This window comes from Terrabacter tumescens (assembly GCF_014646815.1).
Taxonomy (GTDB): domain Bacteria; phylum Actinomycetota; class Actinomycetes; order Actinomycetales; family Dermatophilaceae; genus Terrabacter; species Terrabacter tumescens.
This window is the reverse complement of record NZ_BMNZ01000006.1, coordinates 171,595-229,265: the sequence shown is the minus strand read 5'-3', so window position 1 is coordinate 229,265 and position 57,671 is coordinate 171,595. Positions and strand designations below refer to the sequence as shown.

Annotated in this window: 51 protein-coding genes, 1 tRNA gene and 1 riboswitch (2 of these 53 only partly in view); of the genes, 34 read left to right on the top strand and 18 right to left on the bottom strand. The window is 72.1% G+C overall.

Translation table 11 applies throughout. The features are described from left to right. The 5 genes from IEY30_RS16310 to IEY30_RS16290 all read right to left on the bottom strand — a co-directional run. Window positions 1-800, bottom strand: the 5' portion of a protein-coding gene (locus IEY30_RS16310; protein WP_030200326.1) for an AAA family ATPase. The gene continues 193 nt to the left of window position 1, outside the view; only the first 800 of its 993 coding nucleotides appear in the window; the start codon lies at window positions 798-800; the stop codon falls past the left edge of the window. A gap of 3 nt (window positions 801-803) precedes the next feature. Further along, on the bottom strand, window positions 804-1,457 hold the full coding sequence (locus IEY30_RS16305; RefSeq protein ID WP_030200321.1) for a hypothetical protein: 654 nt from the start codon (window positions 1,455-1,457) through the stop codon (window positions 804-806). Then, complete coding sequence (locus IEY30_RS16300) at window positions 1,454-2,215, bottom strand: DUF4129 domain-containing protein (protein ID WP_081920562.1); 762 nt, start codon at window positions 2,213-2,215, stop codon at window positions 1,454-1,456. The genes IEY30_RS16305 and IEY30_RS16300 overlap by 4 nt, the downstream gene beginning before the upstream one ends. A gap of 104 nt (window positions 2,216-2,319) precedes the next feature. Further along, on the bottom strand, window positions 2,320-4,974 hold the full coding sequence (valS, locus tag IEY30_RS16295) for a valine--tRNA ligase (protein ID WP_030200316.1): 2,655 nt from the start codon (window positions 4,972-4,974) through the stop codon (window positions 2,320-2,322). A 154-nt stretch (window positions 4,975-5,128) separates the two neighbouring features. Further along, window positions 5,129-6,424 (bottom strand): DUF2207 family protein, encoded by a 1,296-nt coding sequence (locus IEY30_RS16290; RefSeq protein WP_162181018.1) that lies wholly within the window; start codon window positions 6,422-6,424, stop codon window positions 5,129-5,131. 79 nt (window positions 6,425-6,503) lie between these two features. On the opposite strand from IEY30_RS16290, the gene IEY30_RS16285 reads away from it, so the two are divergent. From IEY30_RS16285 to IEY30_RS16225, 13 genes are all read left to right on the top strand, one after another. Beyond that, the gene (locus IEY30_RS16285) at window positions 6,504-7,277 is read left to right on the top strand and encodes a lysophospholipid acyltransferase family protein (protein WP_030200306.1); all 774 of its coding nucleotides are present in this window, start codon (window positions 6,504-6,506) and stop codon (window positions 7,275-7,277) included. 35 nt (window positions 7,278-7,312) lie between these two features. Further along, window positions 7,313-8,086, top strand: coding sequence for a TIGR03936 family radical SAM-associated protein (locus IEY30_RS16280; protein ID WP_030200300.1), 774 nt, complete (start codon window positions 7,313-7,315; stop codon window positions 8,084-8,086). Window positions 8,087-8,295: 209 nt separating this feature from the next. Continuing rightward, on the top strand, window positions 8,296-11,529 hold the full coding sequence (locus IEY30_RS16275; protein WP_030200298.1) for an Rne/Rng family ribonuclease: 3,234 nt from the start codon (window positions 8,296-8,298) through the stop codon (window positions 11,527-11,529). A 125-nt stretch (window positions 11,530-11,654) separates the two neighbouring features. After that, the gene (gene rplU, locus IEY30_RS16270; protein ID WP_028785644.1) at window positions 11,655-11,963 is read left to right on the top strand and encodes a 50S ribosomal protein L21; all 309 of its coding nucleotides are present in this window, start codon (window positions 11,655-11,657) and stop codon (window positions 11,961-11,963) included. 39 nt (window positions 11,964-12,002) lie between these two features. Beyond that, window positions 12,003-12,272 carry a 50S ribosomal protein L27 gene (rpmA, locus tag IEY30_RS16265; RefSeq protein WP_030200289.1) on the top strand — a complete coding sequence of 90 codons (270 nt, stop codon included), beginning with the start codon at window positions 12,003-12,005 and terminating at the stop codon, window positions 12,270-12,272. Between the two features lie 194 nt (window positions 12,273-12,466). After that, window positions 12,467-13,999, top strand: a complete 1,533-nt coding sequence (gene obgE / locus IEY30_RS16260) for a GTPase ObgE (RefSeq protein WP_030200287.1) — start codon at window positions 12,467-12,469, stop codon at window positions 13,997-13,999. Between the two features lie 111 nt (window positions 14,000-14,110). Next, window positions 14,111-15,235, top strand: coding sequence for a sensor histidine kinase (locus IEY30_RS16255; RefSeq protein ID WP_030200285.1), 1,125 nt, complete (start codon window positions 14,111-14,113; stop codon window positions 15,233-15,235). Then, window positions 15,232-16,038: a LytR/AlgR family response regulator transcription factor gene (locus tag IEY30_RS16250; RefSeq protein ID WP_229675047.1), complete on the top strand. Its 807-nt coding sequence runs from the start codon at window positions 15,232-15,234 to the stop codon at window positions 16,036-16,038. Before IEY30_RS16255 ends, IEY30_RS16250 begins: the two co-directional genes overlap by 4 nt. Beyond that, a complete protein-coding gene (locus IEY30_RS16245; protein ID WP_229675046.1) occupies window positions 16,035-16,505 on the top strand; it encodes a hypothetical protein in 471 nt (156 codons plus the stop codon). The genes IEY30_RS16250 and IEY30_RS16245 overlap by 4 nt, the downstream gene beginning before the upstream one ends. A gap of 16 nt (window positions 16,506-16,521) precedes the next feature. Then, window positions 16,522-18,225 (top strand): sodium/solute symporter, encoded by a 1,704-nt coding sequence (locus IEY30_RS16240; RefSeq protein WP_229675045.1) that lies wholly within the window; start codon window positions 16,522-16,524, stop codon window positions 18,223-18,225. A gap of 228 nt (window positions 18,226-18,453) precedes the next feature. After that, window positions 18,454-18,789 carry a DUF485 domain-containing protein gene (locus tag IEY30_RS16235; protein WP_030200273.1) on the top strand — a complete coding sequence of 112 codons (336 nt, stop codon included), beginning with the start codon at window positions 18,454-18,456 and terminating at the stop codon, window positions 18,787-18,789. Continuing rightward, window positions 18,786-20,444: a monocarboxylic acid transporter gene (locus tag IEY30_RS16230; protein ID WP_229675044.1), complete on the top strand. Its 1,659-nt coding sequence runs from the start codon at window positions 18,786-18,788 to the stop codon at window positions 20,442-20,444. Before IEY30_RS16235 ends, IEY30_RS16230 begins: the two co-directional genes overlap by 4 nt. Window positions 20,445-20,633: 189 nt before the next feature. Beyond that, window positions 20,634-21,176 (top strand): hypothetical protein, encoded by a 543-nt coding sequence (locus IEY30_RS16225; RefSeq protein WP_030200264.1) that lies wholly within the window; start codon window positions 20,634-20,636, stop codon window positions 21,174-21,176. 27 nt (window positions 21,177-21,203) lie between these two features. Here the strand turns inward: IEY30_RS16225 and proB are convergent, their stop codons facing one another. Beyond that, window positions 21,204-22,316, bottom strand: a complete 1,113-nt coding sequence (proB, locus tag IEY30_RS16220; RefSeq protein ID WP_030200262.1) for a glutamate 5-kinase — start codon at window positions 22,314-22,316, stop codon at window positions 21,204-21,206. Window positions 22,317-22,540: 224 nt separating this feature from the next. On the opposite strand from proB, the gene IEY30_RS16215 reads away from it, so the two are divergent. Both IEY30_RS16215 and IEY30_RS16210 read left to right on the top strand, forming a co-directional pair. Continuing rightward, on the top strand, window positions 22,541-23,824 hold the full coding sequence (locus IEY30_RS16215) for a glutamate-5-semialdehyde dehydrogenase (RefSeq protein ID WP_030200257.1): 1,284 nt from the start codon (window positions 22,541-22,543) through the stop codon (window positions 23,822-23,824). Between the two features lie 88 nt (window positions 23,825-23,912). Beyond that, the gene (locus IEY30_RS16210; protein WP_030200255.1) at window positions 23,913-24,608 is read left to right on the top strand and encodes a class I SAM-dependent methyltransferase; all 696 of its coding nucleotides are present in this window, start codon (window positions 23,913-23,915) and stop codon (window positions 24,606-24,608) included. On the opposite strand, the gene IEY30_RS16205 is transcribed toward IEY30_RS16210, so the two are convergent. Beyond that, window positions 24,593-25,720, bottom strand: a complete 1,128-nt coding sequence (locus IEY30_RS16205; RefSeq protein ID WP_043416991.1) for a glycosyltransferase family 2 protein — start codon at window positions 25,718-25,720, stop codon at window positions 24,593-24,595. The genes IEY30_RS16210 and IEY30_RS16205 overlap by 16 nt on opposite strands. Before the next feature lie 107 nt (window positions 25,721-25,827). On the opposite strand from IEY30_RS16205, the gene IEY30_RS16200 reads away from it, so the two are divergent. The 6 genes from IEY30_RS16200 to IEY30_RS16175 all read left to right on the top strand — a co-directional run bounded on the left by IEY30_RS16200 (window position 25,828) and on the right by IEY30_RS16175 (window position 28,651). Then, window positions 25,828-26,466 carry a DUF402 domain-containing protein gene (locus IEY30_RS16200; protein ID WP_156035382.1) on the top strand — a complete coding sequence of 213 codons (639 nt, stop codon included), beginning with the start codon at window positions 25,828-25,830 and terminating at the stop codon, window positions 26,464-26,466. Between the two features lie 9 nt (window positions 26,467-26,475). Then, on the top strand, window positions 26,476-26,700 hold the full coding sequence (locus tag IEY30_RS16195; protein ID WP_030200250.1) for a hypothetical protein: 225 nt from the start codon (window positions 26,476-26,478) through the stop codon (window positions 26,698-26,700). Between the two features lie 17 nt (window positions 26,701-26,717). Then, on the top strand, window positions 26,718-27,410 hold the full coding sequence (gene nadD / locus IEY30_RS16190; RefSeq protein ID WP_229675043.1) for a nicotinate-nucleotide adenylyltransferase: 693 nt from the start codon (window positions 26,718-26,720) through the stop codon (window positions 27,408-27,410). Beyond that, a complete protein-coding gene (gene rsfS / locus IEY30_RS16185) occupies window positions 27,407-27,817 on the top strand; it encodes a ribosome silencing factor (protein ID WP_030200243.1) in 411 nt (136 codons plus the stop codon). The genes nadD and rsfS overlap by 4 nt, the downstream gene beginning before the upstream one ends. Continuing rightward, entirely contained in the window at window positions 27,814-28,494 is a 681-nt protein-coding gene (locus IEY30_RS16180; RefSeq protein ID WP_030200241.1) for a histidine phosphatase family protein, read from the top strand. The genes rsfS and IEY30_RS16180 overlap by 4 nt, the downstream gene beginning before the upstream one ends. Window positions 28,495-28,578: 84 nt before the next feature. Further along, a tRNA-Ala gene (locus IEY30_RS16175) sits at window positions 28,579-28,651 on the top strand. A gap of 98 nt (window positions 28,652-28,749) precedes the next feature. Here IEY30_RS16175 and IEY30_RS16170 read toward each other — a convergent pair. The 4 genes from IEY30_RS16170 to IEY30_RS16155 form a co-directional block, all read right to left on the bottom strand. Next, the gene (locus IEY30_RS16170) at window positions 28,750-29,877 is read right to left on the bottom strand and encodes a glycosyltransferase family 4 protein (protein ID WP_229675042.1); all 1,128 of its coding nucleotides are present in this window, start codon (window positions 29,875-29,877) and stop codon (window positions 28,750-28,752) included. A gap of 113 nt (window positions 29,878-29,990) precedes the next feature. Beyond that, a complete protein-coding gene (locus IEY30_RS16165; RefSeq protein WP_052358676.1) occupies window positions 29,991-32,132 on the bottom strand; it encodes an amylo-alpha-1,6-glucosidase in 2,142 nt (713 codons plus the stop codon). A gap of 67 nt (window positions 32,133-32,199) precedes the next feature. Beyond that, entirely contained in the window at window positions 32,200-34,155 is a 1,956-nt protein-coding gene (locus IEY30_RS16160) for a caspase family protein (protein WP_030200235.1), read from the bottom strand. Window positions 34,156-34,169: 14 nt separating this feature from the next. Beyond that, window positions 34,170-36,521 carry a CHAT domain-containing protein gene (locus IEY30_RS16155; RefSeq protein ID WP_030200233.1) on the bottom strand — a complete coding sequence of 784 codons (2,352 nt, stop codon included), beginning with the start codon at window positions 36,519-36,521 and terminating at the stop codon, window positions 34,170-34,172. Between the two features lie 104 nt (window positions 36,522-36,625). Further along, a riboswitch (guanidine-III (ykkC-III) riboswitch) is annotated at window positions 36,626-36,691 on the top strand. 9 nt (window positions 36,692-36,700) lie between these two features. On the opposite strand from IEY30_RS16155, the gene IEY30_RS16150 reads away from it, so the two are divergent. The 5 genes from IEY30_RS16150 to IEY30_RS16130 all read left to right on the top strand — a co-directional run bounded on the left by IEY30_RS16150 (window position 36,701) and on the right by IEY30_RS16130 (window position 39,907). Continuing rightward, window positions 36,701-37,015 carry a DMT family transporter gene (locus IEY30_RS16150; RefSeq protein WP_030200232.1) on the top strand — a complete coding sequence of 105 codons (315 nt, stop codon included), beginning with the start codon at window positions 36,701-36,703 and terminating at the stop codon, window positions 37,013-37,015. Further along, window positions 37,015-37,347, top strand: coding sequence for a DMT family transporter (locus IEY30_RS16145; RefSeq protein ID WP_030200231.1), 333 nt, complete (start codon window positions 37,015-37,017; stop codon window positions 37,345-37,347). Before IEY30_RS16150 ends, IEY30_RS16145 begins: the two co-directional genes overlap by 1 nt. Window positions 37,348-37,496: 149 nt before the next feature. Next, window positions 37,497-38,747, top strand: coding sequence for a neutral zinc metallopeptidase (locus tag IEY30_RS16140; protein WP_156035380.1), 1,251 nt, complete (start codon window positions 37,497-37,499; stop codon window positions 38,745-38,747). A gap of 74 nt (window positions 38,748-38,821) precedes the next feature. Continuing rightward, entirely contained in the window at window positions 38,822-39,433 is a 612-nt protein-coding gene (locus tag IEY30_RS16135; protein ID WP_030200225.1) for a YgjV family protein, read from the top strand. A 144-nt stretch (window positions 39,434-39,577) separates the two neighbouring features. Further along, window positions 39,578-39,907: a 2TM domain-containing protein gene (locus IEY30_RS16130; protein WP_229675041.1), complete on the top strand. Its 330-nt coding sequence runs from the start codon at window positions 39,578-39,580 to the stop codon at window positions 39,905-39,907. Here IEY30_RS16130 and IEY30_RS16125 read toward each other — a convergent pair. After that, a complete protein-coding gene (locus IEY30_RS16125) occupies window positions 39,858-40,769 on the bottom strand; it encodes a hypothetical protein (protein WP_052358672.1) in 912 nt (303 codons plus the stop codon). The genes IEY30_RS16130 and IEY30_RS16125 overlap by 50 nt on opposite strands. Window positions 40,770-40,809: 40 nt before the next feature. Continuing rightward, window positions 40,810-41,184, bottom strand: coding sequence for a thioesterase family protein (locus IEY30_RS16120; RefSeq protein WP_030200219.1), 375 nt, complete (start codon window positions 41,182-41,184; stop codon window positions 40,810-40,812). Between the two features lie 110 nt (window positions 41,185-41,294). On the opposite strand from IEY30_RS16120, the gene IEY30_RS16115 reads away from it, so the two are divergent. The 6 genes from IEY30_RS16115 (at window position 41,295) to IEY30_RS16090 (ending at window position 49,553) form a co-directional block, all read left to right on the top strand. Beyond that, window positions 41,295-41,942: a lysoplasmalogenase gene (locus IEY30_RS16115; protein ID WP_156035378.1), complete on the top strand. Its 648-nt coding sequence runs from the start codon at window positions 41,295-41,297 to the stop codon at window positions 41,940-41,942. 344 nt (window positions 41,943-42,286) lie between these two features. Further along, a complete protein-coding gene (locus IEY30_RS16110) occupies window positions 42,287-43,057 on the top strand; it encodes a putative endonuclease domain-containing protein (protein WP_030200215.1) in 771 nt (256 codons plus the stop codon). Between the two features lie 293 nt (window positions 43,058-43,350). Next, window positions 43,351-46,290 (top strand): leucine--tRNA ligase, encoded by a 2,940-nt coding sequence (gene leuS / locus IEY30_RS16105; protein ID WP_030200214.1) that lies wholly within the window; start codon window positions 43,351-43,353, stop codon window positions 46,288-46,290. Between the two features lie 54 nt (window positions 46,291-46,344). Next, window positions 46,345-47,241, top strand: coding sequence for a DegV family protein (gene fakB / locus IEY30_RS16100; RefSeq protein WP_030200212.1), 897 nt, complete (start codon window positions 46,345-46,347; stop codon window positions 47,239-47,241). Then, the gene (gene plsY, locus IEY30_RS16095) at window positions 47,238-47,840 is read left to right on the top strand and encodes a glycerol-3-phosphate 1-O-acyltransferase PlsY (protein WP_030200209.1); all 603 of its coding nucleotides are present in this window, start codon (window positions 47,238-47,240) and stop codon (window positions 47,838-47,840) included. Before fakB ends, plsY begins: the two co-directional genes overlap by 4 nt. A gap of 153 nt (window positions 47,841-47,993) precedes the next feature. Next, window positions 47,994-49,553 carry an outer membrane protein assembly factor BamB family protein gene (locus tag IEY30_RS16090; protein ID WP_030200207.1) on the top strand — a complete coding sequence of 520 codons (1,560 nt, stop codon included), beginning with the start codon at window positions 47,994-47,996 and terminating at the stop codon, window positions 49,551-49,553. 93 nt (window positions 49,554-49,646) lie between these two features. Here the strand turns inward: IEY30_RS16090 and IEY30_RS16085 are convergent, their stop codons facing one another. Beyond that, window positions 49,647-50,198, bottom strand: coding sequence for a tetratricopeptide repeat protein (locus IEY30_RS16085; RefSeq protein ID WP_030200205.1), 552 nt, complete (start codon window positions 50,196-50,198; stop codon window positions 49,647-49,649). Window positions 50,199-50,220: 22 nt separating this feature from the next. Beyond that, window positions 50,221-51,063, bottom strand: a complete 843-nt coding sequence (gene purU / locus IEY30_RS16080; RefSeq protein WP_030200203.1) for a formyltetrahydrofolate deformylase — start codon at window positions 51,061-51,063, stop codon at window positions 50,221-50,223. Window positions 51,064-51,410: 347 nt separating this feature from the next. Between purU and IEY30_RS16075 the strand changes: the two genes are divergently transcribed. Then, window positions 51,411-52,478 carry a ComEA family DNA-binding protein gene (locus IEY30_RS16075; protein ID WP_229675040.1) on the top strand — a complete coding sequence of 356 codons (1,068 nt, stop codon included), beginning with the start codon at window positions 51,411-51,413 and terminating at the stop codon, window positions 52,476-52,478. 410 nt (window positions 52,479-52,888) lie between these two features. Further along, complete coding sequence (locus tag IEY30_RS16070; RefSeq protein ID WP_229675039.1) at window positions 52,889-55,054, top strand: ComEC/Rec2 family competence protein; 2,166 nt, start codon at window positions 52,889-52,891, stop codon at window positions 55,052-55,054. A gap of 93 nt (window positions 55,055-55,147) precedes the next feature. Here IEY30_RS16070 and IEY30_RS16065 read toward each other — a convergent pair whose 3' ends face one another. The 3 genes in view from IEY30_RS16065 to IEY30_RS16055 are tightly spaced (at most 34 nt apart) and all read right to left on the bottom strand, a layout consistent with a single transcriptional unit that may run on beyond the window. Then, on the bottom strand, window positions 55,148-55,708 hold the full coding sequence (locus tag IEY30_RS16065; RefSeq protein ID WP_081920567.1) for a cupin domain-containing protein: 561 nt from the start codon (window positions 55,706-55,708) through the stop codon (window positions 55,148-55,150). Window positions 55,709-55,742: 34 nt separating this feature from the next. After that, the gene (locus IEY30_RS16060; RefSeq protein ID WP_030200193.1) at window positions 55,743-56,624 is read right to left on the bottom strand and encodes a DUF1295 domain-containing protein; all 882 of its coding nucleotides are present in this window, start codon (window positions 56,622-56,624) and stop codon (window positions 55,743-55,745) included. Further along, window positions 56,621-57,671: the 3' portion of a class I SAM-dependent methyltransferase gene (locus IEY30_RS16055; RefSeq protein WP_030200192.1), read on the bottom strand. It continues 275 nt past the right edge of the window; the window shows 1,051 of its 1,326 coding nt (coding positions 276-1,326); its start codon lies off the right edge, out of view; its stop codon occupies window positions 56,621-56,623. The genes IEY30_RS16060 and IEY30_RS16055 overlap by 4 nt, the downstream gene beginning before the upstream one ends.

Sequence of the window (57,671 nt, the reverse complement as noted above, 5' to 3'; positions counted from 1 at the left end):
TCGATGACGGCATACGCCCGGGCGCAGAGGAGCAGCCCGAGCGCGCCACGCGGCGAGGCGCCCATGAGGACGTCGCTGTGGGTGCGGCTCGCCGCCGTCAGCGCGACGCAGTAGCGCCCGACCGACTCGTCGACGACGGTCGCCTCGACCGCGGCCTGCATCGCGAGGAGCGTCTGCGGGTCGACGACGGGCTCGAGTGTCTGCTCCTCGCGCTGCCGGGCCATGCGGTTGGACAGGATCTCCCACTCCTCGTCGAGGGTCGGGTAGCCGAACGAGATGCGCATGAGGAAGCGGTCGAGCTGGGCCTCGGGCAGCGGGTAGGTGCCTTCGTACTCGACGGGGTTCGCCGTGGCGAGCACGTGGAAGGGGCGGGGCAGCTGGAAGGTGCGACCCTCGACCGTCACCTGCTTCTCCTGCATCGCCTCGAGCAGCGCCGCCTGCGTCTTCGGCGGGGTGCGGTTGATCTCGTCGGCGAGGAGCATCCCGGCGAAGAGCGGACCGGCCCGGAACTCGAACTCGCCCTCGCGTTGGTCGTAGACGAACGAGCCGGTGATGTCGCCGGGCAGCAGGTCCGGGGTGAACTGGGCCCGCTTGAAGTCGAGCCCGAGGGTCTGGGCGAAGCTGCGCGCGGCGAGCGTCTTGCCCAGGCCCGGGAAGTCCTCCATGAGCACGTGCCCACCGGCGAGGATGCCCGAGAGCACGAGCCGCAGCGCCTCGCGCTTGCCGACCACGGCGCGGTCGACCTCGTCGAGGACGGCGCTGCTCAGCTCACTGACCCGGGTCAGGTTCATCTCGGTCATGCGTTACCACTGCTCGATTCGTCGGAGGATGGGGTCGAGGCGCTGGGGGCGGTAGAGGTCGGGCGGCGGCAGGCCGACGAGCAGGTCCCACAGCTCGGGCGGGGTGACGCCCTGCGCCCACCGGGGCTCCTCCTCGGCGACGATGCCGTGCTTGGCGTAGAGGCGCTCGCGGATGAGCACCTGCAGCTGGAGGTGCACGTCGTGCACGACGCTCTCGCGGCCCTCCTTGCGGCGGTCGGCGGCCTCGAGGCGCGCCGCGAGGTTGGTGACCCGGAAGTCGTTGCCGCGCGAGTGACCGCCGAAGCCGCCGTCGACGAGGGGCCAGAGCGTCAGCTCGTGGGGCTCGGTGTGGTCGAGCAGGTGCCAGGCCAGCATCGCGACGGCGACGACGATCGCGAGGAGCACCGGCACGTCCGGTGCCAGGCCGAGCGCGGCCGTCAGGGCCGACAGCGCCACCCAGGTCAGCAGCAGCCAGACGATCCGCCGCCGCCACGGGCGCAGCGCGGCGACGAGTGCCCGCCTCCCGGTCTGCTCGCCGCGAACCGCACCGCGCGGGAGCGGCCGCACGCTCGTCTTCGGGACGCCCTCGCGCGCCTCGCGCGCCTCGCGCGCCTCACGTCGGGTCTGAGGAGGCGTGCCGTCCGGTTGGCTGCTCACGGCCGCTCCCTCCCCGGGGACGACGAGGCAGCGGCCTGCTGCTCGGCCTCCCGCTGGGCCCGCTCCGCGGCCTGGCGGGAGGCGACGCGCTCGAGGTCGGCGATGAGCACCCGGAGGTCGGTGACGGCGCGGTCACGGTGACCCTCGCCGAGCTCGTGCACGGAGAAGCGGGCCTCGCGGTAGAGCGCCGCGAGGTCGCCGAGCCGCTCGGAGTCGACGGGCCAGACCCCGATGACGCGTTCGGTGTACTCGCTCGAGGTCTCGGCCGGCAACCGGGGCAGGCCGGTGGCAGCGGCGGACGTCTCGAGGCCGAGCCACGCAGCGACGATGGCGTTGCGCGGCTCACCGGACTCGAGGTCGCGCAGACGCTCGCGGGCGGCCTCGAGCAGCTCGCCCGGCACGACGGGGATCGCGAAGTCGGGCTCCTCGTGCAGCTCGAGGTGAGGGCGTCGCCGCAGGAGCGAGCGGACCAGCTGGACCAGCGCGAAGGCGACGAGCAGGCCGGTGGCGACGAGGATCAGCTGGACGAGCGTGATGAGCACCGGCGATGGGTCGTACGGTGCCGGGTTGGTCGTGTACGTCGTGGCCGGCAGCGTGAGGCTCGACGGCGTCGAGGTGACCGTGGGCAGGGGCGTGAACGTCTGCGTGTCGGTCGGGCGCGAGAGCAGCGACAGCGGCCGGCCCAGCGCAGCCACGACCAGGGCGGCCATGACGACGGCGGCACCGGCGAAGGTGAGCTGCACCCCCCGTCTCGACATGCGAGAGACCTTATGCCAGCAGGGAGCCCGACAGTCCGGTAGCGCGCGGATCGTTGCCGTCCTGAGAGGTCAGGACGGCAACGACCGACGGCGTGGTGGGTGGGTCAGCCCTGCGCGGGAGGCTTCTCGACGGGGACGAGCTCGGCGTCGCGGACCTCGACGGCCTCGCCCTCGGCATACGCGAGCTCACTGATGCGCCCGCTCGCCCGCAGGTCGGCCTCGGCCGCCTGCACGTGCGCGACGGACGCGGCGGGCGCGACGAGGGTCATGGTGCGCACCTCGGCGCGCATGCCGACCTTGGCCTCGGACTTGACCTTGCGCACGCCGGCGAGGGCGGCGCCCACCGACGGCAGCAGCGCGGCGTCGCCGCCGGCCGGCAGCTCCGCGCCGGTCGGCCACGGCTGACGGTGCACCGAGCCGTCACCGAACCACGACCAGACCTCCTCGGTCGCGTAGGGGATGAACGGCGCCAGCAGGCGCAGCAGCGTCTCGAGCGCGAGGCGCAGGGCGGCACGTGCGCTGGCCGCGGCCTCCTCGCCCTGGCCGCCGTAGGCGCGGTCCTTGACGAGCTCGAGGTAGTCGTCGCAGAAGGTCCAGAAGAAGGTCTCGGTCGCCTCGAGCGAGCGGGTGTAGTCCCAGCTCTCGAAGCCCTGCGTGGCCTTGTCGACGACGTCGGCGAGCGCCGCGAGCATCGACAGGTCGAGCGGGTGTGTGACCGCCGTGCGCAGGTCGCCGTCGACGTCGCCGAAGCCCAGGGCGAACTTGCTCGCGTTGAGCACCTTGATCGCGAGGCGCCGGCCGACCTTCATCTGGCCGGTGTCGTAGGCGGCGTCGGTGCCCAGGCGTCCGGAGGCCGCCCAGTAGCGCACGGCGTCGGCGCCGTTGGCCTTGACGACGTCCTCGGGCGTCTCGGCGTTGCCCTTGGACTTGCTCATCTTCTTGCGGTCGGGGTCGAGGATCCAGCCGCTGATGGCGGCGTGACGCCACGGCGCGACGCCGTGCTCGAAGTACGACCGCGTCACCGTGGCGAAGAGCCAGGTGCGGATGATGTCGTGCGCCTGCGGGCGCATGTCGTAGGGGAAGATCGAGGCGAAGAGCGCCTCGTCCGAGCCGAGGCCCTCGCCCTCGCGCACCGGCCAGCCGGCCGCGATCTGCGGGGTGAGCGACGAGGTGGCCCACGTGTCCATGATGTCGGGGTCGGCGACGAACCCGCCCGGCACGCCGCGCTGGCTCTCGTCGTAGCCCTCGGGGACGTCGATCTGCGGGTCGACGGGCAGCGCCGACTCGGGGGCGACGATGGGGTGCTCGTGGTCGGTCTCGCCCTCGGCCGTCACGGGGTACCAGACCGGGAAGGGCACGCCGAAGAAGCGCTGGCGCGAGATGAGCCAGTCCCCGTTGAGGCCCTCGACCCAGTTCTTGTAGCGCGAGCGCATGAAGGCGGGGTGGAAGTCGACCTCGTCGCCCATCCCGACGAGCTTGCCGCGCAGGGCCTCGTCGCGGCCGCCGTTGCGGATGTACCACTGGCGCGAGGTGACGATCTCGAGGGGCTTGTCGCCCTTCTCGTAGAAGTTGGCCTTGCGCTGGGTCTTCTGCGGCTCGCCGTCGAGGTCGCCGGACTCGCGCAGCGCGGCCACGACGGCCTCGCGGGCGCTGAACGTCGTCTTGGTCGCGAGGGACTCGGCGTAGAGCGCCTCGCCGGGGCCGCCGGCGATCCACTCGGGAGTCTCGGCCTGCAGGCGCCCGTTGCGGGTGATGAGCGAGCGGATCGGCAGCTGCAGCTCGCGCCACCACATGACGTCGGTGAGGTCACCGAACGTGCAGCACATGGCGATGCCGGCGCCCTTGTCCATCTCGGCGGCGCGGTGCGCCAGCACCGGCACCTCGACGCCGAAGAGCGGCGAGGTGACGGTCGTGCCGAAGAGCGGCTGGTAGCGCTCGTCGTCGGGGTGCGCGATGAGCGCGACGACCGACGGGATGAGCTCGGGACGCGTCGTCTCGATGTGGACGGGCTCGCCGCCCGCACGGTGGAACGCGACGCGGTGGTACGCGCCGGGGTAGTCGCGCGCCTCGAGCTCGGCCTGCGCGACCGCCGTCTGGAACGTCACGTCCCAGAGGCCGGGGGCCTCGCTCTGGTAGGCCTCGCCGCGGGCGAGGTTGCGCAGGAACGCCTGCTGCGCGACGGCGCGCGAGCGCTCGTCGATGGTGCGGTAGGTGATGTTCCAGTCGAGGCTGAAGCCCAGGCGGCGGAAGAGCGACTCGAAGGTCACCTCGTCCTTGACCGTGAGGACGTCGCACAGCTCGATGAAGTTCTTGCGGCTGATCGGGCGCTGGTCGGCGGCCTTGATCGCCTTGCCCTTGGCGTCCACGCCCTCCTCGAACGGCGGCGTGAAGCCTTCCTCGTAGGGCAGGCTCGCGTCGCCGCGCACGCCGTAGTAGTTCTGCACCCGGCGCTCGGTCGGCAGGCCGTTGTCGTCCCAGCCGATGGGGTAGAAGACCTCGAGGCCCTGCATGCGCTTGTAGCGGGCCATGCAGTCGGTGTGGGTGTAGCTGAAGACGTGACCGACGTGCAGGCTGCCGCTCGCCGTGGGCGGCGGGGTGTCGATGGCGAAGACCTGCTCGCGGGGGAGGGTGAGGGCCTTCTCGCGGTCGAAGGCGTAGGTGCCCTGCTCGGCCCATACCTGCATCCACTTCTCCTCGAGCCCGTCGAGCGTGGGCCGCTCGGGGATCCGCGAGGTCGTGGTGTCAGGTGCGTCAGTCATGCGCCCAATCCTTCCAGACGCGACGGGGTGCCCTCGACCGCCTTCCCGGCCGTGGGCCGCACGGCCGATGGCTGGAGCCGAGGAGGCGGCACTCGCGAGCTTGCGAGGGACTGCCACCTCATTTCGGAATGCCGTGTGGCCGGGCGGGTGCCCGTCAGAAGTCGCAGCCGGGCAGGTCGCACCCGTCGCCGCAGCCCGGCACGTCGCAGCCGTCGCCGCACCCGGCGAGGCCGTCGAAGGAGAAGAGCGAGTCGGCGGCGTCGGTGAAACCGTCGACACCGTCGAACAGGTCGCCGGGGTCGGTGCACCACGTGGTGGCGTCGCCGATGTCGGACAGGGCGTCACCGAGGGAGAGGTCGCCGCCGTCGGAACCGCCGACGTCGTACCAGTCGAGGCCGTCGACGTAGTCGGTCCAGTGGCTGTCCTTGGCGAGGTGGCGGAGCAGGTCGGCGAAGTGGGCCGTCAGACCGAAGGCGACGGCATACGGCAGGTAGCTGCTGAGCAGGGCTCGCTTCTCCTCGAAGCGCAGCCGGTCGGCCTCGGCGGTGGCGAGGTACTCGCGGAAGCCGAGTGCCTCGATGCGCAGCGCGGTGCCCTCGGCCGTGCGCGGCGTCCGGGCGCCGCCCCAGCGCGCGAGGACGACGAGCGCGACGACGAGGCCGACGAGCACCGGCGTCAGCGACCAGTCGTGGGCGTGGCCCAGGCCGGTCACGACGAGGGCCGCGGCGACGAGGACGAGCGGCACGAGCACGGCGAGCCCGACGGCGCGGGTGCGCCCGTTGCGGGCCCGGGGGTGGCGGGCGTACCAGCCGCGGTCGACGACCTCGCGGTAGAGCCCGATCTGGGCCTCGCGCATCGTGAGGCCGAACGAGCCCTTGAGCGTCGACAGCCGCACGTCGTCGCCACCCTCGAAGAGCCGGTCGAGCAGGAGCTGCTCGAAGGCTGTGAGCCTCTCGATCGGCGCCGGGTCGACGCGTCGCAGCTCCCAGTCGCGCGGACGGCCGTCCCGCTCCCCGGGGACCTCGATGATGCGGAACCAGCCGCGGACGGCGAGGTCGAGCAGGGTCGCGCTGACGTCGTGGGGGTCGGCGACGCCGTCGACGACGGTCCCGACGACGCCCGGGCGCACGTCCCGCGGGGGAGCGAAGGCCGGCGCCACCGTGCCCGACCACTCGCCGCCGCGCACCCGGTGGCGGGGCGCCGTCGCGGGGTCCTGCGGCACCAGGCCCGGGGTGAGGTCGTCGAACATCTCGTCGCGACCGCGCCACCACTTGACGAGCACCACGAGGCCCGCGAGCAGGATCGGCACGAGCCCGATGACGGCGGCGCCGACGAAGGTGTCCCGGTCGACGAGGGCCGGCGTCGCGGCATGCGCCAGGTCTGCGAGGTCCGGCAGGCCGCTCGGGACCCTCGCCTGCGTGGCGTGCATCACTGCAACGCTCGTGCTCACGGTCATCTCCCGTTCGTCGGCACCCCTGGTTGCCGGCATCGGCGTGCCGAAGCGTAGCGACGCAGGGCAGAGTGTCCCCATGGAGCCCGTCTACTCGTCCGTCATCGGTTTCGCCCGCGGGGTGTTCGCGATGCAGGGACTGAAGTTCACCATCCTCGGCGACGACAACGTGCCACGCACCGGGGGAGCGGTGATGACGATCAACCACACCGGCTACATGGACTTCGCCTACGCCGGGCTCGCCGCCCAGAAGTCCGGGCGCCTCGTGCGCTTCATGGCCAAGGACGGCGTCTTCAGCCACCCGGTCAGCGGTCCGCTCATGCGCGGCATGCACCACATCCCCGTGGACCGCACCGCCGGCGCGGCGTCGTATGCCGCGGCCGTGGCGGCGCTGCGGGCGGGTGAGATCGTCGGCGTCTTCCCCGAGGCCACGATCTCGCGCTCGTTCGAGCTCAAGGACTTCAAGACCGGCGCCGCGCGGATGGCGATCGAGGCGGGGGTCCCGATCCTGCCCGTCGTCATCTGGGGCTCGCAGCGGGTCTGGACCAAGGGCCACCCCAAGCGCCTCGGACGCACCAACGTGCCGATCATCATGTCGGTCGGCGAGCCCATCCCGGTCGCCGCCGACGCCGACCCCGACGAGGTGACTGCCCGCTACAAGGCCGTCATGGCCCACATGCTCGACATCGCGCGGGCGGCCTACGAGCCGCTCACCGGCCCGGACCTCAAGTTCCTGCCCGCGAGCATGGGCGGCACCGCCCCCACGCTGGCCGAGGCGACCCGGCTCGACGAGGCCGAGTCGGCCGAGCGCCAGCGCCGGGCCGACGAGCAGCGCGGCTTCCCGACCGACTGACGGCGCCGCCCCGCGGCGCCGGTAGCCTTCCGGGCATGGCTCGTCAGGCACGTCAGCGCGTCCCCGAGGGACCGGCACCGGACCCCGCGGTCCAGAAGCTCCGGATCCGCTACACGAAGCGGGGACGGCTGCGGTTCACCTCCAGCCGCGACTTCCAGCGTGCGCTCGAGCGTGCCCTGCGGCGCGCGGACGTCCCGATGGCGTTCTCCGCGGGCTTCCACCCGCACCCGAAGATCAGCTACGCGAACGCCGCCGCTACGGGCACGGGCAGCGAGGCGGAGTACTTCGAGATCTCGGTGACCCAGCGCGTCGAGCCGGAGTCGGTGCGCATCGCCCTGGACGAGGCCCTCCCGGAGGGCATCGACATCCTCCAGGTCGTCGAGGCCGCCTCGGGTGCGCTCGCCGACCGCCTCGAGGCCAGCGACTGGCTCCTCGAGTTCGGGGGCGTGTCGCTGGAGGTCCTCGCGGCGGCGGTGGACCGCCTGCTCGAGCGCGAGACGGCCGAGGTGACCCGCCTGACGAAGTCCGGTCCGCGCACCTTCGACGTGCGCGCCGCAATCGTCTCCGCCCGGGTGCTGGCACCGGGCGACGCGCTCGCCGACACGGTCACGTCTCACGCTGTCGGGGCCGACTGTGCGATACTGCGCATGGTCGTACGGCACACCACACCGGCTGTACGCCCCGACGACATTCTGACCGCGCTGCGTGAGATCGCCGACCTGCAGCCTCCGCGTCCCCCACTGGTGACGCGTCTGGCGCAGGGACCGCTCGACACCGCAAACGTGCGGGTGACCGACCCGTTGGAATGACCTGCCAGGTCATGACGACGAACCGGTTGCCGACCAGGACGCCGACGGCATTCGATCACGGGGCCGCGCCCAGCGCGAACCGTTTTCGGGTGTAGCGAGACGACTTCCGTCCCGTCGCACACGCGGCGCGACGACTGCAACCGCACTCGTGCGGTGTCGGCGGCTCCGGCCGGGTGTGGGTCGCACCGCACCTGACGGGAGACTGCCTGATGGCACCCAACGACACCACCGCCGGCGACGACGCGACCCTGTTCCCCGAGGCCGACGCCCCGACGCCACGCCGCCGCGCCCCGCGCCGCAGCACGAAGAAGGCGACGACCATCGAGCCGGCCGCCCAGCCGGTCAGCGAGTCGCCCATGGAGCCAGCCGCGGCCGCCCCCACGAGCGATGCAGTCGAGGCCCCCAGCGCCCCGGGCACCGACGAGGTCGGTGACGCCACCGAGACCAAGCGTCCGGCACGCAAGCGCGCCACCCGCAAGAAGGCCGACACCGGCGACGCCGCCGGTGCCCCCGCCGACTCCACCGCCGCTGCGGCGCCCCGGGCCGCCAAGCGCGCCCCGCGCAGCAAGGCCGCCCGCGCCAGTGCCGCGGTCGAGGAGCTCGTCGCGGGGGTCCAGGGCGAGGCGCCGGCAGCCGTCGAGCCCGAGGCAGCGCCGTCCGTGGAGGCCGCCGCGTCCGCGGAGCCCGTGCAGGCGGCGGAGGCCGCCGCCGTCGTCGACGTCGACGCCTTCGACGAGACCGAGAGCACCGACGACCTGCCCGTGCTCGACGCCGGCGACGCGGACTCCCGTCCGTCCGCCGTCGTCCCCAGCTTCAGCGTGCTCTTCCAGGCGCCCGACGCGAGCCAGGCGACGCCGACGCGCCGTCGTCGTGCATCCGCTCCGGCCCAGCCGGTCGAGCACGTCGAGGAGGCGGAGGAGGAGCCGGTCGAGGAGACCGTCGAGGAGGTCCAGGACCACGAGCCCGACGCCGACGCCACGGTCCGCTCAGACGAGCAGGACGACGAGGAGAGCAGCCCCCGGCGCTCGCGTCGCCGCCGCGGCGGCAAGGGCCGCCGGGGCCGCGCCAACGACGAGGACGACGCCCAGGACCAGCCGTCCGACTCCCGCGGCTGGGGTGATTCCCGTGGCGCGTCAGCCGACACCGGTGACGAGGGCGACGCCGACCACGAGGGCGACACCGACGCCGACTCCGACAACGGGTCCGACACCGACGACGAGGGTGTGTCGAGCCGTCGTCGCCGTCGTCGCCGCCGCGCCGGCTCGGCCGCCGACTCCGGGGACGACACACCCAACGTCTCGACCCGGGTGCGCCAGCCGCGCAGCCAGAGCGACGAGCCCGTCGCCGTGAAGGGCTCGACCCGGCTCGAGGCCAAGAAGCAGCGCCGCCGCGAGGGCCGCGAGGCCGGCCGTCGCCGCACGATCATCACCGAGGCGGAGTTCCTCGCCCGCCGCGAGGCCGTCGACCGGGTCATGGTCGTGCGCAACAAGGACGGGCGCACCCAGATGGGCGTCCTCGAGGACGGCGTCCTCGTCGAGCACTACATCGACCAGGCCACGAACGTCTCGATGGCCGGCAACATCTACCTCGGCCGGGTCCAGAACGTCCTGCCCTCGATGGAGGCCGCCTTCGTCGACATCGGCAAGGGCCGCAACGCCGTGCTGTACGCCGGTGAGGTCAACTGGGACGCCGCCGGCCTCGAGGCCAACCAGCCCAAGCGCATCGAGAACGCCCTCGGCTCCGGCCAGACCGTGCTCGTGCAGGTCACCAAGGACCCGATCGGCCACAAGGGCGCACGCCTCACGTCGCAGATCTCGCTGCCGGGCCGCTACCTCGTCTACGTGCCGAACAGCTCGATGACCGGCATCAGCCGCAAGCTGCCCGACACCGAGCGCGCCCGCCTCAAGAAGATCCTGCGCGACGTCGTGCCGGACTCCGCCGGCGTCATCGTCCGCACCGCGGCCGAGGGCGCGAGCGAGGAGGAGCTGCGCGCCGACGTCGAGCGCCTCACCCGCACGTGGGAGGACATCCAGGCCAAGGCCGAGGCGGCCTCGTCACCGCGTGCCGGCAAGAGCAAGGGCAAGAAGAAGAACGGCGCCGCCGGCTCCGCGACCGGTGGCCAGGCCCCGATGCTCCTGCACGGCGAGCCCGACCTCACGGTCCGCGTCATCCGTGACGTCTTCAACGAGGACTTCAAGCAGCTCGTCGTCGCCGGCGACCAGGCGTGGAACGAGATCCACCCCTACATCAGCTCCGTCGCCCCCGACCTCGCCGACCGCGTCACGAAGTGGACGTCGGAGGAGGACCTCTTCACGCACCACCGCGTCGACGAGCAGCTGTCCAAGGCGATGGACCGCAAGGTCTGGCTGCCGAGCGGCGGCTCGCTCGTCATCGACCGCACCGAGGCGATGACCGTCGTCGACGTCAACACCGGCAAGTTCGTCGGCTCGGGCGGCAACCTCGAGGAGACGGTGACGAAGAACAACATCGAGGCGGCCGAGGAGATCGTGCGCCAGCTCAGGCTGCGCGACATCGGCGGCATCATCGTCATCGACTTCATCGACATGGTCCTCGAGAGCAACCGCGAGCTCGTCGTGCGTCGCCTGCTCGAGTGCCTCGGCCGCGACCGGACCAAGCACCAGGTCGCCGAGGTCACCTCGCTCGGCCTGGTCCAGATGACTCGCAAGCGGGTCGGCTCGGGCCTCATCGAGGTCTTCTCCGAGACCTGCGACCACTGCAACGGGCGCGGCTTCATCATCCACACCGACCCCGTCGACAAGGGCGCGCACCCGCAGGAGCAGGGCCAGCACGGCCAGCAGGGTCAGCAGGGTCAGGGCGACGGCGGCAGCAGCCGCAGCCGCCGCGGCCGCGGCCAGGGAGCCGGCCAGAACGGCAACAACCAGGGCGGCAACGGCTCCGGCCAGCAGTCCGGCCTGCAGTCGGGTGCGCAGTCGGCGCACGCGGAGTCCAAGGCCAACGGGCCCACCGCGGCCCAGATCGCAGCGGCCGCCCACGCCGCCGCGGTCAAGAGCGCCTCCGGCCAGCCCGTGGGCGAGGCGGCAGCCGAGGCCGTCGCCGAGATCGCGGCGGAGGCCGCCGGCGAGGCGAAGGCCGGTCACGGCTTCCCCCTCGACGCGGGCCCCTGGTCCGGTGACGACGCCCACGAGGTCGACAGCGCCGATGACCAGGCCACCCAGGGCGGCTCGCACGTCGAGCTCGAGTCCGACGTGACCGACGCGGCCGGCGACGAGACGCAGCAGCCCGAGCAGGCCCAGCAGCCTGAGCAGCCTGAGGTGAGCGTCGAGACCACCGGCGCCGCACCGGTCGAGGCGCAGGTCGAGGTGCAGCCCGCCGCCCGCGGCCGGCGCCGCCGTGGACGCGTCGTCGCCCCGGCCGGCCCGCCCCGCGCGAGCAACGAGTCCGGTCCCGCCGACGGCGCCTGACCTCGGTTTGGAGCTGGGACCTCCCAGCCGGTAATCTTGTCCCTTGGTGCGCCCACCGGGCCCGTGTTGACGGGCCGGTGCCGAAAGTGGCGATACCACCCCTTGATGAGAGAGTGAGTTTCACTGTGTACGCGATTGTTCGCGCTGGCGGTCGCCAGGAGAAGGTGTCGGTGGGCGATGTCCTGCTCGTCGACAAGGTGACGGGTCAGCCCGGCGATGCCATCGAGCTCACGCCGCTGCTCCTCGTGGACGGCACGACCGTGACGTCCGACGCCGACAAGCTGTCGAAGGTGTCGGTCAAGGCCGAGGTCGTCAAGGCCGCCAAGGGCCCCAAGATCGTCATCATGAAGTACAAGAACAAGACCGGCTACCGCAAGCGTCAGGGCCACCGTCAGCCGCTGACCCAGGTCAAGATCACCGCCATCAACGCGTGATCCGCCCGGAACCCAGAGACTCACGAGAGAAGGACTGACATGGCACACAAGAAGGGTGCGTCCTCGACCCGCAACGGTCGCGACTCGAACGCACAGTTCCTCGGCGTCAAGCGTTTCGGTGGCCAGAAGGTCAACGCGGGCGAGATCCTCGTCCGTCAGCGCGGCACGCACTTCCACCCGGGTGAGGGTGTCGGTCGCGGTGGCGACGACACGCTGTTCGCCCTCGTCGCCGGCGCCGTCAAGTTCGGCACCAAGCGCGGCCGCAAGACGGTCAACATCGAGCAGCCGGAGACCGCTGCCGCTGAGTGATCGCCACGATCACGCACTGAGCTTTTTCCGGAAGGGCGGGCCCGCGTGGCCCGCCCTTCCGTTTTTCTTTCCCGGGCGACCCGGCGTTCCGAAATGATGTGGCAGTCCCTCGCACGCTCGCGAGTGCCACCTCCTCGGCTCCAGCCACATCGCGTATGCCGTCCGCCCACCCTGATCTGGAAGAGTGACCTCCCATGGCAGTGACCTTCGTCGACCGCGTGGTGCTGCATCTCAGCGCCGGGGCGGGCGGGCACGGTGTGGCCTCCGTCAAGCGCGAGAAGTTCAAGCCGCTCGGCGGCCCCGACGGCGGCAACGGCGGCCGGGGAGGCTCGGTCATCCTGCGCGTCGACCCCTCGTCCACGACGCTGCTCGACTACCACCGCCACCCGCACCGCAAGGCCGGCAACGGCGCACCGGGCGCCGGTGACGAGCGCAACGGCGCGGACGGCGACGACCTCGTGCTCGCCGTGCCGGAGGGCACCGTCGTCAAGGACGCCTCGGGCCAGATCATCGTCGACCTCGTCGGCATGGGCACCGAGCACGTCATCGCCGCGGGCGGTCGGGGCGGCCTCGGCAACAAGGCGCTGTCGAGCGCCCGCCGCAAGGCGCCGGGCTTCGCGCTGCTCGGCGAGCCGGGCGAGGATGTCGACATCGTGCTCGAGCTCAAGTCGCTCGCCGACGTGGCCCTCATCGGCTTCCCGAGCGCCGGCAAGTCCTCGCTCGTCTCGGTGCTCTCGGCGGCCAAGCCGAAGATCGCCGACTACCCGTTCACGACGCTCGTGCCCAACCTCGGGGTCGTCACCGCTGGGTCGAGCCGGTTCACCGTCGCCGACGTGCCCGGCCTCATCCCCGGCGCGCACGAGGGCAAGGGCCTGGGCCTGGAGTTCCTGCGCCACGTCGAGCGCTGCTCGGTGCTCGTGCACGTCATCGACTGCGCCACGCTCGAGCCGGGCCGCGACCCGATGAGCGACCTCGACGTCATCGAGAACGAGCTCTCGCTCTACGTCCCCGACGCCGACCTCGGCGGTCGCCCGCTCTCCGAGCGCACCCGCATCGTCGTGCTCAACAAGGCCGACGTCCCCGAGGCGCGCGAGCTGGCCGAGATGGTCAAGCCCGACCTCGAGGCCCGCGGCATCGAGGTCTTCATCGTCTCGGCCGTTGCGCACGAGGGACTTCGCGAGCTGAGCTTCGCGATGGCCCGCCACGTCGACGCCGCCCGCAAGGAGATCGGCGAGGCCGTGCCCAAGCGCGTCGTGCTGCGACCGCGCTCGGTCGACGACCAGGGCTTCACGGTGACCAAGGAGAACGGCCCCGACGGCGTCTTCTTCCGCGTCACCGGCGCGCGCCCCGTCCGCTGGGTGCGCCAGACCGACTTCAGCAACGACGAGGCCGTCGGCTACCTCGCCGACCGGCTCGGCCGCCTCGGGGTCGAGGACGAGCTCTACAAGGTCGGCGCCGTCGCCGGCGACACGGTCGTCATCGGGGCCACCGACGACGCCGTCGTCTTCGACTGGGAGCCCACGCTCCAGGCCGGCGCCGAGCTGCTCGGCTCGCGCGGCACCGACCTGCGCCTGTCCGAGTCCTCGCGCCCGACCCGCGACGAGAAGCGCGAGGCGCAGAAGGACCGCTACGCGGCCCGCGCCGCGACGCAGGAGGAGCTCGACGCCGAGCGCCGGTCGGGCCTGTGGCACGTCGCGGCCGACGAGGACGACGACCAGAAGGCCTGAGCCGCCTCCGCTCTGACCACCCGTTCGATGTAGGGGCGCGGCCCCAGGGCCGCGCACCTACATCGAACGAACCAGCCCGTCGGGCGTCAGCGGGCCGCATACAGTGTCGCCATGAGCTCGTGGGGCGCGCTGCTGCGTCGCGGTCACCTCGGCACCGAGGCCGACCGGGCGACGTACCGCACCCTGCACACCGCCCTGCTCGCGTCTCCGGCGCTGCGCAGCGGCCTCACGCCGGCGGCGGCCGAGCGCTCGCTCAAGCACCTCCGCGCGCTCCTCGGGGCGCCCGCCGTGGCGATGACCGACACCACGGGCCTGCTCGCGTGGGACGGGGGCCGGTCGCACCACGCCCCGCAGGCCGCCGTGATCTCCGCCGGCACGCTCGCCCACGGTCGCACGACCGTCGTCGACGGGGCCGACGTGTCCTGCACGGAGCCGTCCTGCGTCGTGCGCCAGGCCATCGTCGCCCCGCTCGACGTCGACGAGAAGGTCGTCGGGACGCTGCAGGTCTTCACCGACCGCGCCTCGGCGGGGCTCGTCCGGGCCACCAACGAGGTGGCCGGCTGGGTGTCGGGGCAGCTCGAGCTCGCCGAGCTCGACGCCTCGCGCACCCGGCTCATGGAGGCCGAGGTCCGGGCCCTGCGCGCGCAGATCAGCCCGCACTTCATCTACAACTCGCTGACGGCCATCGCGTCCTTCACCCGGACCGACCCCGAGCGGGCGCGCGAGCTGCTGCTCGACCTCGCCGAGTTCACGCGCTACTCCTTCCGCCGGCACGGCGAGTTCACGACCCTCGCCGAGGAGCTGCGCTCCATCGAGGCCTACCTCGTCATCGAGAAGGCCCGCTTCGGCGACCGGCTCACCGTGACCGTGCGCGTGGCCCCCGAGGTGCTGCCGGTCGTCGTGCCGTTCCTGTGCCTGCAGCCCCTCGTCGAGAACGCCGTCCAGCACGGCATCGAGGGTCGTGAGGGCAGTGGCGAGATCAGCATCCTGGCCCAGGACGCCGACCAGGAGTGCGTCGTGACCATCGAGGACAACGGCGTGGGGGAGGACCCCGAGCGGGTGCGACGCGTGCTGGCCGGTGACCCGGGCAGCGACTCGGTCGGGCTGGCCAACGTCGACGAGCGGCTGCGCACGGCCTTCGGCGACGACTACGGCCTCGTCGTCGAGACAGCGCCCGGCGCCGGCACCAAGGTCGTCGTGCGGCTGCCGAAGTTCCGACCGGGGGTGCACGTGTGACCGGACCAGCCAACGCCACCGAGGCCCACGGCGACGCGCCGTCCTCGCCCGATGTGGCGCCGCTGCTGAAGGTGCTTGCCGTCGACGACGAGGCGCCGGCCCTCGACGAGCTGGCCTGGATGCTCGGCCGTCACGAGTGCGTGCGCCAGGTCGTGCCGGCCGGCTCGGGCGAGGCTGCGCTGCGCGTGCTCCACGAGGAGCAGGTCGACGCGATCTTCATGGACGTGCAGATGCCGGGCCTCAGCGGTCTCGACCTCGCGCGGGTGCTCTCGCGCTTCACCACCCAACCGCCGATCGTCTTCGTCACCGCGCACGAGCAGCACGCCGTCGACGCCTTCGAGCTCAACGTCGTCGACTACGTCCTGAAGCCGGTCCGCGACGAGCGGCTCGACCAGGCGGTGCGCCGGGTGGTGCGCCAGGTCAGTGGTCGCGAGCCCGTCGCGGCGTCCGCCGACGAGAGCATCGTCGTCGAGCTGGCCGGGGTGAGCCGGCTCGTGCCGCGCTCCGAGGTGCTCTTCGTCGAGGCCCAGGGGGACTACGCCCGCCTGCACACCGCCACCGAGAGCCACCTCGTCCGCGTGCCGCTCACGACGCTCGCCGACCAGTGGCGTGAGGCGGGCTTCGTGCGCATCCACCGCTCCTCGCTCGTCGCGCTCGGCCACATCAGCGAATGGCGCACCGAGAGCGGCCGCACGACCGTCGTCGTCGGCGGCCACGAGCTCGTCGTGAGCCGCCGCCACACGCGGGCCCTGCGGGACCTGCTCGTGCGCCGCGCGCAGCCGCTCGGACGCGGCGGGTCATGACCTCCTCCGAGGCGCCGGAGCCGGGGGCCGACGCACGAGGGCGTATGCCGTCCGCCGAGGCCGGGCGGCCCCGCGCGGGTGCGGGTGTGGCGGGGGACCCGCGCAGCCGCACCCGCGTGCGCGTCACGAGCCCGCGCACGTCCGCGGCCCGCACCCGGAGCGTCTCGATCGCGTCCGAGATCGACGAGCAGACCCGTCTGGGCGAGGTCTACATCACCTCCCTCATGCGCAGCCAGCTCCGCCTGGCGCTCACGGTGCTCGTCATCCTCGCCTCGACGCTCGGCCTGCTGCCGCTTGCCTTCCGGGCCGTCCCGGCGATCGCCGACATCGACCTGCTCGGCGTGCCGCTGCCCTGGGTGCTACTCACCGTCGTCGCCTTCGTCGAGATCATCGGGCTGGGCTGGTTCTACGTGCGACAGTCCGAGCGCAACGAGGACGACTTCAGCGACCTGCTCGAGGGCCGGTGACCGAGGTGCGTGACCGGTGAGCAACGCCGCCAGCATCGTCGCGGTGGTCCTCGTGTCCATCGCCTCCCTCGCCGTCGGGGCCTTCGGGCTGCGACTCTCGCGCACCATGAGCGACTTCTACGTCGCCTCGAGGGGCGTCGGCCCGGTCCTCAACGCCTCGGCCATCAGCGGCGAGTACCTCTCTGCCGCATCGTTCCTCGGGGTCGCGGGCCTCATCCTGGCCCGCGGCGTCGACATGCTGTGGCTGCCGGTCGGGTGGACCGCGGGCTACCTGCTGCTGCTCGTCTTCGTCGCCGCCCCGCTGCGGCGCTCGGGTGCCTACACGCTGCCCGACTTCGCCCAGCTGCGACTCGAGTCCGTCGTCGCGCGGCGGGCCTCGAGCCTGCTTGTCGTCGCCATCGGGCTGCTCTACCTCATCCCGCAGTTCCAGGGCGCAGGCCTCACCCTGCGCACCCTGACGGGCGCCCCGTCGTGGGTCGGCCAGCTGGCGGTGGCGGTCGTCGTCTGCCTCAACGTCCTGCCCGGCGGCATGCGCAGCGTCACCCTCGTGCAGGCGTTCCACTACTGGCTCAAGCTGCTCGCCCTGCTGACACCGCTCTTCTTCCTCCTCGGCGCGCTCGGGGGCCGCAGTGGCGACCCGGACGTCGGCGCCGTGTTCGTCGCCGACTGGGTCGAGCCGCTGCGCGGCGACCACGCGCTCTACCTGACCTACTCGCTCGTCCTGGCCACCTTCTTCGGCACGATGGGCCTGCCCCACGTCGTCGTGCGCTTCTACACCAACCGGGACGGCCGGGCCGCCCGACGGGCCACGCTTGCAGTGCTCGTGCTGTTGTCGGGCTTCTACCTGCTGCCCGTCCTCTACGGCGTCATCGGTCGCTACGTCGCGTCCGACCTCGTCGCCGCCGGACGCGCCGACTCCGTCGTGCTCGAGCTGCCGAGCCGGCTCTTCGACGGACCGGTGGCCGAGGGGCTGACCGCGCTGCTCGCCGCCGGCGCCTTCGCGGCGTTCCTGTCGACGTCCACCGGTCTCGTGGTCTCGGTGGCGGGGGTCGTGAGCCAGGACCTCGTGCGCTGGGGCGCCGGGCACCGGCAGGGCATCCGGACCTTCCGCCTGTCGACCGTGGCGGTCGTCGCGGTGTCGCTGCTGCTGACCATCGTCTCGGCGGGCGTCCCGGTGGCGCACGCGGTCGAGCTGACCTTCGCCGTGGCCGCCTCGACCTTCTGCCCGATGCTGCTCCTCGGCATCTGGTGGCGCGGCCTGACCGCGCGGGGCGCCATCGCCGGCATGGTCGTCGGCGGCGGACTGTCGATGGGGGCGGTCGTGTCGACGACCTTCGGCATCGCCACCGGCGGCTGGTTCGGCGTCGTCATGACCCAGCCGGCGGCGGTCAGCGTCCCGCTGTCCTTCGCGACGATGGTGCTCGTGTCGGTCGCCACCCGCGCGAGCGCCCCCGAGCACGTGGCCCGGACGATGGTGCGCCTGCACGCGCCCGAGCACATCGATCTCAACCGCGGCTCGTTCCATCCCGAGCGCTGGTACCGCCGCGCCTCGGCCCCAGTGAGCCCGGTGAGCCCAGTGAGTCCGGTGACCCACGTCAACCAGTCGTCCGCGGCGAACGGTGCGACCACCGAGGGCACGGACAGCGGGACGCAGCACACGGCATACGACAGCGGGGACACGACCGCTCGTCGCTCGCAGCCGACCGCTCGTCGCGACTGAGCCCACGCACGGCGAACGGTCGGCGCCGCTGGGCGATGCCGCCTGCGCTGTGCCTGCCGGGAGGCCGCGCGGGCTCCTACCTTTGCTCTCGCCGGCCGTGTGGCCGGCAGCGCGGAGCGACAGGGGCGTCGACTCACCACCGCACGGGCGGGGGAGCGTCGACGGCGGCAGGACCGCGCCGACCGACCGAGACACCCAGGCACGACCAACCGCCCCGGAGGTGGCCCAGTGAGCAAAGACGCTCCAGAGCGCGTGGTGGACGATCCCAACGTCGCCATGCAGGACTCACCCGAGTTCGCGCAGCTGCGCAGCAAGTTCCGCAAGTTCGTGTTCCCGCTGACCGCGCTGTTCCTCGCGTGGTACTTCCTCTACGTCCTGCTGTCCGTGTTCGCCAAGGACTTCATGGGCACGCGCGTCATCGGCAACGTGACGTGGGGCCTGATCCTGGGCCTGCTCCAGTTCGTCTCGACCTTCACCATCACGATGGTCTACGCCCGCTGGGCCGACCGCGTGTTCGACCCCGAGGCCGAAGCCCTCGCCCGCAAGATGGGAGGGCAGCAGTGAGCGCGCTCCTCACCTCGGCCCCGTCGCTCGTGCCGTCGCTCGCACCGGCGGCCACGACGGTCGGCAACCCGGCGATCAACATCGGCATCTTCGCCCTCTTCGTCGTCGTGACGCTCGCGATCGTCATCCGGGCCTCGCGCAACAACCGCAGCGCCGCCGAGTACTACGCCGGTGGCCGCGCCTTCACCGGGCGGCAGAACGGCATCGCCATCGCCGGTGACTACCTCTCGGCGGCCAGCTTCCTCGGCATCGCCGGCGCCATCGCCATCAACGGCTACGACGGGTTCCTCTACTCCATCGGCTTCCTCGTCGCCTGGCTCGTCGCGCTGCTCCTCGTCGCCGAGCTGCTGCGCAACGTCGGCAAGTACACGATGGCCGACGTGCTCAGCTTCCGGCTGCGCCAGCGCCCGGTCCGCATCGCGGCCGCGATCTCGACGCTCGTCGTGTCGTTCTTCTACCTGCTCGCGCAGATGGCCGGCGCCGGCGGTCTCGTCGCGCTGCTCCTCGGCATCGAGGGCGCTCTCGGCCAGCGGCTCGTCATCGTCGTCGTCGGCATCATCATGATCTTCTACGTCATCTACGGCGGCATGAAGGGCACGACCTGGGTGCAGATCATCAAGGCCGTCCTGCTCATCATCGGCGCCGCGATCATGACGGTGTGGGTGCTCGGCAAGTTCGGCCTCAACCTCTCCAGCCTCCTCGGTGAGGCCACGACGGCCTCGCAGGACGCCGGCGGCAAGGACCTGCTCCAGCCCGGCCTGCAGTACAAGAACCCCGTCGACTTCATCTCCCTGTCGATGGCCCTCGTGCTCGGCACCGCAGGCCTGCCGCACGTGCTCATGCGCTTCTACACGGTGCCCACCTCGCGCGAGGCCCGTCGCTCGGTCGTCTGGGCGATCTGGCTCATCGGCATCTTCTACCTGTTCACGCTCGTGCTCGGCTTCGGCGCGGCCGACCTCGTCGGTGCCAAGGAGATCAAGAACGCTCCCGGCGGCGTCAACTCCGCCGCTCCGCTGCTCGCCTTCGAGCTCGGTGGCGAGATCCTGCTCGGGATCATCTCGGCGGTGGCGTTCGCGACGATCCTCGCGGTCGTCGCCGGCCTGACGATCACGGCGAGCGCGTCGCTGTCGCACGACATCTACAACACCGTCGTCAAGGGCGGCAAGGCCACGCCGGAGGAGGAGGTCAAGGTCGCGCGGATCGCCGCGCTGGTCCTCGGCGCCATCGCCATCGTCGGCGGCATCTTCGCCCTCGGGCAGAACATCGCCTTCCTCGTGGCGCTCGCCTTCGCCATCGCGGCGAGCGCGAACCTGCCGACGATCCTCTACTCGCTCTTCTGGAAGCGGTTCAACACCAGGGGTGCGCTGTGGAGCATCTACGGCGGCCTGGTCAGCGCCATCACGCTCATCGTCTTCTCGCCAGTGGTGTCGGGCAAGGCGATCGACAAGGTCACGGGCAAGAGCCCGTCGATGCTCCAGGGCGTCGACTTCCACTGGTTCCCGCTCGACAACCCCGGCATCATCTCGATCCCGCTCGGTTTCGTCCTGGGCTACATCGGGACGGTCACGAGCAAGGAGTACAACGCGGCGAAGTACGCCGAGATGGAGGTCCGCTCGCTCACCGGTCACGGCGCCGAGACGGCGACGCACCACTGAGCAGCTGCGGCGGCGTCAGCCGTCGCCCCCACCGGCGACCGCGCACACCCAGGGTGTGCGCGGTCGCCGGTGCTTCCGGGTGCACTCGTCGCGACGGCACGCGTGCGTCATGACAACCTTTCGATGGTCTGCACCGTCGTAGTGGTCGACGGGCCGTGCGGGGCGGACCACCGGACAGGGAGCAACCGAATGCCGACCGACCCGAAGCGCGACCGTGACCCCTACACCTGGCGACCCGGGCGAGGCTTCGCCGGCGGCGCCGTGACCGGGGTCTGGTTCGCCGTCCTGCTCGCGATCCTCACCGGGGTCGTCGACGCGCTCGGCTCGGGATGGCGCGTGGGCCTCGTGGGGCTGGTCGGCGCCGAGCTGCTCGGCACCCTCGTCGTGGGCGTGCCGGTGCTCACGCTGGTCGGCGGCGCTGTCCGCTCGGCCCCGCGGGCCGTGACGGTCGGAGCGTATGCCGCGGGCGCCCTCGTCGCGCGGCTGCTCGTCGGCCGGGCGCTCGGCTCCGCGGTCGGACTCGCCGCCGACACCGGGCAGCAGGTCGCGGTCCTCGCCGCCCTCTGCGTGCTCGCCGCCGTCGTCGCCGCGCTCGTCACGACCCGGGCGCGGCTGCCGCGCACGAGCGGACGGCTGGCCTGCCGTGCGGGAGGCCAGCCCGCCGAGGGCGGCGTCCCCGGACCCTCCGCGGCCCCGGCACCGGCCAGCCGCTACCTCGCTGGCGGCCCCTGACGCCGGCGGGGTCGGTCGATCGGTCTCTCAGATGACGACGAGGTCGTCGCGGTGGATGACCTCGCGCTCGTACTCCGGGCCGAGGTCATGGGCCAGCTCCTTGGTGGAGCGGCCGAGCAGGGCGGGCAGCTCCGCCGAGGTGTAGTTGACGAGGCCCCGGGCCACGACGGTCCCGTCCGGCCCACAGACGTCGACGGGGTCCCCGTCGTGGAAGGTGCCCTCGACGGCGGTGATGCCGGCCGGGAGCAGCGACTTCTTGCGGTGCACCAAGGCCAGCACCGCCCCCTCGTCGACGACGAGGCGCCCACGCGCCGTCGTCGCGTGCTGGAGCCACAGCCGGCGTGACCGGCCGCGCACGCCGATGGGCAGGAAGACGGTGCCGACGTCCTCGCCCGCGAGCACTCTCGTCACCTGGTCGGCGGCGGTGATGGACGTGACGACGCCGGCGGCGGTCGCGATCCGGGCCGCCTCGATCTTCGTCGCCATGCCGCCGGTGCCCACCTTGGACCCGCTCCCGCCGATCTCGACGTCGGCGAGCTCGTGGGGCCCGCGCACCACAGGGACCCGCTGCGCGCCGGGGCGGCTCGGCGGCCCGTCGTAGAGGGCGTCGACATCGGAGAGCAGCACGAGGGCGTCGGCGTCGATGAGGTGGGCCACGAGCGCGGCGAGCCGGTCGTTGTCGCCGAAGCGGATCTCGCTCGTGGCCACCGTGTCGTTCTCGTTGACGATGGGCAGGACCCCGAGGTCGAGCAGCCGCTCCAGCGTGCGCCGGGCGTTGGCGTAGTGCGTCCGGCGCGTCACGTCGTCGGCAGTGAGGAGCACCTGGCCGACGGTGATCTCGTGCCCCGCGAAGGCGTGGGTGTAGGCGGCGAGCAGCGCGCCCTGGCCGACGGAGGCCGCGGCCTGCTGCGTGGCGAGGTCGCGCGGCCGCGCGCGCAGCCCGAGCGGGTGGATGCCGGCCGCGATGGCACCCGAGCTCACGAGCACGATCTGGGTGCCCGCGAGGTGGTTGGCGGCCAGCGCGTCGGACAGGGCGCCGAGGCGGGCGTGGTCGATGCCGCCGTCGGGACCCGTCAGCGAGCTCGAGCCGACCTTGACGACGAGGCGTCTGGCGCTGCTGATGACGGAGTGGGGCGACACATCTCGAACTCTAGTGACGGACCGTGGCGCCTGCAGGCGAGTCCATCCCGGCCGGTCCGCGGGGCAGCCTGGGGTGCCGACGGACCGCCACGAGGGGCCGCGGCGCAGCCCGGCACGCCTGCGCGAGCCCGGTCCTGCCCGGTCCTGCCCGGCCGTGGCGGTCCGGCGGTCCACCACCCGGGAACGCCGGACCGTTGCCGAGCACGACGACCTACGCTGGAGGCATGTCCCAGACGATCGACCCCGCCGTCGTCGAGCACGTGACGGCGCTCGCCGAGAAGGCCCGCGTCGCCTCCCGACGGCTCGCCCTGATGTCCCGCGCCGAGAAGGACGCAGCACTGCTGGTGCTGGCCGACGCCGTCGACGCGGCTGCACCTGCCGTCATCGCGGCCAACGCCGAGGACATCGAGCGCGGCCGCGCCGCCGGCATGAGCGAGAGCCTCCAGGACCGCCTGCGGCTCGACGAGGCCCGCGTGGGCGCCGTCGCCCAGGCACTGCGCGACGTCGCTGCGCTGCCCGACCCGGTCGGCGAGATCGTGCGCGGCTCGACGCTGCCCAACGGGCTGCAGATCCGCCAGGTGCGCGTGCCGATGGGGGTCATCGGGATGATCTACGAGGCGCGCCCCAACGTCACCGTCGACGCCGCAGGCCTCTGCCTCAAGTCGGGCAACGCCGTGCTGTTGCGTGGCGGCTCGGCGGCCGCGAGCAGCAACCATGCGCTCGTCGAGGCGATGCGCGAGTCCCTTGCCGCACAAGGGCTTCCAGTCGACGCGATCACGCTGCTCGAGGAGGGCGGCCGGGACGCGGCTCGCGCGCTCATGACCGCGCGGGGCCACGTCGACCTCGTCATCCCGCGTGGTGGTGCCGACCTCATCCAGACGGTCGTCCGCGAGTCCACCGTGCCCGTCATCGAGACCGGCGTCGGGGTGTGCCACGTCTACGTCGACCGCGCCGCCGACCTCGACAAGGCGCAGGCCATCACCCTCAACGCCAAGACCCACCGCCCCAGCGTCTGCAACGCCGCGGAGTCGCTCCTCGTCCACCGCGACGTGGCCGCCGACTTCCTGCCCAAGGCCCTGACCGACCTCGCCGGCGCGGGGGTGCGACTGCACGTGGCACCCGAGGTCACGGACTACGCGGAGGCGGCCGGGGCGGCATACGCCCTAGCGAGCGAGCAGGACTTCGGCACGGAGTGGCACGGGCTGGAGATGAGCGTCGCCGTCGTCGACGACATCGACGAGGCGATGGACCGCATCCGCCGCTACGGCACCGGCCACACCGAGGCGATCGTCACGGAGGACCGCGCCGCCGCGCGCCGCTTCACCGCGGAGGTCGACGCGGCGGCCGTCATGGTCAACGCGAGCACCCGCTTCACCGACGGCGGGGAGTTCGGCTTCGGGGCCGAGATCGGCATCTCGACGCAGAAGCTGCACGCGCGCGGGCCGATGGCGCTGCCCGAGCTGACGACGACGAAGTGGATCGTCGAGGGCGACGGGCACATCCGCTGAGCCTGCGCTGACGGCGACCTGACGCCGTTCCGACCGACCCCGGCACCCTGTCCGCGTCGGGCCGACCCGGATGGCATGATGTCGCACCATGGAAGGCACCGAGGTCCGCAAGCTCGCTGAGCTGGAGGACGACCACTGGTGGTATCGCGAGCGACGCCACCTCCTGGCCAAGGCGATCGCGGGGCTGGCTCCCGGACGAGCCATCGACATCGGCGCCGCCGGCGGTGGCAACACCCGCGTCCTGCGCCAGCACGGCTGGGACGCCGTCGCGCTCGAGTACGGCGCCGACGGTGCCGAGGTGGCCCACGGCCGCGGTCTCGCCACCATTCGTGGTGACGCGACCCGTCTGCCGCTGGCCGACTCCTCGCTCGACCTCGTGGTGGCCTTCGACCTGCTCGAGCACCTCGTCGACGACGACGCCGCCGTCGCCGAGGTGCGCCGCGTGCTCAAGCCGAGCGGCACCTACCTCGTCGCGGTCCCGGCCGACCCCCGGCTGTGGTCCGACCACGACGAGGCCGTCGACCACGTGCGCCGCTACACGCGGGACGGGCTCGTCGACCTGCTCCAGCGCGGTGGCTTCGAGGTCACCGACGTGCGCTCGTGGAACGTGCTCCTGCGCCCGGTCGTCGCGATGCGCCGCAAGACGAGCTCGGGCTCGGACCTCGACGACATGCACCCCGTCGTGAACTGGGGGCTGCGCACCATCATCACGGCCGAGCGCTATCTGCCCGTCAAGAACCTGCCGGGCGTCAGCCTGCTGCTGCGGGCTCAGCCGCGCAGCTGACTCGGCTCGGGCTCGGTGGGCTGGGCGGCCTGAGTCGGCTCAGCGGGCTGAGTCGGCTGAGCGAGCCCGGGCTCGGCGGTCTGCGCCGGGTGGTCGTCCGCGCCGACGGACGTCGCCTGGATGTGGCCGTGTGACGGCTGCGCGGGCAGCGGGGTGTCCGTCGGTCCGTGAGCCCCGCTGTCGGCGGTCATCGAGTCGTAGGCGATGAAGTAGGTCGGTCGGCCCTGCATGTGGCCGTACATCCGGCCGATGTACTCGCCCAGGATGCCGACGCAGACGAGCTGCACGGCGCCGACCCCGGCGACGATGGCCACGGTCGAGGTCCAGCCGGCCACGGTGTGTCCCTGCGAGCGCGAGATGAACGTGTAGAGCACGAGCAGCACCGCGAGGACCGCACCGCCGAAGCCGGCGAACGTCGCGAGCCGCAGGGGCGCCGTCGAGAAGCCCGTCAGGGAGTCGAGCGAGAGCTTGATCATCTTCAGCAGGGGGTACTTCGAGTCGCCGGCCGCCCGCTCCTCGCGCTTGTAGTGCACGGTGTCGGAGGGGAAGTTCAGGGCCGGCACGATGAAGCGCAGCACGCGGTTGTGCTCGGGGAGGCTGTTGATGGCGTCGACCGTGGCCCGCGACATGAGGCGGTAGTCGCCGGCGTCGGCGTGCGCAGACGTCTGCGACATCAGGCCGATGAACCGGTAGAAGGCCCGCGCCGAGACCCGCTTGAACCACGTGTCGGTGGAGCGGTCGTTGCGCACGCCGTAGACGACGTCGACGCCATCGTCCTTCGCGGCCGCCAGCATCTGGGGGATGATCTCGGGCGGGTCCTGCAGGTCGGCGTCGATGGTGACGACGTAGTCGCCGAGCGCGCTCACGAGCCCTGCGGAGATCGCGGCCTGGTGGCCGGCGTTGGCGCGCAGTCGCACGACTCGCAGCGCGGGCCACTCGCGGTGGTAGCGCTGCAGCAGCGCGGCCGTCAGGTCCTTGCTGCCGTCGTCGACGGCGACGACCTCGTAGGTCGTGCCCATGGCGTCGAGGAGCGGTCGGAGCCGCTCGACGAGGAGGGGGAGCACCTCCTCCTCGTTGTACATCGGGATGACCACGGACAACTCAGGAACCATGCGAACTAGCGTACGGCTGCCAATGGGCTGCCGCTGTCACGTGACTGTGCCGTGACTGTGCCGTCCACGACGCGCCCGGCGACAGGCGCGCCGGTAGGGTTCCCGGCGTGAGCGAGCCGAGCACGCCCCACCCTCCGGGACGAGGGATGACGCCCGGTGGCCTGGCGCCGGGCACACCGGTCGCCGGCCGCTTCACGAAGTGGGGCGGTGGCCGGCACTGGGAGTGGGTGGGCCGCTACCTCGGCGCCGACGAGCACGGGCACTGGTGGTACGCGCCGGCCGGCACGCGGTGCGCGCGCCCCGGCATTGAGTTCGTCTCGACGAGCAGCTGGGTCTCGCTCGCACCGCACGAGGGGGCGTATGCCGTGGGCTTCTACCTCGCCCACCGTGAGGTGAGCGTGTACGTCGACATGACGACCGAGCCGCAGTGGCGGCGTCGGGAGGTCGTCGACGGGGACGGCGCTGCCGAGGGCGAGGGCGCGGTGGAGTGGGAGGTGACGATGGTCGACCTCGATCTCGACGTCGTGCTGACCCGCGACGGGCACCTCTTCGTCGACGACGAGGACGAGTTCGCCGAGCACCAGGTCGAGCTCGAATACCCCGCCGAGATCGTGGCGCTCGCCGAGCGCTGGCGCGACCTCGTCCTCGCTTCGGTGGCCGCCGGCGACGAGCCGTTCGCGTCGGTGGGACACGCCTGGCTGCGTCGTGCGGACGCGGGGGAGTCGGCGCCGGGCGGCGGGCGCTAGGCTGGGCGCATGTCTGATCGTGTCCTCGCACTCGTCACCGAGGGGGAGGAAGCCGCGCGCGAGCTTCCCCTGCCGGTGATCGCCTACTTCCTCATCACGTTCGCGCTGTTCCTCGTGGCCCTCGGCGTCACGTGGAGCTTCCGCAACACGGCCTACAAGATCCAGGCACCGCGCCCGGCCCGGCCCGAGGGCACGCACGGCAGCTCGAGCGGATCCGACGGGGCCCACCACTGACCATGCGCCTCGGCGTCATGGGTGGGACCTTCGACCCGATCCACCACGGCCACCTCGTGGCCGCCAGCGAGGTGCAGTCGCGCTTCGCGCTCGACGAGGTCGTCTTCGTCCCCACGGGCCAGCCGTGGCAGAAGGCCGACCGCTACGTCTCGCCCGCCGAGGACCGCTACCTCATGACCGTCATCGCGACGGCCTCCAACCCGCGCTTCACCGTCAGCCGGGTCGACATCGACCGGGCCGGCCCGACCTACACGATCGACACCCTCCGCGACATCCGGGCGGAGCGGCCCGACGACGAGCTCTTCTTCATCACCGGGGCCGACGCCCTCGCGGAGATCCTGTCGTGGAAGGACGCCGAGCAGCTGTGGGAGCTGGCCCACTTCATCGGCGTCACCCGGCCCGGGCACGAGCTGTCCGACAAGGGTCTGCCCGAGCAGCGGGTGACGCTCCAGGAGGTGCCGGCCATGGCGATCAGCTCCACCGACTGCCGCGCGCGCGTGGCCGACGGCGAGCCGGTCTGGTACCTCGTGCCGGACGGGGTCGTCCAGTACATCAACAAGTACCGCCTCTACGCCGGCCCGCACGCCGACCCCCGCGACGACACCAGCGCCGACACGTTCGGGGCACCGTCCCTCGTGCACCACCAGACCAGCCGCGTGGCCCAGCCCGTGCAAGCAACCGGGGCGCTCGCGCCCCAAGGAGATTCGTGACCGCAGCAGATCATTCCATCCAGCTCGCGAAGGTGGCCGCCCTGGCCGCCGAGGAGAAGCTCGCCGAGAAGGTGCTCGCCATCGACGTGAGCGAGCAGATGCCGCTCACCGACGTGTTCGTCATCGCCTCGGCCCCGTCCGAGCGCCAGGTCGGCGCCATCGTCGACGAGGTCGAGGACCGGCTGCGCGAGCTCGGAAGCAAGCCCATCCGGCGCGAGGGCGAGCGCGAGGGCCGTTGGGTCCTCATCGACTTCGGCGACATCATCGTGCACGTCCAGCACGAGGAGGAGCGCGAGTACTACGCGCTCGAGCGCCTGTGGAAGGACTGCCCCGAGATCGACCTCGCGACCGTGTCCGCCCCGGCCCGTCCGGGCGGCGACGAGGCCGCCGAGGTCGAGGAGGCGTGACCTCCGCGGGGTCCGCGACCGCCAAACTCCCGGCTGCGGCCGGCCCGCGGCGGGTCGTCGTCGTGCGCCACGCCGAGACGGTCGACAACGCGGCCCGGGTCTGGCAGGGCCACAAGGACACCGAGCTGTCCGAGCGGGGCCGCGAGCAGGTGCAGGCCGCCGCCCCGCACTTGGCGGCGTACGCGCCGGCGCTCATCGTCTCGAGCGACCTCCGTCGGGCGGCCTCGACCGCCGACGCCATCGCAGGCCTCACCGGTCTGGAGGTGCGTCTCGACGCACGCCTGCGCGAGGTGCACGTGGGGGAGTGGCAGGGCCTGCATGCCGACGAGGTGCGCGAGCGCTACCCCGACGTCATCGCTGCGCTCGACCGCGGCGAGGACGCCCCTCGGGGCGTCACCGGCGAGACCCGCGCCCAGGTCGCGGAACGCGCTGGTGCCGCCCTGCGCGAGATCGTGCACGAGCTGCTGCCCGGGCAGACCGCCGTGGTCGTCGCCCACGGCGTCAGCGCCCGCGTCGCCGCGAGCGTCCTCGTGGGGCTCGACCAGGACACCTCCGACGCGGTCTTCCGCGGCCTCGACAACTGTCACTGGATCGAGCTCGTCGAGTCGGGCAAGAGCTTCTCCGAGGTGACCCGCTGGCGCATCAGCGGCTGGAACCTCGGGCCCTGGAACGTCTGACCCCAAAGGCTGCCCCCGATTTTGGCTCACGGGCGCGGACCCGCTATGGTTACGCAGTCGCTTCGACGAGGTGACAAACCGCAAGGGGCTGTGGCGCAGCTGGTAGCGCACCTGCATGGCATGCAGGGGGTCAGGGGTTCGAGTCCCCTCAGCTCCACCGAACGAGAAGGACCGGACACCAGGTGTCCGGTCCTTCTCGCGTTACCGGGACCTGCCGGCCAGATCGCGCTGGTCGGCTCCCGCGGGCTCAGGGGCTCAGACCCCGGTGGAGACCTGCGTCGTCCCGCTGCTCACCGTCGAGCCGCCGCCGCGGGCGAGGACCCGCCGGTAGGCGTTCTCGTAGCCGGTCGCCATCGCGTCGAGGCTGAACCGGCTGCTGACGTGGCGGCGACAGTCGGCCGGCTCCAGGGAGGCGCAGTCCGTGATGGCGCCGGCGAGCTGCTCGGGTCGGTCGAGGACGAACCCGGTCCGTCCCTGCGCGATCACCTCCGGTGCGGCGCCCCGGGCCAGCGCGACGACGGGCGTGCCGCAGGCCATCGCCTCGACCATGACGAGCCCGAACGGCTCCTCCCACCGGATCGGGAAGACGAGGCACCGCGCACCGGCCAGCAGCCGGCGCTTGAGGGCCGGGTCCGCGACTCCGACCTCGACCGCGTCGGGTCCGAGGACCGGGGCGAGCTCGTCCCGGTAGTAGTCGTGCTCGACCTCCTCGGTGCACTTGCCGGCCAGGATGATGCGGACGCCTGCACGGCGCGCGGCCTGGACCGCGAGGTGCGGCGCCTTCTGCGGGTGGAAGCGCCCGAGGAAGAGGACGTAGTCGTCCTTGTCCTCGCGGTAGGGGAAGCTGTCGACGTCGATGCCGTTGTGCACCGTGGCCACCCAGTTGAGGTCCGGGGCGCGGCTGCGCTGGGCATGGGAGACGGCCACGAGGCTGACGGCGCTCCCGAGTGGGCGGTACACCTCCGCCAGGTCGTCCATGGTGCCGTGCACGGTGACGATGGTCGGAGACCGTCGGGCACCAGCGGTGAGAGGCCCGGCGAGCGTGTGGTCGTGGATGATGTCGACGGTGTGCGCCCGCAGCAGGGCCTCGACGCGGGCCGCGTGCACGACCTCGGGGAGCGCCAGCGTCAGCTGGGCGGCGGCAGGCGTCTCCCACGTGCGCACGAACTCCTGCGCGGCCGTGCCCCGGGTGCCGGCGGCGAACAGGATGACGTGATGCCCACGCGCCACGAGGCGGTCCACGAGGCCGGCGATCACGGATTCGGCGCCGCCGTACCCCTGTGGCGGCACCGTGTAGTACGGGGGCGCCACCATGGCGATGCGCAGAGGTCGCTGCCGGAGCACGACGCGTGGCGTCATGGCGGACGTCGATGTGGTCGTCACGGTCACCATCCCCAGAGCCCGGGACGGCCCCACACCGCCCTGCCGTTGGACTCGGTTGCAGGGTACCCACCACCGGGGGGCCCAAACGTGGATGGGGGACGCATCCTCGTCCCTCACCCGGCCTGCGTTGCCGACTCCCCACTCGAGCCGCGCTCGACCCGCAGGCCGTCCGTGAGCCCGGAGGCCAGCCAGCCCGACCCGTCGACCGACACCTCGACGAGGTCGCCCTTGACGTGCAGCTGGGAGACTGAGAGTGGCAGGAGCGCCTCGGGCACCTGGGGGTCGAGTCGCACCAGGCCACGAGGTAGGTCGACGTCGAGTCCGCACAGGGTTCGCACGAGAAGCAGGGGGGAGGCCGCAGCCCAGGCCTGCGGGGAGCACGACGTCGGGTAGGGGATCGGGTGAGTGAACTCGCGGCGGTCGAAGCCGCAGAAGAGCTCGGGCAGGTGGTGCCCGAACCCGGAGGCCGCGTCGAGCAGACTCATGATGATCTTGTTGGCCTCGGCCACGAAGCCGTAGCGGCGCAGGCCTGCCGCGATGATGGCGTTGTCGTGCGGCCAGACGGAACCGTTGTGGTAGCTCATCGGGTTGTACGCGCCCGCCTTGGAGGACAGGGTGCGCACGCCGAAGCCCGTGAACATCTCGGGCGACAGCAGCGCGGCGGCCACCTGCGGGGCGCGCTCCTCGTCGACGATCCCGGTCCACAGGCAGTGGCCCATGTTGGAGGCGAGGGCATCGACGGGCCGCTTGTCGCCGTCGAGCGCCAGGGCGTAGTAGCCGCGCTCCGGCAGCCAGAACCGCTCGTTGAACCGGCGCTTGAGCGTCGCGGCGCGGTCGTCGAGCTCACGCGCCTGCTCGGCCTGGTGGGTCGCCCGCGCGAGCTCAGCCCCCGCCACCAGCGCGGCGTAGACGTAGCCCTGGACCTCGGCCAGGGCGATGGGCGGGTGCGCCACCTCCCCCGAGTCGTACGTGATCCCGTCGAAGGAGTCCTTCCAGCCCTGGTTGACCAGCCCGCGGCCGGTGGCCCGCTCGTACTCGACGAAGCCGTCGCCGTCGGCATCGCCGTAGCGCTCGATCCAGGCGAGCGCCCGGTGGACGTGCGGCATGAGCGAGGTGATCTCCGTCTTGGAGGCCCCCCAACGGTGCAGCTCGCCGACGAGCATCACGAACAGCGGCGTGGCGTCGACCGTGCCGTAGTAGATGGTGTCCTCGCCCTCTCGCGCCTGGTCGACGAGCCCGGAGCGGACCTCGTGCAGGATGCGTCCCGGCTGCTCCTCGGTGCGCGGGTCCACTCGCCTCCCCTGGTTCTCGGCCAGCGTCTCCAGGGTGCCGCGCGCGACCCTCGCGTCGAGGGGGAGCAGCATCCAGGCCGTCAGCAGCGAGTCCCTGCCGAAGAGCGTCATGAACCACGGGGCCCCGGCTGCGAGGACGATCCGATGCGGGTGGTGCGGGTCGGTGATCCGCAGTCCGGCCAGGTCGTCGGTGCAGGTGCGCACGAGGCGGTCCAGGCGCTCGTCCGCCGCCGCCACGACGGGGCTGCGCTCGCGCCAGCGCCGGTGCTCGAGCGCCGGGTGGCTCTCGCGCCGGGACACTCCCCGACGGTAGGGCGAGTCCAGCGGGACGTCCTCGAAGAAGGGGACGACCCGGACCGTGAAGGTCCTCGTGCCTCGGGCAGGGACCGACAGGTGCCACACGAGGCCGTGGATGAACACGGTGGCTCCGCCCGTCGCACTGAGCTCGACGGCGCGGGATTCCGCACCGTCGAGGCGACGACGCAGCACGCCGTCGTCGGTCGTGGTCTCGACCTCGCTCTTCCGGGTGCCCAGACGCCCCTCCTTGACGTCGAAGAGACCGGCGAAGTCAGTGGTGGCGGTGAGTGTCAGGGTGACGTCGGCCTCCGCGCCGCTGAGGTTCTCGAGAGTGACGTCCTCGACCATGCCGTTGCCGACGTAGCGCCGTCGCACCACGAGCAGCGTGCTGTCGGCCAGCCCTTGCCGGGGGCGGCGTCGGGTGACGAAGGTCGCGGCATGCGGCCCGATGGGCTCCACCGTCAGCGGCTCGAGCGGCTCGCCGTCGACGCGCAGCTCGAGGTGGTTCAGGAAGCGGGTGTCCTTGACGACGAGACCGTGGCCGCCGGCCGTCCCGATGTCGCCGGACGGTCCGGACATGCAGAAGCACCGGCCTTCGACGAGCGAGACCGTGGACACGGCCCCCGACACCGGCGGACCACCGGTGAACGCCCAACCCTCCGTCATGGAATACCAGCCCACGCCGATTCGGTGTCGCTGTCAACCGCCTCGCCCACGGCGACCGCCGGTTCTCTCACCGAGGCCGCACGGTCACGACGAACACCGAGTCCGTGCGCCAGTCGGCGACGACCGCCTCGCCGGGCCTCGGGCCCAGGCGGCGCGTGCGCGTGGCACCCAGCGCGCGGTCGAGGTTGGACGGTCCCACCGGTGGCGGATCGGCGCTCCTCGTCGCTGCGCCAGGGGCCGCGCTCACGTCCAGCTCCTCCTGCTGGAGCGACCGTGGGTCGAACTCCAGCGTGCTCGTGACGACCATGAGCTGGTCGCGCAGCGAGAGCGTCCCAGCCTCCCACAACGGGTCCGCCACCTGCCCGAGCAGGTCGACCTGCGTCGACTCCCCGGGACCGAGCGCGACCGAGCCGGCGGGGAAGGCGTCGGTGAAGATGCCGTACGTCTCCGTCAGGTCGAGCAGGGCTGCCCACAGCGGGGTGGAGGTGGTGTTCGCGAGACGGACGGTGAAGCGCGGGGGGTCGCTGCCGGCATACGTGATCGCCAGGGTGCCGCCGGCGCGCACGGCGCCCGACCCCGCGTCGACCTCGACACGGACGGCGTCGTCGGCGAGGCTCGTCGCCGGGTTGCACAGGGCGGACAGGCGCAGCCAGCGGGCAACGCGCTCGAGGGCGAGGATCGTGCGCTCCTCGCGTCCGTCGCCCCCGACGACGGGCACGAGCGGTCGAGTGACGCCAGGTCGGGTGATGACGAAGCCGAGCGGCGTGGCCTGCACGAGCAGGTCGGCGCCGCCCCCGCCCGCGGCGTCCTCCCCGAGGTCGACGAGGTCGACGAGCGTCTCGTCGGCCTGCTCGGCGGCCCGGCGCAGGGCCGTGGTGCCCGCGGCGTCGCCGACGACGGCGACACGCAGCGGTGCCAGCGGGATCGAGGTGACGACGGCCCGGTAGACGTAGGCCGGGTCGAGCTCCGGGATCAGCTCGACGAGGCTGCGGTCGGGGAGGACCTTCGTGACGAGCGCGGTCGCGAGCGGCGAGCCCGACGTCTCACCCGACAGCGGGTAGACGGCGAGCTCCGTCGTGTCCTCGCCGACGGGCTCGGGCACCCCGTGCACGGCGCCCGAGTCGATCGACCACCCGTCCGGCAACCGGCTCAGGGTGAGCGGACGGGGCGTCGCCGCGATGGCTCCGCCGAGGAAGGGACGGTCGAGCTCGGTCGCGTCGGCGGTCTCGACCTGAGGGTGCTGACCTGCGACCCGGCTCGTCACGTCGGACGTCACCATGCGCAGCACGTCACGGTAGGTGGGGCGCCCCTCGGAGCCGAGCAGGGCGGCGGTGAGGGCAGCGGACAGGGCGCCGTGGCGTCGGCCCCCGGCGGTCACCTCCTTGGCCTGCTCGGAGGACCGGCAGGCGGCGAGCAGCACGTGCCGGCCGCCCGGGGTCCACCGAGGGGTGCCGCGCACCCGTCCGACCGCCCCGCCCCCGCCCGCCGGCAGGTCGAGCCCCACGAAGGTCGACGAGGGGCGCGGCCGGGGGTCGGGCGGCGCGAGCCGCACGACCTCGTCGGCGTCACGGGTGCCGTCGCCGGAGTGGCAGCAGTCGAGCACGACGAGCGTGTGGCAGCCGGACGCCGAGACGCCGTCGAGCAGTCCGGCGAGCTCCTTGTCGGCGAGGTCCCAGCTGCCGGGGGAGCGGCTGTCGACGCACACGATCGTCTCGTTGCGGTGGTCGGGCTCGACCGACCAGAGATCCTCGGGCGTCGCCTGCTGCGAGCCGTGCCCGCTGAAGTAGAAGAGCGCGACGTCCTGCGCCGTGGCGCGGCCCAGGTGCTCGGCCAGCTGCGTCGTGACCGCCGTCCTCGTGGCCTCGGCGTCAGTCAGCACGACGATGTCGGCCGCGTCAGGACCGACCCGTTCGCGCAGCACCTCGGCGAACTCGGTGACGTCGTTGACGCATCCCGTCAGCGCCGGGACGGGCGCGGGGTAGGCGTCGACCCCGACGAGGAGGGCGTAGACGCGGGCTGTCATGTCGCGACGTCCTCTCAGGACGCCGCGTCGGCGAGGGTGATGGTCTGCCAGCCGTGTGGGAAGCCCTGCGTGTCGGCCGTCCGAGCGGCGTTGGTGCTCTTCATCGTCCGCAGGCCCCAGGCGGCGGACGAGCTCGTCGCGTCGCTGAGGTTGACGTTCATCGAGAAGACCGAGCCACGCGCCGGTGCCGACCTCAGCTGCAGGGCCGACCACGGAACCCGGACCTCGAGGTCGTAGCCCGTCAGGCTGTCCGCGCGAGCGACGGTGATCTCGGGGTGGCGCGTGCCGGTCGTGAACGTGCCGCGTGCTGCAGGGTTGATCGACGCGACGCCGGAGGTCGGCGCATCGCGGGAGAGGCCGACCATGACGTGGACGTCCTGGCCGCGGCGGGTCGTCGCCTTCCGGTCCAGCTGGCGTGCGTCCGGGCCGAACTCGAACGAGAAGCCGTCCCCGTTGAAGTAGGCGCCGGGGCTGGCGACGTCGACGCTGCGCAGGTCCGGGTCGACGACGTGGACGTGCAGGTAGAGCGCGCTGCTGTCCCACACCGTCTGCCAGTCGCCGCCGAACTCGCGCTGCGGGGTGCCGCGCTGGGCGATGACGTGCGAGATGCTGCTCGTGGGCACGCCGTCCCAGTCCGCGAAGTCGCCGTCGATGACCGGGGTCGTCGTGGCGCAGCCGGCGACGAAGGTCGTTGCCCCGGCTCCTCCCGCACCCGCGCCGGCGGTTGCAGGTGCGGGCCCGCAGGCGGCCGCGACGTCGGGAGCCGCTCCCTTGAACCATTTCGGCACCTGGGTGGCGCCGAGCCAGAAGAGCCCGGAGAGGACGACGAGCCCGGCCACGCTGCGGACGAAGCCGTTGCCGCGGCGGCGCCGGTTCTCCTCGGGGGCGGTGTCGTGGGGCCGATCGGGCTCGCGTTCGGGTTGGGGTCGCAGCCGCGGTTCGGGCTGCGGCTCGGCCTCCTGCTCGGCCTCCTGCTCGGGCTCTGGCTGCGGCTCTGGCTGCGGCTCGGGACGTCTGGGCACGAGCGGCAGGGGCCGCTCCAGGACCAGGTCGTCCGGCCGGGAGAGGGGACCGCCGCCCGCGGTCCGGTCCGGGCGGATCCGCTCGAGCAGCTGCGTGACGTCCTCGTAGTCGGGGTGCTCGGTCGCGATCTGCTCGAGCAGCGGCAGGGCGGTCGCCTGCGCGCCGGTTTGGAGCGCCCCCTTGGCCGCGCCGTAGAGCGACTCGAGCCGGCTCTCCGGTCGCACCGCCGGCGTCTCGGTCCCGGCGGTGAACGAGAAGGGCTGGTCGGCCCCCGAGCGCAGCAGCACCGCCGTGCCCCACTCCGACGCCTCGTCCGACACGGCCATCGCCTTGCGCACCTCGCAGATGGCGGCGTCGATGCCGAGGCCCCGCGTCAGGAAGTAGTAGAACTCGTGGCTGAAGACGAGGGCCGCGCGGTCCGAGATCTCGGTCTGCATCGCGACGACGGCCGGCAGGCCCTGGCGCACGAGCGCCTGGGCGACGCCGGAGAACGCGTCCCGCCCGGAGGTGCGCGCCCCCTCGCAGGCGTTGAGCACGGCCAGCTGCATGGTGCGCGCGTCGTGGAGCAGTGTCCCGAGGCGGGCGCCCGAGACGCGGTGAGCGGTGCCGTCCTCGCGTTCGAGGACGAGCACCCCCTCCTGGGCCTTCTGGTCGAAGCCGCCGTGACCGATGAAGTGGAAGACGTGGAAGTCGTCGAGCAGGGCGCGCTGCAGGCCGGTCAGGGTGGCGTCCTCGAGGACGGTGACCGTGAGTCGGCCGCTCGCCACGAGGTCGCCGGTCGTGGCCGTGAGCAGCTGGCGCTCGCGCTCGACGGCGAGCTCGGGCATGTCGCTCGGGCTCGAGATCATGACGAGGACGCGGAGCGGCGCGTCGACCTGGACGACGGGCGGCCGCTCCAGCGAGTCGAGCAGACGCACGACGGGCGTCTCCTGCGAGAGGGTGAGGAAGCGGCCGAGCGTGGCGTCGTAGAGGTACTCCCACGGCACGGGATCGAGGTCGGGAGCCGCGTCGAGCCGCAGCCGCAACCGCAGGTCCCGGCCGCTGTCGCGGGCCGTCGCGAGGCTCGACCGGAAGGCCGTGCCCACGTCGCCGGAGAGCAGGGCGTCACCGAGCCGGCGGCCGTACTCCTTGACGTCGACGACCCTGGCCTCGGCCGGGACGAGCCGGCGGGAGGAGACGCGGGGCGGCCCGACCGCGATCATGAACTGGGCGAGGTCGGTGGCAGCGAAGGGGAGCGTGAAGGGTGCCGACGCCTGCCCCGCGGGCGACGCGAGGACGTGGGCGGCATACCCCTGTCCCTCGGGGGTGACGGCGACGTCGAAGTCGAGATACTCACGGCTCATGGCGATCCTCTGTCCGCAGGAGCGCGCCTGCACTCGACAGTACGCCGGGGGCCTCGCGCTGATACGACGTTTCGACCGGGACGTGCCCCTTCGGTAGGATCGTGCCTGAGCACGCGAGCCGCGCTCGCGGACGAGGGAGCCGTACCCGCACAGCGACAAGACGGCCAGATCGGAACGCCGTGCACTGGCTCGTCCTCATCCTCTCCGGCGCGCTGGAGGCCGTCTGGGCCACCGCGCTCGCTGCGTCCGACGGCTTCCGTCGGCCCCGCCCGACGGCGCTGTTCGCGCTCGCCCTCGTGCTGAGCATGGTCGGCCTCGCGTGGGCCATGACCGCCCTGCCCGCGGGGACGGCGTATGCCGTGTGGGTCGGCATCGGGGCCGTGGGCACCGTGCTGCTGGCCGTCGCCCGCGGCGAGGAGCGTCTCGGCGCGGCCCGTGCCGCCCTGCTCGTCGTTCTCGTGGCGTGCGTCGCCGGCCTCAAGGCGGTGGCGTGATGCCGTGGGTCGTCCTGCTCGCGAGCGCCGTCCTCGAGGCGGTGTGGGCCTCGGCGCTGGCGGCGTCCGAGGGCCTCTCGCGCCCCGCGCCTGCCGCGCTCTTCCTCGTCGCCGGCGCCCTCAGCATGGTCGGGCTGGCCCGCGCCGTGCGCACCATCCCGATCGGGACGGCGTATGCCGTGTGGACCGGTGTGGGGGCCGCGCTCACCGTGTCGTGGGCCATGGCGTCGGGCAACGAGGCGTTCTCCGTCGTCAAGGTGGTGCTCCTCGCCGGCATCGTCGGCGCGGTCGTCGGCCTCAAGCTCGTGGGCCACGAGGCTCCCGCGGAATGAGACCTCGGGTCGTCCTCGGGCTGTCGTCGGGCTGTCGTCGGGCCGGACATGCGTGGTGTGCGGCCCGATGTCGCCCCTGGCGGTGATGATGGGCCCGTCGCCCGCGGCATCGGGTCGCGGGCACGACACGAAGGAGCACTCACGTGCGCATGACCACGACCTGGACGACCGCCATCGTCGCGTCGCTGGCCATCTCGGGGATCACCGGAGCTGCGGCCGCCTCAGCGGCCTCCGCCCCCCAGATGCAGACCCAGACCCAGAGCCAGACCCGGGCAGGCTCGGCCTTCGTCGCCGCCGACGGCCACACCTACGACTACGCGTCGGGCACGACGTCCGACCCGCGTGCCGCTGCCCTCCTCGCCAAGGTCCGCAGCCTCCTGCCGGCGGACTGGCGGGCGCGGCAGGCAGCGGCGCTGTCGCGGTTCGGGGTCGAGCCGTCCGCGGCGCAGGACGCGCTCGGTCGCGCCATCGACCCCACGCAGTACCAGTGCGCCCCGACCCGGCTCGACGCCTTCGTCGACGGGATCATCGCCGACATCGACCCGTCGAGCCTCTTCGTGCTGTCGATGCTCGGCGGCTTCGACTTCCCGACGTACGACGCCCTGCTCTTCGGCAGCCAGGGTGATGCCCTCCACGCGCTGACCAAGTCCTCGCGCAACGAGCTGACGAGCTCCTTCCGGGCCGCGCAGAAGTTCTGGGACACCGACGGCTCCGACATCCAGCTCATGGCCATGCACGGTGACGTCATGCGTGACCCGGCCCGCCTCACGCGGCTCATCGCCGTCCTCTACGGCGTCCCGGACTCCGACGCGGCCGAGCTGGCGGGCCTCGTCGTCGACGTCGTGACGAGCGACCCCGGGCTGGACGGCGGTGACAACCCGATCTTCACCCTCAACGCGTTCGCGTTCAGTGGCGCGGGTGACCCCGACCCGATCATCTCCTCGCTGCCCGACAAGCTCGTCTTCGGCGACGGCATCCTCGAGGCGCTGGACGCCATCGGGGTCGGCGACGTCGGTCCGCGAGCGGTCCTCGGCCACGAGTACGGCCACCACGTGCAGTACGACAAGGACCTCTTCGCCTCACCCCTGACCGGTCCCGAGGCGACGCGTCGCACCGAGCTGATGGCCGACGCGTTCGGCACGTACTTCGTGACCCACAAGCGGGGACTCGCCCTCAACACCAAGCGCGTCCTCGAGGCCGAGCAGTCCTTCTACCAGGTCGGCGACTGCTCCTTCACCAGCGCCGGTCACCACGGCACGCCCAACCAGCGGCTGCGGGCCTCGACGTGGGGTGCCTCGGTCGCCGCCGACGCGCAGAAGCAGGGGCAGGTCCTGCCGTCCCTGACGCTGGACTCGCGTTTCGAGTCGGTCCTGCCGCAGTTCGTCGCGCCCGACGCCTGAGCAGGCGTCGACACCCGGTGCGGGCACCTGCCGATTCCGGCCGGCAGGGGCCCCGCCCGCACTAGGGTCGGCCCATGGGTTCGTGGTGGCTCGAGGCCGTCGGCTGGGCCGGCTCGGCGGTCCTCGTCTGGTCGTTGCTGCAGACGCAGCTGCGCCGGCTGCGGCTCATCAACCTCGTGGGCTGCGTCGTGCTCATCGCCTACAACGCCGTCAACCACGTCTGGCCGATGGTCGGGCTCAATGTCGTGCTGGCCGGCATCAACGTCTACTACCTGACGCGGATGTCCCGGGAGAAGCACGACTCCGGCGTCTACGAGGTGCTCGAGGTCGCCGGCGACGACACGTACCTGCGCCACGTGCTGCGCGTACACGAGGGTGACATCCGGCTCTACAACCCCGAGTTCGTGCACGACCCGTTCGCCGGTGACCCGTCCTACCTCGTCCTGCGCGGCGACGAGACGGTCGGGGTCGTGCTCATGCGCGACGCGGGACAGGGCACGGCGCAGCTGCTGCTCGACTGGGTGACGCCGCGCCACCGGGACCTGACGCCCGGTGAGTTCGTCTTCGGTCCGGAGGGCCCGTTCCGGCGGCGCGGCTTCAGACGGGTACTCACGCCCCCCGACATGGTCGAGCCCTACTACGAGAGCCTCGGCTTCCGCCGCGACGGGGACGCCTACGTGCTGTGACGTGCCGAGTTCGTCTCGGATGTCCTGGGAGAGTAGGTGATCCGCCGCACGCCCGTCGGTCAGCCGGGCCTCATCGGCCTAGGCTTGGGACAGGGAGCCGTGTGGGTCTGCCGCACGGAGGCCCGTGAAGGATCGGTGAGCACCATGACCGCGAACCAGTTCCCGGTCGAACCCCATCCTGACGCGCCCGACCCGACCGTCGACCGCGTCGTCCCGGAGGACGACCTGCGCGGCAGAGCACTCGGCCGGCTGAAGAAGAAGGCCGACTTCCGCACCCACCTGCTGATCTACCTCCTCGTCAACGGCGTGATCATCCTCATCTGGGCGATGACCGGCTCAGGCTTCTTCTGGCCCGCCTTCGTCCTCGGCGGCTGGGGCATCGGGCTCGTGGCCAACGCGTTCGACGCCTATGTCGTCGACACGCCTACCGAGGAGCAGATCGAGAGCGAGATGGAGCGGCTGCGTCGTCGCTGACGCCTCCGTGGGCCGAAGCCGGGTCCGAAGGCGCCGCGTCGGCCGGTTCGGCACGCCCGGCCAGGGCGATGCATCCGGCGAGCGTCACGACGAAGGCGGCGGCCGCCAAGGGCGTCCGTCCCGGCGCGACCCGGTCGCCGAGCACCAAGAGGCCGACCGCTGCCGGCACGACCGTCTCGGTGGCGAAGGTGAGCGCGGCAACGGTCGTCACCCGGCCGTGGCCCAGTGCGGCCGCATAGGCCACGGTCGCGAGGGCCGCGTGCACCACGAGTGCCCACGCCAGCCCGCTCGTCGTCAGCCGCCACACGGGGGAGGGGACCTCGAGCAGCCGGGCTGCGACCCCGACCCCGCCGAAGCCCAGACCTGCGGCGACACTGAGCAGGACCACGCCTCGGCGCCGGTCGTGGTCGAGGACCCCCACGCCGAGCAGTGCCGCGACGAGCGCGGCGGCGCCCGCCAGCCCCCAGGCCGCTCCTGGGCCCGGACTCACAGCCGGGGCGTCCACCGCAGCGAGCGCCAGACCCGTCAGCCCGGCGCCGACCCCGCACAGGGCGACGACCTCGGCCGCCCCGAGGCGGACCCGGAGCACGAGCACCGACAGCACGGCGGTGACGGCGACCGACGACGCGACCGCGGACTCGACGAGGAAGAGGGGCAGGGTGCGCAACGCCGCCACGGACGCGAGGAAGCCGGCGGCATCGAGGCCGAGCCCCACGGCATACGGCCACGCGGCGCGGACCCGGCCGGTCAGCGGGGTTCCGGCCGGCAGCGCACCGGCTCGGCGGACACCGATGGCCTGCAGGACGGTGGCCGCGCCGTAGGCGAGCGCCGCGACGAGGGCGCCGAGCAGTCCGAGCGTCACGCGGCCATCGTGGCAGGCGCGGCTGGGAGAGGACTGCGGGTCAGAGCACCCGCTGGCACTTGCTCATGAACCGGTCCGGGTCGACGACGGCCCGGTGGATCTCGCCCTTGGCGAGCTCCTCGCCGTCGGAGTCCTTGACCGTCACGTGGCACACGAGGCGACGACCGTCGTTGATCGGCTCCGCGCACAGGACGGTGATCTCGGAGCCGACCGCGCTGCCCTTCACGTGCTCGATCTTCACCGTGGTGCCGACCGTCGTGTGGTCGGAGTCGATGGTCTGCTTGCACACCTGGAAGGCGGCGCTCTCGCACCACGTGATCAGACGCGGCGTCGCGAGGACGTCGAGGTCACCGCTGCCGAGCTGGGCGGACGTGTCGTCGGCGGTGACCGTGTGCTGGAACTTGCGCATGGGCATTGGACGAGTCTGGCAGAGAACTGGACGTTCGCCGATTCGTCTCGACAGGTGGTGGGCTCGTGCAGCGTGTCCGTGCCGCCGAACTGGGTGCTGGCTGCAAATCTGGCCTCGTGACCACCCATCTGTGGGTTATCAGCGTCGCGCTCGGGGTGACGGCGCTGCTCAACTGGCGCTCCGTGCTGCGCGGCGACGTCGTCGTCGAACGGCTCACCAAGCCACTCGTCGTGCTACTGCTCATGGCCCTGGCCTGGTCGCTGCACTGGGAGGGCTGGGTGCCGGGCTCACCGCCCCTGCTGCCGGTCGTCGTGGCGCTCGCGCTCTGCCTGGTCGGCGACGTCGCGCTCCTGCGGGCGACGGAGGCACGCTTCCTCGTCGGCCTCGGCGCCTTCCTGCTCGCCCACGTCGCCTACATCTGGGCGATCCTCGAGACGCCCGGGGCCGAGGGCTTCCCGTGGCCGCTGCTGGCTGCCGTCCCGGCGCTCGTGCTGCTGCACGCGAAGGTCGGCCGCGACATCGTGCGCCACTCCGGCGGGCAGAAGGTGCCGGTCTTCGTCTACCAGCTCGTCCTCACCGCGCTCGTGCTCGTCGCGGCGTGGAAGGGGGACTGGCTGCTCGTGGCGGGGTGCGCGGTCTTCGTGACGTCCGACGCGGTGCTGGGCCACGACCGCTTCGTGCGTGAGCGTCGCTGGGCGCCCCTGACCGTCATCGTGACCTACCACGTGGCCCAGGTCCTCATCCTCGTAGCCCTCTACCGCTGACAGTCGAGTGAGCGCCCCGCCCCACAGACGACAGTCGAGTGAGCGCCCCGCCCCAGCCCGTCCCCGTCGAGTGAGCGCCCCGCCCCAGCCCGTCCCCGTCGAGTGAGCGCTTGTCCACACCCGTTCGACCTCGATCGTCAGCATCCACAGGAGCCACGTCGTCGGGTCGCCGAGAGGCATCCGCCGGCCAGAGTGAACGAGTGCTCAGACTTCAGCTTCCGGACCCCAGGGTCGATGAGGCCCTGGTAAATCGCTGTCGCGCCGCGTTCGCCGTGCTGCCGCCACTCAGTGCCTTCTCTCATGTCACCGCAGCGCAGCTCCTGGGCCTTCCACTGCCGTATGCCGTGACCGAAGACGTTCGCCTGCACGCAGTCCGACCGATTGCCTGTGCCCAGACGAGGATCGAGGGCGTGGTGGGACACCGCTTTCACCACCCGCGCGGACTGGTCGACATCCACAACCTGCCGGTCGTCGGTCCAGCGGACACCTGGGTCGACCTGGGCGAGCTCGTCGGACGAGGCAAACGGATCGGGATCGATGATCTCGTCATCCTCGGAGATGCGTGTGCGACGCGACTCGGGGCCGTGGCGCCACTGCATGAAGCGCTCGGCCGCCGGATAAGACCTCGGGGGAAAAGGACCCTTGCCGAGGCCCTCGGACTGGTTCGCCTCGGTTCTGCGTCGCCCATGGAGACCGTTGCCCGACTCATGTTCATGAGGGTCGGCCTGCCGGAGCCTCTGCTGAACGAACCCGTGCGTGCGGCGGACGGTTCTGGTCGCCTCCTCGGCTTCGGCGACCTGGTGTGGCGCATCGACCGGCCCGGCCAGCGGCCCATCAGAGTCATCGGGGAGTACCAGGGCGAGGAGTTCCACGCCAGTCCCGAACAACGAGCGCACGACGCGTGGCGCCGACGAGGTTTCGAGCGCGACGGCTGGATCGTCCACGAGATCTGGCGCGCCGACGTGACCGGAGACGCGTCGAGGCGGGCGCTCGTCGCGAAAGTGGCCTCGAGCCTGCGCATTCCTCTTGAGGCGCTGGATCTCGCGGAGGTCGGCACCAAGTTCTTTGCTCGTCACGCGATCGATCTGGCCATCCAGCGAAGCATGAATCCATGAGGTGGGGCGCTCACTCGACTGTCGACGGTGGGGCGGGGCGCTCACTCGATCTTCGAAGGATGGGGTGGGGCGCTCACTCGAGTTGGGGAGGCGTGCTTGCTCGGGTGTCGATGGCGGGGAGGGCGGTCGACGGGGACGGTGGGAGGGGCTGCGCTAACCTTGGGCCATGGCTGGCCTGCTGCTCCTTCCGCAGCCGCGTTGACGAAGGTCGGGACTCCCGACATCAACGCGGCTTCCCCTCCTGTGTGAGGGGTTTTCTTTTGCCCGGGCCCAGCAGCGACGAGAGAGACGACATGAGCGAGCAGAGCAACGAGACCCCGTTCCGCTACACCGCCGCGATGGCGCAGCAGATCGAGACCGCCTGGCAGGACCGCTGGGAGGAGGAGGGCACGTTCAACGCCCCCAACCCCGCCGGTCCGTGGGCCGAGCCCGAGAAGGTCGCCGCCCGCGGCGAGAAGCTCATCGTCCTCGACATGTTCCCCTACCCCTCCGGCGTCGGCCTGCACGTCGGCCACCCGCTCGGCTACATCGCGACCGACGTCTACAGCCGCTTCCACCGGATGCTCGGCAAGAACGTCCTGCACGCCCTGGGCTACGACGCCTTCGGCCTGCCCGCGGAGCAGTTCGCCGTCCAGACCGGACAGCACCCTCGGAAGACCACCGAGGAGAACATGACCAACATGAAGCGCCAGCTGCGCCGCCTCGGGCTGGGCTTCGACAACCGCCGCACCTTCGCGACGATCGACGACCACTACTACCGCTGGACGCAGTGGATCTTCCTGCAGATCTGGGACGCCTGGTACGACGCCGACGCCGTCCGCGAGGACGGCGGCCGCGGCAAGGCGCGTCCGATCAGCGAGCTGGTCGAGGAGTTCGAGTCGGGCCGCCGCGCCGTCGTCGAGGCCGACGGGCGGGGCTGGGCCGACCTCCCGGCCACCGAGCGCTCCGCGGTCCTCGAGCGCCACCGCCTGGCCTACACCGACGAGGCGCCGGTCAACTGGTGCCCCGGTCTGGGCACGGTGCTCTCCAACGAGGAGGTCACCAACGAGGGGCGGTCCGAGCGCGGCAACTACCCGGTCTTCCGCCGCAACCTCAGCCAGTGGAAGATGCGGATCACCGCGTATGCCGACCGGCTGGCCGACGACCTCGACGGGGTCGACTGGCCCGAGAAGGTCAAGCTCATGCAGCGCAACTGGATCGGCCGGTCCAAGGGTGCACGCGTCACGTTCCCCGTCGTCACCGGCACGGGCGAGGAGGACGGCATCGACGTCTTCACGACCCGCCCCGACACGATCTTCGGTGCGACCTTCATGGTCATCGCGCCGGAGCACCCGCTCGTGGACTCCCTGGTGCCGCAAGGTGACTGGCCCGACGGCACCAAGGACGCCTGGAAGGGGGCGGACACCGAGGCGAGCGCGACCCCCAAGGAGGCCGTCGCCGCATACCAGCTCGCAGCCTCGCGCAAGGGTGACGTCGAGCGCCAGACCGAGGGCAAGGACAAGACCGGTGTCTTCACCGGCTCGTGGGCCACGAATCCCCTGACGGGAGAGCGCATCCCGGTCTTCGTCGCCGACTACGTGCTGATGGGCTACGGCACCGGCGCGATCATGGCCGTGCCCGGGCAGGACACGCGCGACTGGGAGTTCGCCGAGAAGTTCGACATCCCGATCGTCCGCACCGTCCAGCCGGCCGAGGGCCACCCCGACGACGAGCCGTTCCTCGGCGACGGCGTCGCGATCAACTCCGCCAACGACCGCATCTCCCTCGACGGCCTGCACGTCGCGGACGCCAAGGCGAAGATCATCGACTTCCTCGAGGCCGAGGGCACCGGCGAGGGCACCATCAGCTACCGCATCCGCGACTGGCTCTTCAGCCGCCAGCGCTACTGGGGCGAGCCGTTCCCCATCATGTTCGACGAGGACGGGGTGGCGTATGCCGTCCCGGACGACGAGCTGCCGCTGACCCTTCCCGACGTGCCGGACTACAGCCCCAAGACGTTCGACCCGGACGACGCCCAGAGCAGCCCCGAGCCGCCGCTCTCCCGCGTCCCCGAGTGGGTCGAGGTCGAGAAGGACCTCGGCGACGGCAGAGGGCTGCGGAAGTTCCGTCGCGAGACGAACACGATGCCCAACTGGGCCGGCTCGTGCTGGTACTACCTGCGCTACCTCGACCCCGCGAACCGCGAAAGCCTCGTCGACCCCGCCAACGAGGCGTACTGGCTGGCGCGGCACGACACCCCGGTCGAGGGCGCGCCGGCCGGCACGCGTGACCCGGGCGGCGTCGACCTCTACGTCGGCGGCGTCGAGCATGCGGTGCTGCACCTGCTCTACGCGCGCTTCTGGCACAAGGTCCTCTTCGACCTGGGCCACGTGAGCAGCGAGGAGCCGTTCCGGAAGTACTTCTCGCAGGGCTACATCCAGGCCTACGCCTACACCGACAGCCGCGGTCAGTACGTCACCGCGTCCGAGGTCGAGGAGCACCCGGGCAGCCACGGCGCCGAGCCGACGTTCACGTGGCAGGGGCAGCCGGTGAACCGCGAGTACGGCAAGATCGGCAAGTCGCTGAAGAACTCCGTCAGCCCCGACGAGATGTACGACGCGTACGGCGCCGACACCTTCCGCGTCTACGAGATGTCGATGGGGCCGCTGGAGCTGTCCAAGCCGTGGGAGATCCGCGCGGTCGTCGGCAGCCAGCGCTTCCTGCAGCGCCTGTGGCGCAACGTCGTCGACGAGGCGACCGGCCAGGTGCGGGTCGTCGACGCGGCCCTCGACCAGGCGCTGACGACGCAGCTCCACCAGACCATCGCCGGGGTTCGTGACGACTTCGAGGGGCTGCGGTTCAACACCGCCATCGCCAAGCTCATCGAGCTCAACAACGCCGTGACGAAGCTCGACGCCCCGCCGCGCGAGGTCGTCGAGGCCATGGTGCTCATGCTCGCGCCCATGGCCCCGCACATCGCGGAGGAGATGTGGCAGCGCCTCGGTCACGACGACGGGGTGGCGTATGCCGCGTTCCCCGTGAGCGACCCCGCCAAGATCGTGGAGGAGCAGGTCACCTGCGTCATCCAGATCAAGGGCAAGGTCCGCGACCGGGTCGAGGTGAGCCCCGACATCTCCGAGGACAACCTCCGCGAGCTGGCGCTCGGACGTGACAAGGTGAGGGCGGCGACCGAGGGCGGCATCCGCACGGTCATCGTGCGGGCGCCCAAGCTCGTCAACGTCGTGCCGATGTGACCGTCTGACGGCGGCGGACGAGCGACGCACCCACTGCGACGGAAGGAGCGGGACGTGACCACGAGGATCGTCACCGACTCGACGGCCTACCTGCCCACCGAGGTCGTCGAGCGGCACGGCATCGAGGTCGTCCCGCTCCACGTCGTGGTCGGGGGCCGCGACCACGTCGAGGGCCGGGACATCTCGGCCGCGAGGGTCGCGGCCGCCCTGCGCGAGTACACCATCGTCACGACCTCGCGCCCAACCCCGCAGGTGTTCGCCGAGACCTACCAGCGTCTTGCCGACGAGGGCGCGACGGAGATCGTCTCGATCCACCTGTCGTCGCAGATGTCGGGGACCGTCGAGGCGGCGCGGCTCGCGGCGGCCGACGCGCCCGTGCCCGTCGAGGTCGTCGACAGCGAGACCATCGGCATGGCCATGGGGTTCGCCGTCGTCACAGCCGCCGAGGAGGCCGCCGAGGGAGCCGATGCCGCAACGGTGCTCGACGCCGTGCGTGCACGCCTCGAGCCGTCGGGCGTGCTGTTCTACGTCGACACCCTCGAGCACCTGCGTCGCGGTGGTCGCATCGGGGCGGCCTCTGCCCTGCTCGGTTCGGCTCTCGCGATCAAGCCGATCCTTGCGGTCCGGGGCGGACGCATCGTGCCGGTGGAGAAGGTGCGCACCTCCTCACGTGCCGTGGCCCGCATCGAGGCCATGGTCGTGGAGCAGGTGCACAAGGGCGGCCACGTCGTGAACATCGCCGTGCACCACCTCGACGCGACGGCCCGCGCCGAGCAGATCGCGGCCGACCTGCGAACGATGGTCCCCGGCTCGCCGCAGGTCGTCGTCGTCGAGCTCGGCGCGGTCGTCGGTGCCCACGTCGGGCCGGGCACCGTCGCCATCGCGGTCTCGCCTCGTCCGGGCGAGCCGCTGCCCGAGACCCCCGTGCAGAGTGAGGCCTCCGGGTCGTGACCGTCGGCAACGTGTTCGCTTGGGCCGCAGGGGTGCTCGCGGCCTTCCTCGTCGGCGCGCTCAACCCCGCGACGATGATCGCGCGGCTGCTCGGCAAGGACCTCGCGTCGTCTGGGTCAGGCAACCCCGGCGCGACCAACGCCGGCCGGGTGCTGGGACGCAAGTGGGGAGTCGTCGTCGGGGTGCTCGACGTCCTCAAGGGACTCGTCCCCACGTTCGTCGCAGGTCACCTCTTCGGTGCGCACGCGGCATACGCCGTCGGCATCGCGGCCGTGCTCGGGCACATCTGGTCACCCTTCCTCAAGGGCCGCGGCGGCAAGGGCGTGGCCACGACGCTCGGCGCGATCCTCGGGGTGCACCCGTGGGTCGCCCTGGTCGTCGTCGTGGTCTTCGCCATCGCCGTCGCGCTGACCCGATGGGTGGCGGCCGGGTCGATCTTCGGGGCCCTCGCGATGCTCGTCGTGGCCGTCCTGATCTGGACCGGTCACGCACCCGGCGACGTGTGGACCGGCTTGTGGCTCATGGCGATCGGGCTGCTCGTGCTGGCCCGCCACAAGAACAACGTCGTCGGCTGGTGGCGTCAACGACACGTCGCCTGAGCGGCTCGCCCCACTTCGCACACTGCGTCCCACGATTCTGGGGCAGTCTGCCCGGAACGCCGGACCGAGCCGATCCCGCAGGTCTACGTTGAAAGACGTCCACTCGGGGGTCACCATGACGGCCCCCGAGGGTCGTCAGGCACAGGAGTCCAGATGACCAGGATGATGCGTCATGCACGGCTGTGGGTGACAGCAGGGATCGCAGGAGCCCTGCTGATAGGGGGACAGGCCGCCGCTGCTCCGAGCAGCACAGGATGGAGCTCGGCCGGCGGGGACCGGCAGAACACGAGGTACGCCGCGGACGAGACCAGGATCTCGCCCACGACCGTCGGCCGCCTCGGAGCCAAGTGGGCGGTCGCGACGGAGGGTGACGTCTCCGCGACGCCCTCCGTGGACGACAAGCAGGTCTACGCGCCCGACTGGGCCGGCAACCTCTACGCGGTCAACCGCGCGAGCGGCAAGGTGGCCTGGAAGACGCGGATCTCCGACTACTCGGGCATCCCGGGCGACAAAGCCCGTGCCACGCCGGCGGTGGGTGACAAGGCCATCGTCGTCGGCAACCAGGGACCGCTCGGTCACGGCGGCGAGGTGATGGCGATCGACAAGGCCACCGGGGCGCTGCTCTGGAAGACCCAGGTCGAGGACCACCCGGCGGCGATCATCACCCAGTCGGCGACGATCTGGCGCGGCGTCGTCTACGTCGGGGTGGCCTCTCAGGAGGAGCTCCTCGCGTCCGGGATCGCGGGGCCGTACACCTGCTGCAGCTTCCGCGGAAGCATTGCGGCGCTCGACCTCGCCACGGGTGACATCCTCTGGAAGACCTACATGACACCAGGCCCGGACTACCCGGGGACCGCGGTCTGGGGAAGCTCGCCCGCCGTCGACGCCAAGCGCGGCTCGCTCTACATCGCGACGGGCAACAACTACGACGTCCCGGACACTGTGCTCGCGTGCATCACGGCAGCCGGGACCGACACCGCGGCCCAGGCGGCGTGCCTGCCGCCCGACGACCACTTCGACTCGATCGTCGCCCTCGACCTGGCCACGGGCGCGGTCAAGTGGGCCACGCGCGCGCTGCCCTTCGACGCCTGGACCGTGTCGTGCATCTTCGGCGACCCGAGCAACTGCCCGCAGCCGTCCGGTCCCGACTACGACTTCGGTCAGGCGCCGGCCCTCTACAAAGTGGCAGCCGGACCCGCCAAGGGGCGTGAGCTGCTCGGCACCGGACAGAAGAGCGGCGACTACTGGGCGCTCGACCCGGACACCGGCGCCGTGGTGTGGAAGACGTCCGCAGGACCCGGCGGCACGGCCGGTGGCCTCCAGTGGGGGTCGGCCGTGGACGGAAAGCGGGTCTACACCGCGAATGCCAACAGCAACTTCGTTCCGTACCAGGGCTCGACGGACGGCGTGTGGTCGGCCCTCGACGCCGCCACGGGCCAGGTCCTGTGGCAGACCCGACCGCCGCACGGCGGGTCCACGTCGGGCCCGGCCACCACGGCGAACGGCGTCGTCTTCGGCTGCTCGCTCGACGCTGCCGGCTGGATGTATGCGTTGAACGCCGCGACCGGCCAGGTGCTGTGGTCGTTCGCGAGCGGCGGCTCGTGCCTCTCTGGTGCGGCGATCTCGGACGGGACCGTCTACTGGGGGTCCGGCTACAGCAACTTCGGCTTCGGCACGCCGAACAACAAGCTGTACGCGTTCGCGCTGCGCTGAGCTGTCACTCCTGCTCCCGTCGTGGTGCCCACCACGACGGGAGCAGACCACGCCCGCGGACTCGGGCTGACGGCATACGCAAGGGGTTCGGGGTCAGGAGGCGTCGGTCAACGCGGCGAGGGCGGCGCGGGTCGACTCGGCGCGAGGCTCTCCGAGCTCCTCGCGGATGGCAAGACACGCCTCGAAGCACGTGACCGCCTCATCGGTCCGCCCCGCGTCGACGAGGAACCGGCCCAGGTGGTGCAGCGTGTAGTGCTCGACGACCCGGTCTCCCGCCGCACGGGCGAGGTCCAGCGCTTCCCGGAAGTGCGTCTCGGCCGCGGGCATGGCGTCGGCGTAGTGCTCGGCCGTCGCCATCACGAGCAGGGCCCAGCGGAGGCTCTCGTCACGCCCGGTCTCCCGGGCGACCTGGACAGCCGGGCCGGCGAGCGCGACCGCCTCGTCCTCGTGTCCTGCGATCGTGAGTGCCTCGGCGAGGTCGACGGCGGCGTCGAGCACCGCGGCGCCCGCGGAGTCACCGGGCGAGGCCTCGACCGCTGACGTGAGGTCGGCGCGGGCGTCGGCCACGGCACCCTCGTTCTCCTCCGGGGTCCGCGTGTACCGCCCGAAGTGCGGCTGGCCGACGACGAAGCTGGACCCACTCACGGCAGCACGCCACCGATCCCCGTCAGAAGACGATGGTGCGTCGGCCGGAGAGGAAGACGCGCGACTCCGCGTGGTCGCGGACGGCGCGTGAGAGCACTCGCCGCTCGACGTCGCGGCCGATCGCCACGAGCCGGTCTGGCGACTCGGCGTGCGTGACGCGGACCACGTCCTGCTCGATGATCGGGCCCTCGTCGAGGTCGGCGGTGACGTAATGTGCTGACGCGCCAATGAGTTTCACGCCTCGGTCGTGCGCCTGGTGGTAGGGCTTCGCGCCCTTGAAGCCCGGCAGGAACGAGTGGTGGATGTTGATGGCCCGCCCCTCGAGGGCACGGCACAGGTCGTCGCTGAGGATCTGCATGTAGCGGGCGAGGACCACGAGCCCGACGCCCTCGGCCTCGACGAGACGGAGCAGCTCGGCCTCGGCCTCGGCCTTGGTGTCCTTGGTGACGGGGATGACGGTGAACGGCAGGCCGTAGTACTCGACGAGCCCGCGGCAGTCCTCGTGGTTGCTGACGACGCCGACGATGTCGATGGGCAGGTCGCCGGACTTCCAGCGGTAGAGCAGGTCGAGCAGGCAGTGGTCGAACTTGCTGACGAGGACGACGGTCCGGCAGTGCTCGTCCTCGGGCCGCGCGGAGAGGTGGTGGTGCGCGATGGCAGAGCTGTCGCGGATCGCCGCGAGCACCTGCTCGACCTCGTGCGGTTCGGCGTCGAAAACCGTGCGCATGAAGAAGAGGTCGGTGTCCTCGTCGGAGTACTGCTGGTTCTCGACGATGTTCGCGTCGACGGCGAGCAGCGCCGCGGAGACGGCCGCCACGATGCCGGGTCGGTCGTCGCAGGTGAGGGTCATGATGTGCCGAGCCATTGGAGCAGTCTGGACCAGGCGGGCGCGGGGGAGTGAATCGACGCGCGGGCCGTCTCGGGCTGTGGCCGTCCACACCCCCTCGGACGCGGGACGGGTTGTCCCCAGCGGGTGCTGGGGCGCGGGCGGGTGGGTGGCCGGGTTCCTAGCGTCGTCGTATGCCGTTCCGACCGTCCCAGAGACCACCTGACCTCGAGCGGGTGGCCCGGGTGCTCGGGTCCCGAGGCGCCGGGGTAGCCCGGCGCAGCGCCTATGAGTCGGCCGGTGACGTCCTCCTCCCACTGGTGGGTCACGAGCGTGGCGGCTGGGTGCCGCGTGCGCCGACAGCCGACGTGGCTGACGTCGCTGACGTGGCTGACGTCCTTAACGTGGCCGTGGCCGACGACGCCGAGGTGTGGGCCGTGGATGGGGCGGGGGACGCGGACTCGGACGGCGACCGTGACGCGGGCCAGGACGCGAGCGTGCGTTCGGGATCGGGATCGGGATCGGGATCGGGAGCGGGATCGGGATCGGGCTCGGCCTCGAGTTCGGGCTCGGGTGCAGGGTCGGGTGCGGGCGAAGCGGCCGGTTCGGTGGTCGCGGCAGTGCGCCGCCTGCAGCAGCGGGCGACGGAGGACGACGAGGTGGCGCGGCTCGACGCCGACCTGCGTCGCGCCCGCCGCCCGGGAGTGCTGACGATGCCCGACGAGCTGCGCGCCGGTCGGCGCTCGGTCAGCAGCGCAGCAGTGGTCTCGCTGCTCGCCCTCGTCGTCGCGGTCGGCTGCGCCTTCGTGCTGCGCGTGCTCTGGGCCGAACGCTCGGCATCGGTCCCCGACGTCGCCCCCGGGCCGTCGCGGTCGGTGCAGGTCGTCGGTGGTGCGGCAGCGACCGCGGCGGCGACGAGCCGAACGGCCGCCGCGACGAGCTCCTCGGGTGCCGGTGAGCCGACTCCGACGGTGGGCGCTGAGCTGGTCGTGCACGTCGTCGGGCAGGTGGTCAGGCCCGGCCTGGTCCGGCTGAGGCAGGGGGCCCGGGTGGCCGACGCGATCACGGCGGCCGGGGGCACCCGCTCAGGATCCGACCTGGCGGCGCTCAACCTGGCGAGACTCGTCGTCGACGGTGAGCAGATCCGGGTGCCCCGACCCGGGGAGGCCGTGGCCGCGTCCGGTGGCGTGTCCGGTGGCGCGGCTGGTGCCTCGGGTGGTGGTGCGGGGACGGGAGGGGCCGGGTCGTCGGGCGGCTCGGGAGCGCCTGTCAGCCTCAACTCGGCCGACGTGGCTGCGCTCGACTCGTTGCCGGGCGTGGGACCGGTCCTGGCGCAGCGCATCATCGACTGGCGCACGGAGCACGGTCGCTTCACCTCCGTCGACGAGCTCGGCGAGGTCAGCGGCATCGGCGACAAGCTCATGGCGCAGCTGCGGCCGAAGGTGACGTTGTGACCGCCCCGGTCCCTCCACCCGGCCGCGAGCGTGAGCAGCGACCGCGGGGTCCGTCCCTCGTCGTCCTGACCGGGCGCGAGACGCTGCGTCGGGTCCGGCCGCGCTCGCCGGCGCGGCTGGACCTCCGGCTGCTCGTGCCGGTCGTGCTCGCGTGGCCGGCCGTTGCATTCTGGGGCCTCGTCGCCCCGGTGTGGCTCGTGACGACAGTTGCCGTGGTGGCTCTGGCGATCGGGGTGCTCACGGGTGCCGCGGGCGCTTCCCCGAGGAACGTGGGGGCCCCGTGGAATGGGGCGAAGCGGTGGAAGCACAGGAGCCTGCGGCACTCGCGTCCCATGATCGGTCCCCGCCGCCGGGGGCCGGGAGGGACGCCCTCGCGCGCAGGACCTCCGGGCCTTCGAGGGGTCGCAGCGGTGTGCGCCGTGCTCGCGCTGGTGCTGGGCGCCGCCGCCGGTCACCGGGCGACACGGGCCGCAGGCCCTGTCGGCGACCTCGCGGCCGAGCGCGCCGTCGTCACCCTGCAGGCCACCGTCGCGGCAGAACCGCGCGCCGTGAAGGCGCCCGGCGGGGCAGCGCAGGATGGCCCGGCGGGTCCCGTGGTCACCGTGGTGCGCCTCGACGTGACGCAGGTGTCCGGGCGGGGGAGCACGACTCAGGTCGACAGCCCGGTCCTCGTCATCGGCCGTGGCCCCGACTGGGCCGGGCTGCGCTGGCACGACCACGTGCAGGCGGTCGTGCGGCTCGCCCCGGCTGAACCCGGTGACGACGTCGTGGCAGTGGCGACGCCCAAGGACGCGGTGCGGGTGCTCGCCGGGCCCGGTGGTGTGTTCGAGACGGCTGACGTCGTGCGGGCACGGTTCCGCTCGGCCACCGCGTCGCTGTGGCCAGACGCCCGCGGGCTCGTCCCCGCCCTCGTCGTCGGGGACACCTCGCAGACCCCGCCCGACCTGAGGGCGGTCATGCTCGAGACCGGACTCAGCCATCTCAGCGCCGTGTCGGGGAGCAACGTGACGTTCGTGCTCGCCGCCGTGCTGTGGCTGGGCGGCCTCGTCGGCGTTCGGCGCCGGTGGCGTCCACCCGTAGCAGCGCTCGGTCTGCTCGGCTTCGTCATCCTCGCCCGCCCGGAGCCGAGCGTCGTCAGAGCAGCCGTCATGGGCCTGGTCGGGCTGCTGGCACTCTCGACCTCACGACGACGTGCCGGGGTGCCCGCCCTCGCCGCCGCGATCGTCGTCCTGCTCGTGTGGGACCCATGGCTGTCCCGCTCCTACGGCTTCGCCCTGTCGAGCGTCGCCACCCTCGGGCTGCTCGTGCTGGCCCAGCCCTGGGGACGCACCATCGCCCGTCGGCTGCCGGTCCTGCTCCGGCCCCTGGGGCCGGTTCTCGCCATCCCGATCGCGGCCCAGGTCGTCTGTGCCCCGCTCGTCGTCCCGCTCCAGGGCAGCGTCTCCGTCGTCGCGGTCCTCGCCAACCTTCTGGCTGCGCCGTTCGTCGCCCCGACGACCCTCGTCGGCGTCGTCGTCGCACTCGTGTCCGTCGTCTGGGTCACGGGAGCCGGGTGGCTCGCGTGGGCCGCTGCTCTCCCCGCCCAGGCCATCGCGGCCGTGGCCCGATGGTCCGCGGACCTGCCGTTCGGCAGCATCGGCTGGGGCGACTCCGCCGGCGCTGCGATCCTGCTCGGGGTTCTCACCGCCGGGGTCATCGCCACCGCGCCCTGGGCCTGGCACCGCAGCCGGCACCGGCCGACGGTGGCCGTGTCCGTCATCGTGCTCACGGCGGGGCTCGGGCTGCCGACCGCGCCGATCGCGTGGCCTCCGCCCGGCTGGGTCCTCATCGTCTGCGACGTCGGCCAGGGGGACGGGCTGGTCGCCGACAACGGGGACGGGCACGTCGTCGTCATCGACGCCGGTCCGGACCCCGAGCCGATGCGGGCCTGTCTCGACCGGCTCGGCGCGACCGCCGTCGACCTCGTCGTGCTGACGCACTACCACGCCGACCATGTCGGCGGACTGGCTGCGGTCCTCGAGCGGCCGGTCGCCGAGATCCGTGCCTCACCGGTGCTGGATCCGCCCGCCGAGGCCGACCGCGTCGCCCGCCTGGCTGCGGCGTCCCGGGTGCCGATGGGTGAGCTGCGAGCCGGCCAGCGACTCGTCGTGGGCGCGGTGAGTGCCGACGTCTGGTGGCCGGCACGTCGCATCGATGCGGGGTCGGTGCCCAACAACGGGTCCGTGGTCCTGACCCTGCACGTCCGCGGGGTGACCGTCCTGCTCGCGGGCGACATCGAGCGGGAGGCCGCAGCGCAGGTGCTCCAGGAGGTGGGGCGCGACCCGGGACGCTGGGGGCACGTGGACGTGCTCAAGGTCGCCCACCACGGGTCGAGCAACCGGGACGACCGCCTCCTCGACCGCATCGACGGCCGGCTGGCCCTCATCAGCGTGGGCGAGGGCAACGACTACGGACACCCGGCGCCGGCGACGATGAAAGCCCTGCAGGACAGGGGCTTCGACGTCCATCGCACCGACCTCGAGGGTGACGTCGCCGTCGTCGCCGACGGTGGGGAGGTGCGGGCCGTGGGCCGGTGATGTACCTCCGGGGAGGTTGGTCAGGGCGGCCCGGTCGCGCTCAGATGGTCGGCCGGGGCTGGTCGGCCAGGTCGGTACGGCTTGGCAGGTCCGTCAGGCGGGGTTGGTCGGTGCCGTGGGGTCGACCGGGCGGTCCTCGGGGCCGGCCGATGCGCGCTGCACCTCGTCGAGGTCATGGCCAGCGCCAGGGTCGGAATCGGTGGCCGGCCCGTGGCCGGATTCGTCAACGGCGACGAGCTCGAAGTCCGCGAAGTCGAACCCGGGTGACACGAGGCAGCTGACGAGAGCGTCGGCCGGTCCTGGCACCGTGCGCTGCCAGACGCCGGCCGGGACGACGGCCTGGGCCACGTCGCCCGCCGCGAGGTCGACGCCGAGCACGACGGCCTCGGCGTCGCCGTCGGCCGGTGGACGGGGACCGGCACCGCCGAGCTCGAGGACGACCGAGCCGGTGTGCGCCAGCCAGACCTCGTCCGAGGCCACGCGGTGCCACGCCGAGGACTCGCCCGCGGGCAGCAGGAAGTGGATCAGGGTGGCCGTGGCGCGCACGCGTCCGTCAGGGAGGGCCACCGTCTCGGGGGAGACCCACGTCTGGCGGTACCACCCGCCCTCGGGGTGGGGCTGCAGGTCGAGGACGTCGGCGAGGTGCGGGCGCATGTCGCCCATCATCCCCGACCTGCAGCGCTGGTGCTCAGTCGCGCACCGACGGGTCGGCGGGCTTCGGCGGCCAGGGGAAGAAGCCGCTCGTGCGCCGCACGTAGTCGGCGTACTCGGGGCGGCGATCGCCGATGTCCTTCTCGAGCAGCTTCTTGCCGGTGCCGCCGTAGAGGTTCCACACCATGACGGCGGGCGAGAGGATCGTCAGCACGCCGGGCCACGCGCTCGCCGCGACGAAAAACAGCCCGGTCCACACGCTCGCGTCGCCGAAGTAGTTCGGGTGGCGGGTGTAGCGCCACAGGCCGGTGTCGAGGACCTTCCCCTTGTTGGACGCGTCGTTGCGGAAGCGCGTCAGCTGGAGGTCACCGACCGACTCGAAGAAGAAGCCGACGGCCCAGACGAGCACGCCCAGCCACAGCACCCAGCCGATCCCGCCCTCGACGAACATCGCGATCTGCACCGGGAGGGAGACGAACCACATGATGAGGCCCTGGGGCACGTAGATGTGCAGCAACGCGTAGACGTTCGGGTTGCCGTCGGCGCGCTTGAGCATGGCCTCGTAGCGGGGGTCCTCGCCCTTGCCCCGCGATCGGCTGAAGATGTGCCCGGCGAGCCGGAGCCCCCACGCGGCCGTGAGGCCGAGCGCCAGCCAGCGCCGGAGCCCGTCCCCGTGGCCGCCGCTCGTGACGAACGCCGTCAGGGCGATGGCCACGAAGCCGAGCCCCCACGTCACGTCGATGACGGCCTGCTTGCCCACGCGCAGCGCCACCGCGAAGGTGATGCCGAGCACGACGACCACCGCGACCGCGGTGGCCAGCAGAGTGCGCCCGAACGCCCCGCCGTCGAAGCCCGCGGCCTCGGCGGCCGGAGCCACGACGGGGGCGAACGCCGTCCAGACCGACGACACCGTGGTCACCAGGCCCGGACGGGCGGCATACCGCTGCGGCCGTCGGTCGTCGGCTTCACGGCGAGGATCTGGTCGACGCCCATGCGCCCCTCCTCGAAGGCAAGCGCGCCGCCGACGAGGTAGAGCCGCCAGACGCGTCCGACCTCCTCACCGACCATGGCGACGACCCGGTCCCAGTTGGCCTCGAAGGTGTCGTACCAGGCGTTCACGGTCCACACGTAATGCTCGCGCATCGCGTGGACGTCACGGACCTCGAGGCCGGCCTGCTCGATGAGGTCGACGGTCTCGCCCACCGGCCGCATGTGCATGTCGGGCGCGATGAAGGCCTCGATGAACGGCCCGCCGCCGGGCCGCGTCGTGCGCGACATCTGCTGGATGAGGGCCCGGCCTCCCGGTCGCAGGAGGCGGTGGATCTGGCCGGTGAACGTCGGGTAGTTCTTCTGCCCGACGTGCTCGCCCATCTCGATCGAGGAGATCGTGTCGAAGGGACCGTCCGGGACCTCGCGGTAGTCCTGCAGCCGGATCTCGACGCGGTCCTGCAGGCCGCGCTCGCGGGTCCGCTCGTCGATGAAGGCCTTCTGCTCGCTCGAGATCGTCACGCCGACGACCTGCGCGCCGAACTTCTCGGCCGCGTGCAGCGAGAGGGAGCCCCAGCCGCAGCCGATGTCGAGGTGGCGGCCGCCCGGCTCGATGCCGAGCTTGCGGCAGACGAGGTCGAGCTTGTCGCGCTGCGAGTCCTCGACGGTGTAGCCGGGGTCGGTGCTCGTCCAGTAGCCGCACGAGTAGGCCATGTGCGGGTCGAGGATGAGGGAGTAGAAGTCGTTGGACAGGTTGTAGTGGTGCTCGATGGCGCTGCGGTCGCGGCTCTTGCTGTGCAGGCGCCCGCGCAGACGGGCCTGCGACACGGGGGGCTCGGGCGGCAGCCCGACGACGCCGAGGTCGAAGGCGGTGCGGATGCCGTTCTTCGCCACGGCGGCCACGGTGCCCGCCGAGGGACGCCCCCCGGCGAGGTCGCGCGCGGTCGACCAGACGCGGCGGAACCCGTCGAGCAGGTCA

Coding starts and splice junctions, on each gene's coding strand:
- IEY30_RS16300 (WP_081920562.1), bottom strand. CDS start 2,215: ATGTCGAGACGGGGGGTGCAGCTCACCTTCGCCGGTGCCGCCGTCGTC.
- valS (WP_030200316.1), bottom strand. CDS start 4,974: ATGACTGACGCACCTGACACCACGACCTCGCGGATCCCCGAGCGGCCC.
- IEY30_RS16285 (WP_030200306.1), top strand. CDS start 6,504: ATGGAGCCCGTCTACTCGTCCGTCATCGGTTTCGCCCGCGGGGTGTTC.
- IEY30_RS16280 (WP_030200300.1), top strand. CDS start 7,313: ATGGCTCGTCAGGCACGTCAGCGCGTCCCCGAGGGACCGGCACCGGAC.
- IEY30_RS16275 (WP_030200298.1), top strand. CDS start 8,296: ATGGCACCCAACGACACCACCGCCGGCGACGACGCGACCCTGTTCCCC.
- rpmA (WP_030200289.1), top strand. CDS start 12,003: ATGGCACACAAGAAGGGTGCGTCCTCGACCCGCAACGGTCGCGACTCG.
- obgE (WP_030200287.1), top strand. CDS start 12,467: ATGGCAGTGACCTTCGTCGACCGCGTGGTGCTGCATCTCAGCGCCGGG.
- IEY30_RS16255 (WP_030200285.1), top strand. CDS start 14,111: ATGAGCTCGTGGGGCGCGCTGCTGCGTCGCGGTCACCTCGGCACCGAG.
- IEY30_RS16245 (WP_229675046.1), top strand. CDS start 16,035: ATGACCTCCTCCGAGGCGCCGGAGCCGGGGGCCGACGCACGAGGGCGT.
- IEY30_RS16225 (WP_030200264.1), top strand. CDS start 20,634: ATGCCGACCGACCCGAAGCGCGACCGTGACCCCTACACCTGGCGACCC.
- IEY30_RS16215 (WP_030200257.1), top strand. CDS start 22,541: ATGTCCCAGACGATCGACCCCGCCGTCGTCGAGCACGTGACGGCGCTC.
- IEY30_RS16210 (WP_030200255.1), top strand. CDS start 23,913: ATGGAAGGCACCGAGGTCCGCAAGCTCGCTGAGCTGGAGGACGACCAC.
- IEY30_RS16205 (WP_043416991.1), bottom strand. CDS start 25,720: ATGGTTCCTGAGTTGTCCGTGGTCATCCCGATGTACAACGAGGAGGAG.
- IEY30_RS16195 (WP_030200250.1), top strand. CDS start 26,476: ATGTCTGATCGTGTCCTCGCACTCGTCACCGAGGGGGAGGAAGCCGCG.
- nadD (WP_229675043.1), top strand. CDS start 26,718: ATGGGTGGGACCTTCGACCCGATCCACCACGGCCACCTCGTGGCCGCC.
- IEY30_RS16165 (WP_052358676.1), bottom strand. CDS start 32,132: ATGACGGAGGGTTGGGCGTTCACCGGTGGTCCGCCGGTGTCGGGGGCC.
- IEY30_RS16160 (WP_030200235.1), bottom strand. CDS start 34,155: ATGACAGCCCGCGTCTACGCCCTCCTCGTCGGGGTCGACGCCTACCCC.
- IEY30_RS16155 (WP_030200233.1), bottom strand. CDS start 36,521: ATGAGCCGTGAGTATCTCGACTTCGACGTCGCCGTCACCCCCGAGGGA.
- IEY30_RS16145 (WP_030200231.1), top strand. CDS start 37,015: ATGCCGTGGGTCGTCCTGCTCGCGAGCGCCGTCCTCGAGGCGGTGTGG.
- IEY30_RS16140 (WP_156035380.1), top strand. CDS start 37,497: ATGACCACGACCTGGACGACCGCCATCGTCGCGTCGCTGGCCATCTCG.
- IEY30_RS16135 (WP_030200225.1), top strand. CDS start 38,822: ATGGGTTCGTGGTGGCTCGAGGCCGTCGGCTGGGCCGGCTCGGCGGTC.
- IEY30_RS16130 (WP_229675041.1), top strand. CDS start 39,578: ATGACCGCGAACCAGTTCCCGGTCGAACCCCATCCTGACGCGCCCGAC.
- IEY30_RS16120 (WP_030200219.1), bottom strand. CDS start 41,184: ATGCCCATGCGCAAGTTCCAGCACACGGTCACCGCCGACGACACGTCC.
- leuS (WP_030200214.1), top strand. CDS start 43,351: ATGAGCGAGCAGAGCAACGAGACCCCGTTCCGCTACACCGCCGCGATG.
- IEY30_RS16090 (WP_030200207.1), top strand. CDS start 47,994: ATGACCAGGATGATGCGTCATGCACGGCTGTGGGTGACAGCAGGGATC.
- purU (WP_030200203.1), bottom strand. CDS start 51,063: ATGGCTCGGCACATCATGACCCTCACCTGCGACGACCGACCCGGCATC.
- IEY30_RS16065 (WP_081920567.1), bottom strand. CDS start 55,708: ATGCGCCCGCACCTCGCCGACGTCCTCGACCTGCAGCCCCACCCCGAG.